Raw genomic sequence first — 49,018 nt, forward strand, 5'->3', positions numbered from 1 at the left:
ACGCTTTTGAAATAATTTGAGTTCTATTTTACTCATTCGCATTTTTAAAATACTTTCTTCTAAGCCATAAAGATATGCTGACTAAAGCAATCAACACGGGTACTTCAACCAGTGGTCCAATTACGGTGGTAAATGCCACAGGCGATGCCAGACCAAAAGTTGCAATTGCAACTGCCAACGCAAGTTCAAAGTTGTTGCCTGCCGCAGTGAATGAGATGGCTGTGGTTTTAGCATAGTTATTGCCTATCCATTTACTCATAAAAAAGCTAATAAAGAACATCACTACAAAGTAGATCGTCAGTGGTATCGCAATACGGATCACATCGAAAGGTAGACTCACCACATCCCCACCTTTTAAGCTAAACATCGCCACAATGGTAAACAATAACGCCAACAAACTTAATGGGCTGATCTTCGGTAGAAAAATCTTGTTATACCAATCTAGGCCTTTGGCTTTTACCAACACCTGACGACTCATAAAACCCAGAAAAAATGGAATCCCTAAATACACAAAAACTGCATGGGTAATGGTCCAAAAATCCGCATTGACTACTTGTCCAGCAATCCCAAAATACGGTGGCAAGAACGTAAGGAATAACCAAGCATAACTACTAAAGAATAAAATCTGGAAAATACTATTGAATGCGACCAGTGCAGCAACATATTGATTATCACCACAAGCGAGACCATTCCAGACCAATACCATCGCGATACAACGGGCTAAGCCAATCAATATCAATCCTGTCATATACTCTGGATAGCTATGTAGAAAAATAATTGCCAGTGCAAACATTAAAATTGGTGCAATCACCCAGTTCTGCACCAATGACAAAGTTAAGGTTTTTTTATCTTTAAACACTTGTGGCAGCGTTGCGTAATCCACTTTTGCCAAAGGTGGATACATCATCAAAATCAGACCGATTGCAATTGGAATATTGACGGAGTCAACACTCATTTTATTTAGCGTGGCTGATGCTTGTGGGAGAAAAGTACCAATCGCAATGCCCAAAGCCATTGCAATAAAGATCCACAGAGTTAGGTTACGATCTAAAAAAGAGAGAGTTTTCATAGATTTCATTCACAACAGCTTTTCGCTGCTAAGCTTTGTAGTCGTGGAAATACTGTCAAGTTTTGAGCATTCAACACATTTAAAATATCTGAGCACCATGTAGGTAATTGGTCAGCAATACGGTAATAGACCCATTGCCCTTGACGGCGATCCTGCAATAATCCTGAAGTGCGCAACAACGCCAAATGTCGAGAAATTTTTGGCTGACTTAGCTGAAGTTTTTCGGTCAAATCACAGACACACAACTCCTGATGCTCTGTAACCAGCATGACAATATTCAGCCTTGTTTCATCTGATAAGCATTTAAAAAACTCAACAGCTTCCATTTCTCTTTCCCCTTGGATCGTTAATCTGACGACTCATATTTACTAAATTCGCTGACCATTTTGATCTATAACCTGTTCGCCATCTTCTTTGCTAAAAGCACCTTTCTGAGGAATAGGAAGAATATCAAGTACAAGTTCTGATGGTCGGCACAGACGTGTTCCTAACTCAGTCACCACAAAAGGACGATTAATGAGGATTGGATATTTCAGCATAAAAGCAATGAGCTGCTGCTCTGACCAATCTTCGCGCTCTAATTGCAAATCCTGGTAAGGATCAACATTACTGCGGATTGCCTCTCTCACAGTTAAATTGGCATCCCGAATCAATTGAATCAACTCATCATGCGGTGGCGGACGAACAAGGTATTCAATAATGGTTGGTTCTATACCTGTATTTCGAATTAAAGCCAAGGTATTCCGAGAAGTACCACAAGCAGGATTGTGATAGATGATGATGTCAGCCATGAGGTTATGATCTGATAAATTGAATAAAACCAATATATATGATTTACCATATATATGTAAATCCGTATATCCACCCTAAATATTTACCCTTTAAAAATATATTATTAAAATTAGATAGATATATATGATTTTATAAATTTTTAATTATTGTGAGTCTGAGGCTACTTTTGTATTCCAAACTGATCAAAGTAATGACTAAAATGAGCTAAATCGTTCTAACTCATCAATCAGCTGTTTCTTGAGTTCATCATCATAAAGTTTGAATTTTAGCGTTTGGGTATAATTTTCAACAAAGATGAGACGACTAAACTCACTGTTTACCAACCCTTTAGCAGTTAAGAATCCTTGATAGGCCGAAAGCAAGACATTCAAACGATGATTCAATGGCTTTTGATCTCGTATTGTGAGCACTTTATTCTGCATATAAACAACTCCTCGATTTATTACCCCCTCCATTGAAAATGATATAAAGTTGTCTGAATCAGTATTTATCAATTTTTTGTTGTTGCAATTTTTATTATATAAATCACGATAATGTTTTTAGATGACGTTTTTATGACAGCTCTAATTTTCAGCAAAAATCAATGAACATCAGCTAGATAAGTTTTCCCTTATAGACTATGCTGCTTAAGTCACTTAAAAGCGATATCTAACAATGAACGATACATGTCTTTTAACTGAATTAAATCTCATGATTAATTATTATGTGACGAGAAATGGCTATCGACCGACTCGAATTATTTTAGGTTATAAAACCTACGGCGCACTTATGCAAGATCAAGGATTTGCAGATGAAGTCTTAAACTCTGCTCTTGATCCCAATAAACGTAAATATAAGAAACTTAAAATTAAAGTCACCAAAGATGATCATCAAATTGAGCTTGAATGAGCTGTACATCCCCCTTGCCCTTATCGACAGCTCATCAAATACCAACTATAGAAATTGCTGCTGAAATACTAGAAAATTGATCACATTAAAGTACGTCATCAAAGTGCAGACATGATTACAACAGCGACCCAACAAGACCATTCGACCTTAATAGAGATATGGGAAAAATCAGTCCGAGCGACCCATGATTTTTTACCAGAAACAATGATTGCTGAATTAAAACCATTAATTTTAAATGAATACTTTCATCATGTTCAGCTGAATAAATACATGCTTGATCAACAGATTGTAGGATTTCTGGGTACCAGTGATGACAATATTGAAATGTTATTTATTCTGCCTGAGTATCGAAGAGCAGGAATTGGTAAGACGTTGCTCGATTTTGCTGTAAAACAACTTCAGATCTATAAAGTCGATGTGAATGAGCAAAATCTACAAGCAGTTAACTTCTATCAGAAAATGGGATTTCATACTGTGAGTCGTTCTGAACTCGATGGTCAAGGCAATCCCTATCCCATTTTACATCTACAAATTACAGCTTGAGTGGAAGTGAATTAATCTAACTCCTGCTCAAAAATAAACACTTGTTCAATACTGAGATCAAATGCATGTGCAATTTTAAAGGCTAATGACAGACTGGGATCATAGCGCCCCTTTTCTATGGCATTAATAGTTTGCCTCGACACGCTCACATAATCCCCCAAGTCGCTTTGTGACCAACCTTTGTGCTTTCTTAAATCGGGTAAATTATTCTTCATCTATATTTCCAAGTTCCAACCGCTGTAGCAATAGACCAAAGTATTGCCATCATTGGCCAAATGATAAACATGGTTAATTTTGGAAATCCAACATTTTCTAAAAATCCATAGCTAAAGCTAATGAGCGCAGTACCAACAAAAGCAAGACCCAAGGCTTGCAATTGTATCTTTTGCTGCAACTCATCAAAACGTTTGAATTGTTTAATAATGATCAATGCAATCATCAGTGCAGGCAATATTGGCATTAGTGAAACAACAATTTTAAGCCATTTTATCTCAATAAAATTTAATGCCTTTAATGATCCCACCAAAACCACGATATACAACGCAATTGCAGCAATCAGCTCAAATAAATTCCGATAGTTTTTCATAACCCACCATGTAAAGCAAACTTTACATTAATATATGAGTTCAACTTTCCAATGTAAAGCATACTTTACATATTTTTCATTCTTAAACAAAAACGGGTCATCTTGTTCTAACCGAATTGATCATTTTGAAAGACAAGTTAAGCAAATGAGTCACTGAGCAAATTTATTTTTTCTTCTAATATGCGGCTACTGAATAGTAACCTTCGAGCTTTAGGTTCACATGACTCAATCGCCAAAAGTTAAACGCAGTTTTCTCAAAACGAAAACCGCGCAAAAAATGCTGAATAGCCCTGCAAGCCATCAAGCACGCAAAATCTTCTCAAATGCACGAGATCGTATTTTACGTGGACAGCAACTCGCGCTCTCAGGCAAAACACCTTTTGATATTGTGTACCAACGTGAAATCATTAGTCTGCGTCACTACACAGCAGCGAACGATCACGCGACAAAACATCGTATTCCGTTGGTGATCGTGCCACCATTGGCAGCCAATATGCTGATTTACGATTTATTCCCAAATCGCAGCTTAGTCCGTTATTTTTTAGCTCAAGGCTTTGATGTTTATCTGATTGACTGGGGCACACCAAGCCTACGCCAAGCCAAATATAATCTTGGGACATATGTTAAAACCTTTATGCCTGACTTTATCGAAAAGATTCGTGAGCATAGTGGTCAACAACAACTGTCACTGTTTGGCTGGAGTCTAGGTGGAGCGTTATCGCTTTGCTATACCGCTTTATCACAGGATAAAAATATTCAGAACCTGATGATTTTAGCCTCACCGATTAATACCCATAAATCAGGTTATATGGGCAAGTTTTATCAACGTCTCACCATTCCTGCGCAATGGATTCGTAGTAATACCAAGTTCCGTATTCACCAAGTACCAAGCCGTGTATTTCATATTCATGGTTGGCAAAATACCTTGGGGTTTAAACTCACCGATCCGATTGGAAACTTTAAAAACTATTGGGAGTTATTAAAGAACCTCGATGATCGTCAATTTGTGATTAACCATGCCACTTCAAGCTCCTTTGTAGACAATATGCTGGCTTACCCTGGTGGTGTGATGCGCGATATTATTTTGCGTTTCTGGATTGATAATGAGCTATCGACTGGTTCAGTCCAATTCGGGGAGCAAAGTGCCAATTTAAAAGACATCGATTGTTCAGTACTCGCGATTGGCGGTAGTAGCGATATTATTGTCACTGCAGAAGCCGTACGTCCTTTGATGGATTTAATCAGCAGCACCGACAAACAGTTTAAAATTGTCCCAGGTGGCCATATGGGCCTCGTCTCAGGCAGCCAAGCACCACAACTGGTATGGCCTGTGGTCACACAATGGCTAGCGCCACGTTCTGACTAAGTTTGACTACGCTAAAAGAAATAAAAAGGCTGCCATGATGAGCAGCCTTTTTTAACATCCACAGATCTTTAATCAATCATGCAAAATGTTGATAGCGATGTAGCAACAATCCTTCAACGTTGACAGGTGTACCTAATAAATAACCCTGTAACTGGTTGCAGCCTAGGCTGGTCAGAATATCCGCCTGCTGTTGGGTCTCTACCCCTTCTGCGGTAACGACTAGACCCAATTTTGCAGCAAGATGAATGATGCTTTCTAGAATGGCTTCTTCTTTAGAGTTTGGTTTTAGGTCGATCAAGAAACCACGATCAATTTTAAGTTCATCGACAGGTAAGTCTTTCAGATATAAGAAACTTGAATATCCTGTGCCAAAGTCATCAATGGCAATCCGAATCCCGAGCTTACGTAATCGTTCTAAGGTACGAATACTGGAATCGATATGATGCATTGCTGTGGATTCAGTAATTTCAAGAATGAGATGATGCGGTTGAATTTGGTATTGCTCTAATAATTGTTCTAATACGCTAAATAGTTTCTTATTTTCAAATTGTAGAGCGGATAGATTAACAGCAATTGGATAAAACGGACTATTACTTCGTTCCCATTTCTGGATTTGTTGACAGGCTTGTTCGAGTGCCCAATATCCCATTGGAATGATCAAACCAGTTTTTTCAGCCCCCTCTATAAACATCTGTGGCGTCAGCAGACCTAAACTTGGGTGCTTCCATCGAATCAGCGCTTCAACACCGCAAACCTCATAATTCGATGTAAATTTAGGTTGGTAGAACAATACAAATTGCTGTTCATCGACAGCTTTGTACAGGTCATTGATCAGTTTTGACTGACTGCGCACATCTTGCTGATCTGACATCGAGTGGAACATGGTATAGGTATTACGCCCCTGATCTTTTGAAATCAGCATCGCCACATCTGCATTAATCAGTAGGTCTTGGACATTCAAGCCATGCTCAGGATACATCGCGATCCCAACGCTGGCAGAAATATTAATATCTTTTGCAGCAATCAAATAAGTTTCTTGGATGTAATGCAAAATATCTTCTGAAAGCTGCATCGCATCATTGATGTCAGTATTTTCAGAGATTAAAACAAATTCATCACCACCAATACGAAATAACTTATGGCTTGCACCCAATTTATTGTGTAAACGGTTCGCCATCTGTATCAGTAACTGATCACCAACATGATGACCAAACGCATCATTCACTGATTTAAAACGGTCCAAATCGATATAGAGGAATGCTGCTTTTTGCTCGTGTAGGCGATGGTGGTTAAATACCACTTCTGCATGTTCAGTAAGATATAAACGATTCGGTAACTTGGTGAGGGTGTCATGTAAGGACTGTATTGCCAGTTCTTTATTGATCAGCGTTAATTGTTCATTCCGCTCTTCTAAACGCGCTTCGAGCACTGCAACCGCAAAGCCTGCAACTAAAACCAGACTGGTAATAAAAATAATCGTGAATAGTAAAACACTTTGTTCGGTCTGTTCAGAGGTCAGAATCTGCGCTAGGCTTTCGTCAAAGAAAGTCGCTGCCATACCCGTATAATGCATACCCACGATGCTTAAGGCCATCAAGATTGCAACAACAGCTTTAAGTAAAGTACGGTAGGCAGCAGCCGTTTTATATTTAAAAATAAAGAAGAAACTTAGTCCCGAGCCACTAATCGCGATCAGTACAGAACACAACACCAGTAAGGGATCATAATGCATTGCATGATGTTCAACCGTCAGTGCAGCCATACCCGTATAGTGCATACCCGATATGCCAAGCCCCATAAATACTGCACCGAGAATCAATCGCGGAATCGGTAAAGTCGGTCTTGAAGTCAACCAAACGGCAAAAATCGAAGCTGCTGCACCAATAAGATAGGACAGTACAGTTAAATTAACATCAAAAGAATAGCCTTCTGGCAGATGGCTAGCCAGCATTCCCACAAAGTGCATTGACCATATTGCTAACCCCAAGATTAGCCCACTCGCAATCAAAATGCTTTTTTCAAACTTTTTATAAGCACCTTTAAAAACGAGTTCTTCCATCGAAACTGCAGCGTAACATGTCGCGACTGCAACCAAAATGGAAACGATGACCAATGTGCTATCGTAATCAACGTGAACCATAAAGGACTTCCATGATTATTCAGTACTTTTTTTTATATGATGAGCAAAGTGCTCGAAATCCGAACGACGTTTTACACACAAAAAAGCCATGAATATTGTATTCATAAACTTTCCTTAACAATAACATCATCTAGCATAAGGTCAAGTCTTTTTCACTTTATAAATCAATAGAATAAAAGCACATTTTCATTTCAAACCAATGAAAAGTCTTGTTTTTTTTATTACAGTTTTTTTACCAAAAGACTCATTTATTTTTACTAAATAATTTTAATTTTTAAGTCATGACAATTTGTTTGTTTTTAATCGTGCAGATACCCCAAAGCATGCAACACTTTTTAGTTTAAATTCTAACTGTTACCCCTCAGCAAAGTGATTAAAACACAACCAATATAAGCTTATTTTTTCATCTATATTGTTATAACTGTGTTATCACACCTAGAGAAAAAACTGAGTTCTTCTCTTGATCTACAATCTTATTCGCTTGAATCTTGAGTATGAGCGAGGATTAGCAGAGTTCCGCCATATATAGCTCATCTGCTCGAGTGCAAAGTATGAGCAGGGAAATAGAAAAGCATAAGAAGCATCGCTTCATAAGGTCCAAATGCAAGAGTGAAACTATGCTTCGCTCACGCACGTAACATAAGGATTACTCAATAAAAAAGCCCTTGTACAAACAAGGGCTTTTAAAGATTAAACTAAAGCTTAGTTTTTCTCTTTGTCTACGATTTTGTTCGCTTGAATCCAAGGTACGAAAAAAGATGAAAGCACTGCTTTCATCTTTTTGAGGCACGTAAAGATAAACATAAAAAACCCACTCAAATAGAGTGGGTCTTCGCGTTCAAATCAATTGATTCGAGAAATTAGTTTTTCTCTTTATCAACAATCTTGTTCGCTTGAATCCAAGGCATCATCGCACGTAACTTATTACCCGTTACTTCGATACCATGTGCAGCATTTTGACGACGACGAGCAGTCATTGATGGATAGTTCAACGCACCTTCTTGGATGAACATTTTCGCATATTCACCAGACTGGATACGTTTCAATGCATTACGCATTGCTTCACGAGACTGTTCGTTGATTACTTCAGTACCAGTCACATATTCACCATACTCAGCATTGTTAGAAACTGAGTAGTTCATGTCAGCGATACCGCCTTCGAACATCAAGTCAACGATTAACTTAAGCTCATGTAAGCATTCGAAGTAAGCCATTTCTGGTGCATAACCAGCTTCAACCAAAGTTTCGAAGCCCATTTTAACCAATTCAACAGCACCACCACAAAGAACTGCTTGCTCACCGAATAAGTCAGTTTCAGTTTCTTCACGGAAAGAAGTTTCGATGATACCAGTACGACCACCACCCACGCCTGAAGCATAAGAAAGTGCAACGTTACGTGCATTACCAGAAGCATCTTGATGGATCGCGATTAAATCAGGAACACCTGAACCACGTTGGTATTCAGAACGTACTGTGTGACCAGGTGCTTTCGGAGCAACCATGATTACGTCTAAGTCTTTACGTGGAACAACTTGGTTATAAAGAATAGAGAAACCATGAGCAAATGCTAAAGTTGCACCTTCTTTGATGTTTGGTTCAATCACATCACGATAAAGTTGAGATTGGAACTCATCTGGAGTCAAAATCATGACTAAGTCAGCTTGAGCAACAGCAGCTGGAACTTCAGATACTTTAAGACCAGAGTTTTCAGCTTTTTTCCAAGAAGTTGAACCAGCACGTAAACCAACAGTTACGTCTACGCCAGAATCTTTCAAGTTAAGTGCGTGCGCATGACCTTGTGAACCATAACCAATGATTGCAACTTTCTTGCCTTGGATGATTGATAAGTCACAGTCTTTATCGTAAAAAATTTGCATCTGTTTTCTCCATGAAAACTTTAAAAATATGTTAGGTATTTCCCCCTCACCCTAACCCTCTCCCCAAGGAGAGGGAACTCCTTCTCCCTCTGGGAGAAGGTTGGGATGAGGGTTTTTAAAAACTTAAATTGTTAAAACTTTTTCGCCACGTGCGATGCCTGATACACCAGAGCGTACAACTTCAAGAATGGTATTTTCTGCAAGTGCATCAATAAAACCATCTATCTTGTCCGTTGTTCCTGCGATCTGAATCGTATAGGTCGTTGGTGTTACATCAACGATTTGCGCGCGGAAGATGTCAGCTGTACGTTTAATTTCCGCACGTGCTGCACCCAAGGCTTTGACTTTGATCAACATCAATTCACGTTCAATGTGTGAACCTTCTGACAAATCGACCACTTTTACAACTTCAACCAATTTATTCAGTTGCTTGGTGATTTGTTCAATTTTGTGATCATCGCCATATGTCGTCAAAGTTAAACGAGATAAGGTTTCATCTTCGGTTGGCGCAACATTCAGTGTCTCAATGTTGTAATTACGTTGAGAAAACAATCCCACCAAACGAGAAAGCGCACCTGCTTCATTTTCAACGAGTACAGAAATAATATGTCTCATTATGTACGCTCCCCTTTGCCTAACCACATATCCTTCATCGACTGACCCGCGATCAGCATTGGATAAACATGTTCTGTGCGATCAACCATGACATTAATGAATACACATTTATCATTAATTGCCATCGCTTCAGCTAATTTAGCATCTAGCTCATCAGCATGATCAATCTGGATACCCACGTGTCCGTAAGCTTCCATTAACTTGGCAAAGTCTGGTAATGAATCTACATAAGAACTTGAATGACGTCCTTCGTAGTTCATGTCTTGCCATTGCTTTACCATGCCTAAAGCTTGGTTATTTAAGCAAAGGATCTTCACATTCAAGCCATATTGCTTACATGTTGATAATTCTTGGATACACATCTGAATCGATGCTTCACCTGTAATACAAACCACTTGCTGGTCTGGGAATGCAAGCTTCGCAGCCATTGCATACGGTAAACCAACACCCATGGTGCCTAAGCCGCCAGAGTTGATCCACTGACGCGGACGTTTGTATTTATAGTAGTTCGCACCAAACATTTGATGCTGACCAACGTCTGAAGTAATGATGGCTTCACCATTGGTCACACGATCTAATGCCTCAACCACTTGCTGAGGTTTCATTACACCATTTTGACCAGCTTCATAACGTAAGCCGTGTACCTTGCGCCATTCATTAATCTGAGACCACCATGCCGCAATTGCTTCAGGGTTTGGCTTAGATACATTCATTTGTTTCAATTGAGCCAACATTTCTTGAAGTACAGGTTCTACCGCACCCACGATTGGGATGTGCGCCATAATCGTTTTCGAAATGGTTGCTGGATCAACATCAATATGAATCACTTTGGCATTCAGACAGAATTTTGCAGGGTTATTGGTTACACGGTCATCGAAACGCGCACCAATTGCCAAAATCACATCTGCATTGTGCATTGCCATGTTGGCTTCATAAGTACCATGCATCCCTAACATCCCCACGAATTGTGGATCGTTACCAGGGAAAGCACCTAAGCCCATCAAAGTATTTGTTACTGGATAACCCAATAAATGCGCAAGTTCTGTCAATAAGCCAGAAGCATTACCCTGAACAACACCACCGCCCGTATAAATCATTGGACGTTTAGCAGTAATTAATTCATCAATCGCTTTACGAATTTGACCTGAGTGACCACGTGAAGGCGGCTGATATGAACGCATCTTCACTTTTTCTGGGTATTCGTAGGCAAACTTTTCTGCAGGATTCGTCGCATCTTTTGGAATATCAACAACGACTGGACCTGGACGGCCAGACGAAGCAATATAAAATGCTTTCTTAATAATTGCAGGAATTTCACTCGCGTGACGCACTTGGAAACTGTGTTTTACGATTGGACGAGAAATACCAACCATATCTGTTTCTTGGAACGCATCCTCTCCAATGAGATGGCTTGCAACCTGACCAGACAAAATCACCATTGGGATTGAGTCCATGTAGGCTGTTGCTATTGGAGTGACGGTATTCGTAGCGCCTGGTCCAGAAGTGACCAGTACCACACCTGTTTTACCTGTTACGCGTGAGTATGCATCTGCCATGTGACCAGCAGCTTGCTCATGACGCACGAGGTAATGGTTAATTTTGTCTTGTTGAAATAGCGCATCATAAATATGTAATACAGCGCCGCCTGGATACCCAAAAACATGCTCTACGCCTTCGTCCGCAAGCGCACGAACGAGCATTTCACCACCAGATAAAAGTTCCAACGTGATTCACCCTAGTATTTTGCACAATTTATGGGAGACATAAATTGTGTTCATTCATTAACTTTTGCACTTCTTATAAGTGTGCGTATTCTACTCGTTTTTGCTGCAATAGGAAAAATTTTCTGAGACTCATCAGCCGTATAAACTTGATGACATCTCGAATCAAAATGTGCTGGGATAAGCATATTTCAAAAAATCATTCTCTCGGCTAGAAAGAATGTCCATTGCAAGCCATGACATTTATTCGAAGGGTGATCAAATAAACACATATAAAACTTGAGAAAGCATTCTTGTTTCTTTCATAAGCAATGTCAAGAACAAAGAAAAGGATTTTAACGAATATTTTTTAGCTGTTGTTTTTTTAAACACATTTCACAGAATAATTTGGTCTTTTTAAACGCCCATTTATCAAAAAACTATTTTCTTTTGACTTAAACCTAGGCATTGTAAACTGCTTATTTAGGCGCTTTGATCGAATATAGATAACATTCTCTTGGGGAGATCAAATATGAAGTCATCTTATTTAAAAACAAGCTTATACACGATTGCGACAACAACGTTACTGCTCTGCTCTAGCCACAACTATGCCCAACAATATTACAAATGGGTCGATGCCAATGGTTCAACCCATTACACCACCACCCCACCGCCGAAAGGGGCAAAACGTTTGGACAAAGTTTCGACTTATGGCAATAGCCACCAAACAACGGCCCCTAGTGCTCAGCAAGGACATCAAGGCACACCAGACGTAACACCAAATGAACCGCAGCATGCACCTCAAGCTGTGCCAGAAGTTCCTGCAAACACAGTGAAACCGCAAAGTCCACCGCCAGCTTCAGCAACATCCAACCGCTAAACATATACATGATCCTGCAAGGCCTTACTCCAGACTATGGCCTTGCAGATAAAATCCCGATCTAAAAACTGACATTTCCTACAATTTTGCGCTATGCTGTGCAGCAATCTTAACTTTACTTTTTTGTTGTATCGCATATCCCTATGACGACTTCTCACATTGACTCCGAATATCAAGCAAGTGCCATTGAGCCTCAAGTTCAACAAGACTGGGACAATCGCAAAGTTTTTAAAGTTGCAGACACTGTAGAGGGCAAACATCGCTATATCCTGTCGATGTTCCCTTACCCAAGTGGCAAACTGCACATGGGGCATGTGCGTAACTATACTATTGGTGACGTGATCAGCCGTTTCCATCGCTTAAAAGGCGAAACAGTATTACAACCAATGGGTTGGGATGCGTTTGGTTTGCCCGCTGAAAACGCAGCGATTGCACATCAAGTTGCACCAGCAAAATGGACTTTTGAAAACATCGCTTACATGCGTGACCAATTAAAAAAATTGGGTCTGTCTGTCGATTGGGATCGCGAATTTGCAACTTGTACACCAGAGTACTATCACTGGGAACAATGGTTATTCGTACAGCTTTATAAGAAAGGCTTGATCTATCGTAAGCTTTCAACCGTGAACTGGGACCCAGTAGACCAGACCGTGTTAGCCAACGAGCAAGTTGAAAATGGTCGTGGTTGGCGTTCAGGTGCATTGGTGGAAAAACGCGATATTCCAATGTACTACTTCCGCATCACCGACTATGCACAAGAATTATTAGACGATTTAGATACTTTAAAAGATGGTTGGCCGCAACAGGTCTTGACCATGCAACGTAACTGGATTGGTCGTTCAACTGGGATGGAAATCACCTTCCCTTCTGCGAATCCAGCAATCTATGCAGATGGCCTAACCGTTTATACCACGCGTGCAGATACCTTGATGGGTGTGACTTATGTTGCTGTTGCAGCAGAACACCCAATGGCGCTTAAAGCAGCTGAAAACAATCCTGAACTTGCTGCATTTATTGAAGAATGCCGTATGGGTTCAGTGGCAGAAGCGGATTTAGCCACGGCTGAAAAGAAAGGTATGGCAACAGGCTTATCTGTTAAACATCCAGTGACTGGCGACGAACTTCCTGTTTGGATTGCCAACTATGTATTGATGTCATATGGTTCAGGCGCTGTGATGGCGGTTCCTGCACATGATGAGCGTGATTTTGAATTTGCCAATAAGTTCAACTTGCCAATCAAACAAGTGATCGATGCCCAAGGTGCTGAAGATGCAGCATATTCTGCAACTGAATGGCAAGAATGGTACGGTTCTAAAGATGGCAAATTGGTTAATTCTGGCGAGTTTGATGGTTTAGCATTCCAAGCGGCTTTTGATGCCTTCCTTGCAAAATTAGAACCACAAGCTTTAGCAAATTCTAAGGTTCAATTCCGTTTACGTGACTGGGGTGTTTCTCGTCAACGTTACTGGGGTTGCCCAATTCCAATGATCAATTGTAACAGCTGTGGTCAAGTCACTGTTCCAGAAGATCAATTACCTGTGGTATTACCAACCGATGTAGTTCCCGATGGTTCGGGTAACCCATTGAACAAGATGCCTGAATTCTACGAAACCAAATGCCCAAGTTGTGGTGGCGATGCACGTCGTGAAACCGATACCTTGGACACCTTTGTAGAATCATCTTGGTACTATGCACGTTATGCATCTCCTGATTTCACTGGCGGTATGGTAAAACCTGAAGCGGCTCAAAGCTGGCTTCCTGTGAACCAATATATCGGTGGTGTTGAACACGCAATTCTGCACTTACTTTATGCACGTTTCTTCCATAAGTTGATGCGTGATGAAGGCGTGGTACAAGGTAACGAACCATTTACTAACTTGCTCACTCAAGGCATGGTGTTGGCTGATACCTTCTACCGTGAAGCAGAAAACGGTAAGAAAACTTGGTTCAACCCTGCTGACATCGAATTAGAACGTGACGAAAAAGGTCGTATCCTTTCTGCGAAATATTCAGGTGATGGTCAGGAAGTTGTGATTGGCGGACAAGAAAAAATGTCTAAGTCAAAAAACAACGGTATCGACCCACAAGCGATTATTGATCAATACGGCGCAGATACTGCTCGTGTATTCATGATGTTCGCTGCGCCACCAGATCAATCACTCGAATGGTCTGATGCAGGTGTTGAAGGTGCAAATCGCTTCTTGAAACGCGTTTGGCGTTTAGCTGCTGGTTTCCTAGAAAAAGGCAATCAAACCACAGCAATCGATACAGCCAACTTATCGAAAGATGCGCAAGATTTACGCCGTAAAACCCATGAAACCATCCAGAAAGTCGGTGATGACATTGAACGTCGTCATGCGTTCAACACGGCTATTGCCGCATTGATGGAATTACTCAATGCCAGCAACAAGTTCGAAGCAAAAGATGACAATGATGCCGCGGTTGCACGTGAAGCAATCACCACATTGTTGATCTTACTTGCACCATTTGCACCGCATTTGAGTCAAACTCTGTTGACTCAGTTTGGCTTAGAATTAACGACGGTCGAATTCCCGCAAGTGGATGAATCAGCGTTAACCCGTAATACGCAAACGATTGTTGTACAAGTGAATGGTAAACTTCGTGGTAAGTTAGACGTCGCTGTCGATATTTCAAAAGATGACTTATTGGCTTTGGCAAAAGCATTACCAGAAGTTCAACAATTCTTGACGGGTCCAACCAAGAAAGAAATTGTTGTACCAAATAAACTTGTTAATTTAGTTGTTTGATAATCCCTTTTAATCTCTCTTTTATTTAAAAGAGAGATTCCCTCAATTGAACAAAGAGGGCTTAGGGAAGATGAATAAATAGAGGAATAAATATGCACTTAGCGCAACGTGCAGCTGCTATCGTTCTCACTTTAGGCCTAAGTGCAGGTTTAGTCGGCTGTGGCTTTCATTTAAAAGGAAGCAACCCAACAGCGGCACCACTGGTCTATAACAAGTTAACACTTGCAATGCCAGCGAATACGGGCGAACTTGAGAATAAACTCAGTATTTATCTCAGCGCTACGGGGGTTCAACTCAGTAACGCCAATGATGCTTATGTACTGCGGATTTTGGATTACACTCCTCGCCGCCAGTTACTCAACGGTAAATTGACTGAAGTATTATTACGTTTAACCGTAACCTTCCAGATTGAAGACCGTCAAGGTAAGAAAATTACTGAGCCACGTACTTTAACAGCTTCTCGTACTTATCAATACGACGTTGCAACGGTGAACACCGATAACCAGCAAGAAGCTTATCTGAATCGAATTGTGATTGATGACGTTGCTCAACAAGTGACTCGTCAAATTGCAGCCAATCGTTTACCTAAAGCTCAGCCATAATCACGCCTTATGAAACTGGATTATGTTCAAGCGTTAAAACGTGTAGGTGAAGCTCGCGGTGCATGGATCATGCATGGACAAGAGCCTTTACTTGAACAAAATCTGCTCGATACTTTCCGTAAAAGCTGGCAACAACAAGAAGTTGAACGCCAGCGCTACGACATCAGTAGCGTGAATGACTGGAAAAATGTCTTTAACGCACTGAATAGCCTGTCTCTGTTTTCACAACAACTTGCAATTGAAGTGCATGGCAATATCAAACCTGATGCCAATGGCCTAAAACTGCTTAAAAGCTATATTCAGCATAATGAACATAACTTATTACTGATTGTCTTGCCGAAACAAGACAGCAGCAGTTTAAAGTCAGCCTTTTTCCAAGTGGTTGAAGCCAATGGTGTCGTGGTTCCTCTCACGGCGACCTACCCACAAGATCGTCAGCGGATCTTAAGCATAGAAGCAGAAAAGCTGGGTATCCAGCTGAATAATGATGCTTGGCAATGGCTGATGCAGCATCACGAACATAACCTGCTCGCTGCAAAAAATAGTTTGATGCGTGTTGCAGACACCTTCCCAGATATTCAACAAATTCAGATTGAACAGCTATATGCCTGTTTACAAGATCAGTCTCGCTATACCACTTATGATTTAAGTGATGCATTGCTTGCTGGAAACTTGGCACAGTCGGTCAAGATTTACCAATATCTGATCGCTGCGGGTGAGCCAGATAGTTTGATTTTATGGACGTTGAGCAAAGAAATGCGTTTATTGATGCAATTATTTGAGCAACCACACAATGCCATCCAGCTTGGGATCTGGAAAACCAAAGTTTCACAATACCAACAAACCTTGCGCCGTTTGAATCCAAGACAATTTTTAACTTGGCCTGATTTATTACTGCGTATTGATGCTTCAATCAAAGGCATGTCCAAAGAAAACCCTGAACATTTAATGCTGCAAGCTTTAGCCGAACTTTGCAGTACAACTTTATTTGCACAGCCCGCTTAAACACTAAAAATTAAATAATAAAAATAATGGATTCCACTATGCCATTCCATTTAAATCCAAACCAAATTGAACACATACAACGTCTATTTAAACATGCAGACAGCCTGATCATCAGTGCAGGTGCAGGCATGGGCATCGATTCGGGTTTACCTGACTTTCGTGGCAATCAAGGTATGTGGCAAGCTTATCCCGAGCTAGGTAAACAACGTATCGATTTTACCGAAATTGCCAATCCAGCCGCTTTTAGACATCACCCACGTTTGGCTTGGGGATTTTATGGGCATCGTTTAGACCTTTACCGTCAAACCCTGCCCCATCAAGGATTTCATTTACTTAGACAATTGGCCGAAATATTAGAACTACCTTATTTTGTATTTACCTCGAATGTCGATGGGCAATTTCAAAAAGCAGGCTTTGATCCCAAGCAAATTTATGAATGTCATGGATCAATTCATCACCTACAATGCCTTGCTGCATGTAAGCAAGACATCTGGCCCGCTGATGATTTAACGCCAGAAATTGATCAGCAAGATTGCCAATGGTTAGCTCCACTTCCCTTGTGTCCAAGCTGTGGGAATTTAGCGCGCCCCAATATTCTGATGTTCGATGACTATGCATGGCTCAGCCAGCGTCAAAAACAACAAAAGCAACGTCTAGACACGTTTCTACAGATACATCACCAACCACTCGTGATTGAAATAGGTGCTGGCACCGCAATCCCGACTGTACGTTATTTTAGTGAGCGATTTGCGCCTAATCTCATTCGAATCAATCCCCGTGAATTCGAACTTCCCTCTCAAGGCGGCATCGCGCTGACAACAAATGCGGAAATTGCTGTACGCAGTATTTATAAGATATTTATAGAATAACTCAGCAGAAAAATAGAAAATAATTCTCATTCTAGATTAAAAATATTCACGCTTTATCCTTATTTCACTTTTATACTAAGTCCAGTTTTCCACTTTTGACCTGTCGCCATGCCAAAAACAACCATTAAAAAAATCCAGCCTCGCAAAATCATCATGATTGCTATCGGGGTACTGATCATTGCAGCACTCGGATGGATGTTCTTTAAACCGAAAGCTCAAGCACCACAATATATTAGTGCCGAAGTCTCCAGAGGAGATATCGAAAACTCTGTACTGGCAACTGGTGTGCTTGAAGCCACCAAGATGGTAAGTGTTGGTGCGCAGGTGTCGGGTCAGGTCAAGAAAATGTATGTGCAACTCGGCGACCAAGTCAAACAAGGTCAACTGATCGCACAAATTGATTCGATTCGCCAAGAAAACGAACTCAAAACAGCCGAAGCCAGTATTAAAAATCAGCAAGCACAGCTCGCAGTACAACAAGCTAATTTGGCAAAAGTTGAAGCAGAATATAAACGTCAACAAGCCATGTTTAGCCAAGATGCAACTTCACGTGCTGAACTTGAAAGCGCATTAGCCAATTATAAAACTGCTCAAGCGCAAATCACGGCAATTAATGCACAAATCGAGCAGTCACGCTTAACACTCGCAACAACTAAAGAAGATTTAGGTTATACCCGTATCGTTGCGCCGATGGATGGCACGATTGTGGCGATTGTGACGGAAGAAGGTCAAACCGTAAACGCCAACCAAACTGCTCCAACCATTGTGAAATTAGCCAAATTGGACACCATGACAATCAAGGCACAGATTTCTGAAGCAGATGTCATGAAGGTTGAAAAGGGACAAACCGTATATTTCACCACTTTAGGCAACAGTGATAAAAAGCATTATGCAAAACTACGCCAAGTGGAACCTGCTCCTAACTCAATTAATACCGAAACCAGCAGTAACAGTAGTTCATCGACCTCTAATGCAGCGGTTTACTACAATGCTTTGTTTGATGTTCCCAATGAAGATGGCCAATTACGTATTGATATGACAGCACAAGTTTATATTGTGTTGGCAGAAGCAAAAAATGCACTGACCGTTCCTGCGGCAGCCATTCAAACTCAACGTGGTAACCGCAGTAAAGATCATCAAGCCAATGGCAACACATCAGCAGAGCAAGCGAAAAAATCAGATAGCGACAAAGCACAACGTCCAAAACGTCTTGAACTGAGTGAAGAAGAAAAAGCGCTGATTGCACAAGGTAAAGCATCAACCGGTATGGTTCGTGTATTACAAGCTGATGGTACAGCTCAACCGCAACCTGTATTGATTGGCCTGAATAACCGCGTTACAGCTCAAGTACTGAAAGGCTTAAAACAAGGTGATCAAGTGGTCATTGCCGATGCTTCTGACAGTTCAAACGAAGCAGCAAAACGCAGTAATCAACGTGCAATGAGAATGTAATATGACTCAAAATCAAACACATTCTTCACAGCCACTACTTGAGGTCAGCAACCTCACTCGCGAGTTTCCTGCGGGTGAAGGAACCGTACAGATTCTCAAAGGCATTGATTTAAAAATTTATGCAGGTGAATTGGTTGCCATTGTTGGTCAATCAGGTTCGGGTAAATCCACCCTGATGAACATCTTGGGTTGTTTGGATAAACCGACTGCGGGTAGCTATCGCGTCAGCGGTCGAGAAACGCGACAACTTGAACCAGATGAACTGGCCCAATTACGCCGTGAATATTTTGGTTTTATTTTCCAGCGTTATCACTTACTCGGTGATTTGAGTGCTTCTGGTAACGTTGAAGTTCCTGCAATTTATGCAGGCGTTGATAGCCATATTCGTCAGGAACGCTCTGCTGAATTGTTGTCTGAGCTAGGCCTTGAAGAACGCTTACATCATCGACCAAGTCAGCTATCTGGTGGTCAGCAACAACGTGTCTCCATCGCCCGTGCCTTAATGAATGGCGGCGATGTGATTCTTGCCGATGAGCCAACAGGTGCATTGGATAAGAATAGTGGTATTGAAGTGATGCGCATTTTGCGTGAGCTAAATGCCAAAGGCCATACCATTATTCTGGTCACTCATGATCTCAATGTCGCGAAAAATGCGACCCGAATTATTGAGATCAGCGACGGTAATATTATTTCAGACCGTGCCAATGTGCCTGAAAATGCCGATTCTGATTTAGAGCATCAAACCCTGCAACGCACACCACAGAAAAAAACCTCAGCTTGGCGCTCTTTCTTCGATCGTCTTGGTGAAGCGTTCCGTATGGCACTGCTTGCCATGAATGCACACCGCATGCGGACTTTTTTAACCATGCTCGGGATTATTATCGGGATTGCATCCGTGGTCTCGGTGGTGGCACTGGGGAATGGCTCACAAAAACAAATTTTAGAAAATATCAGTAGTCTGGGTACCAATACCATTACCGTATATCAAGGTCGTGGCTTTGGTGATAATTCACGTGCTTCACAAGTCAAAACACTGGTTCCAGCCGATGCAGAAGCATTGGCAGAACAGCCTTATGTCGATGGGGTCAGTCCTTCTGCCAATACCAGTGTGACGCTTCGCTATAAGGATACTGAAGCATCAGCAACAGTGAATGGTGTCAGTGAGGATTTCTTCTATGTCCGTGGCATGACCTTTAAATCAGGCCAGCCCTTTGACAAGAGCAGCGTTACTCAGCGTACCCAAGACGTGGTAATTGATACCAATACCGAAAAAACCTTTTTTGCAGATGGGACCAATCCCGTTGGTCAAGTATTGTTATTGGGTAGTGTACCAAGCCGTATTATTGGGGTGATTGATGCCCAACAAGGCTTTATGGGAAGTTCAGATAGCTTGAACGTTTATCTGCCCTACTCTACGGTCATGAGTCGTATGTTGGGGCAATCCAATGTTCGTAGCATCATTGTCCGTATTAAGGATGAATACCCGAGTAGTGCCGCTGAAAATGCAATTCTGACCTTGCTAGAACAGCGTCACGGTGCCCAAGATGTATTTACCCAAAACTCAGACAGTATTCGTGAAACCATCCAGCAAACCACTGCAACCATGACTTTGCTGATCTCGGCAATTGCCGTGATTTCTTTAGTCGTTGGCGGTATTGGGGTTATGAACATTATGCTGGTTTCTGTGACTGAACGAACCCAAGAGATTGGCGTACGTATGGCGGTTGGTGCTCGACAAAGTGACATTTTGCAGCAATTCCTGATTGAAGCAATTCTGGTCTGCTTATTGGGCGGTGTACTCGGTGTACTACTCTCTTTAGGGATTGGTCAAATCATCGGGCACTTTGCCAAAGGCGTAATTGAAATGAGCTATTCAACCACCTCGATTGTCGCGGCCTTTATCTGCTCAAGCATGATTGGTATTGTATTTGGCTTCTTGCCAGCACGAAATGCAGCACAACTCGATCCAGTTGCTGCTTTAGCGAGAGAATAAGGAATTTGAGTATGTCTTTTCAATTCACAAAATTAGGACTTGCACTGGTACTCACTGGTTCCTTAGCTGGCTGTTCTGCTGTCGTCAAAACACCCTATAACGCCCCAACAGTCCAAGTACCGCAACAGTTCCAATACGATGCACAAAAAAGTAAAAATGTGAATCTAACGGATCAATGGTGGACGCTATTTAACGATGCCCAGTTGAATCAATTGGTCGATCAAGTGCTCGCTAAAAATAGTGACTTAAGTGTCGCAGGTATCACCCTGCAACAAGCTCGACTACAAGCTGGTCTGACTGAAAATAAACAAGGGATTCGAACCAGTTCTAGCGTTTCCGCAGGTCATAATTATGATCTGCGTTCTGGTGATGGCTCTGACCGTGGTTTATCGACTAGCGTTGGCGTGAGCTATGAACTCGATTTATTTGGCAAGCTTGCCAGTCAAACTGAAGCAAGCCGATGGGAAGCCTTAGCCACTGAACAAGATTTACAAGCGACAGCACAAAGCTTGGTTGGCACAACAGCCAAACTGTATTGGCAGTTGGGTTATCTGAATGAACGCTATCAAACCATTCAGCAAAACTTAGCCTCAACTCAAAAAACCTATTCTTTGGTACAGTCGCAATATAAAGCAGGTGCAGTATCTGGTTTGGACCTCACCCAAGCGGAACAATCGGTACAAAGCCAAAAAGCCAGTCTCAGTCAGATTGAGCAGCTGCGTGTTGAAGCACGAACTGCGCTTGCAGTGCTGTTGCATGAACCTGTACAACAATTAAATATTCAAGAGCCTGCGCAGTTACCTCGTAATGCTTTACCGAATATCGCGGTCGGACTCCCTGCTGATATTCTATCGCGCCGCCCAGACCTACAAGCATCTGAGCTACGCTTACGCAAGACTTTAGCGAATAAGGATGCAACCAAAGCCAGCTATTATCCTTCAATTAATTTAACTGGGAATGTTGGCTCTTCAAGTACTTCTTTAACTCAACTGTTAAAGAATCCTGCTTTAACTTTGGGTGCGAGCCTAAGCCTACCCTTTCTTCAATATAATGATATGAAGAAAGACATTGCGATCAGTGATCTTGAGTATGAAAAAGCCATTACTCAGTATCGTCAAACGCTATACCAAGCTTTTGCCGATGTAGAAAATGCACTATCGAATCGCACTCAACTGAATCAACAGGTTCAATTACAACAACGTAATGTCGAATTGGCAGATAAAACTGAACGACTGACCGAAGTGCGTTATCGCAATGGAGCGATTGCCTTAAAGAACTTACTGGATGCGCAGGAAACCACACGTAATGCACGACTCAGCTTGGTGGAAACCAAGCAGAATCAATACAATGCCTATGTGACTTTAATGCAAGCCATGGGTGGAAGCCCTGTTAAAGAACTACCAAAACAATAGTCCTAGCGCTATTGTTTTGTTCTTTTATTATTCTTTCACCAGATCTGGATTATTTTGGATCTGTTGAATACGTTTAATCTTGTCCTGATCATCAAAAACAACTTCATATGAAAGTTGCTGACCATTGAAATACATCTCGGTTGGAGAGCCAATCACTTCCCATAAACCAATGGTGGCAATATCCGCAGTCGTATGCCATAGCGTACGGCTGATTCTGGCTGCTTTTGAGTAGCCTTGCTGGAAGGTATAAATCTCTTTACGTTCGCCATTCACGGTTTCTGAAGTGACGGGTGCGCCCAATTCGGAAATCACATAATTTCGATGTTTCCCCACCTCCAAAACTGCCATATTCTTTTTATGTGGCTGGTTACTTGCCATCACTGCAGCACAACCTTGAAGTGAAAGAAGAGTGACTAATCCCAAAACAACAGCTATTTTCTTCACGCTTTTTGACCTACCCCTAAAGCTAAAAAATAATATGTTTATCGACATTCTATTTAGAATTTTCAATTAAACAAAAAACCAGCATTAATTAGCATATAAAGGATGGGATGACAAATGGTTAGTTATATTCGTCAGTTGATTTTTTTAATATATTTCTAATACTAATAGAAATATGTCATATCTAGAACAGTAATAAATTTCTTTATAGAGATCGAATATGGATGAAAAAGTTAAAGCATCTTGGGAACGAGCACTTCATCCCACAACACTTAAAACGAATATTATTACTGCATCAATATTTTCAATGGCTTTCGAAATACTCAAAAGCAGTATTACCGAAAAGATTGAGAGCTTCTTTACAAATGGATTCAATGAAAGTGGAATGATTGTTGATCCAGAATATAAAGAAAAGGTACTTTCACTCAATAGAAGTCCTCTCTATGCATCATTGAAATGGTTGCAAGATATGGATGTGATTGACGATAATGACTTAGAGAGATTCGAGCATATTAAAAGATGCCGTAATACCTTAACTCACGAAATGCTTACCTTCGCTTCATCAGGTGTTGACTTTGATGTAACGGAGGCATTTGATGAGATGATTGTACTACTACGTAAAATTTAAATTTGGTGGTTTGAAAACTTAGAAATGGCAATCGCCCCAGAAGCTTACCCTGAAAACTTTGACTTAGATCAGGTGATACCTGGTCCAGTATGGACTCTTCAAATGCTTATTGATGTAGCACTTGGTCCAGAGGAAGTGGCGAGAAAATATTATGACTACTTTGTCGAAAATGCAGATAAAACTTAACAATGGGCTGCTGTCAAACAAACTTCCTCTACATAATTAAGTTTTTTCTAAAAACAAAGCCGCTATAAAAGCGGCTTTATCAAATAATTTAGATCTATCTAATTATTCATCATCCATCATGCTTTGGCTCATACCTACGGTATTAAAACCACCATCGACATACATGATTTCGCCTGTAATACCCGAAGCCCACGGCGAGCACAGGAACAATGCAGCATTGCCCACTTCTTCAATGGTCACATTACGTTTTAGTGGCGCAATCTTTTCATTGGCATCTAACATTTTACGGAAAGATTTTATGCCTGAAGCTGCCAAAGTACGGATTGGACCCGCAGAAATTGCATTCACACGAATACCATCTACGCCTAAGCTTGATGCTAAATAACGGACACCTGCTTCAAGTGATGCTTTCGCCATACCCATCACGTTATAGTTTGGCATCACACGCTCAGAACCTTGATAAGTCAAAGTCAATAAACAACCTTGGCGCGCTTGCAATAATGGCTTCGCCGCACGTGCCATCGCGATAAAGCTATAGGCACTAATGTCATGTGCAATTTTAAAACCTTCACGATCCGTTACATCAGTAAAGTCACCATCAAGCGTATGTGCAGGTGCAAAACCGATTGAATGTACCACACCGTCTAAACCATCCCAGTGTTTTGCCAATTCAACAAAAGCATTGTCAATTTCTGCGTCAACAGCAACATCACAAGGAAAAACCAGTGTTGAACCAAACTGTGCTGCAAAATCATCGACACGCTTTTTCAGCTTTTCATTTGGATAAGTAAACGCAAGCTCAGCACCTTCACGGTGTAACGCAGAAGCAATACCGAAAGCAATCGATAATTTACTTGCAATACCGGCAATTAAAAAACGTTTACCAGCTAAAAGTCCTTGTGACATCTTATTCTCACTCGAAAAATTTTCACCACATGATGCCAATAATCAGCGCATTGCGGAATTGCATAATCCATCTTTTTTACAATCTTGCATAAAAAAATCGCCTTCACTTGAAGACGATTTGTATTTTTACTTGGATCAGAACTTAATCATCACCGCGTAACAGACTCAATAAACGCAAGAATGAATAATACATCCACACCAATGTTGCCAATAAGGCGATGGCACAGATCCATTCAAATGCTTTTGGTGCACGTTGTGCTGCGGCATTTTCAATCAGATCGAAATCCAAGATCAGGTTTAATGATGCAATCACAGCAACAAAGGCTGCAAAACCAATACCCAACCAGTTGCTTTCAAAGATATAAGGAATGCTTGAACCAAAAGCCAAACGTAGAATGATTTGCACCACAAATACCAAGGCAATCGCAATCGAAGCTGAAATCACAACTGCTTTAAACTTCTCAGTGGCACGAATGATCTGAAATTTATATAAAGCAAACAGCACCAAAGTCGTCACGAAAGTCGCAAGCAATGCTTGTAAAGGAACACCTGGATATTTCAATTGGAAAATAAACGATACCCCACCTAAAAATGCCCCTTCAAATAAAGCATAAGGAATGGCTAAAGCTGGTGCGGTATTGGATTTAAATGTAGTAATCAAAGCAAGGATTAAACCACCGACTGCACCGATAATTGTTGCAGCGTATGCAATCGAAAGATTCGCTGTCATCGCACAGTAGAAAAATAAGGCCATGCCTAAAACAGCAGCAATCACGGTTAAAAGTACAGATTTTTGAATCGCACCTTGAATGGTCATTGGCTCAGCCAAATCTTGATAGGTTTCTACCCGCGTTAAAATGGGGTTGGTACTTTGCATATAGACTCTCTTTTTTTATATTTTGCAATTAAAAGCCGAGTTTAAGCGATTTTTTGATCAAGCCCAAACTTTTTTAATGCATTAAAAAAGGAGCCTCAGCTCCTTTTATGTATTACTCCATAATCGATTACTTATCGTTATTCATGATAAAAAAGTATTCGCGGTAGTATTTCAATTCTGCAATCGAATCACGGATGTCATCCATCGCCAAGTGTGATGCATTTTTCTTTAAACCACTCATAATTTCAGGTCTCCAGCGTTTCGCTAGCTCTTTCACCGAAGACACATCTAAATTACGATAATGGAAGAATTGTTCCAATTCAGGCATCAAACGATGCAAGAAACGGCGATCTTGGCAAATCGAGTTGCCACACATTGGTGATGATTTTGGACTCACCCATTTCTTTAAGAACTCAAGGGTTTGCTGTTCTGCATCTTGAGCCTTTAACTTACTGCGGCGTACTCGCTCAATCAGACCAGACTGGCCATGTTGTTTGGTATTCCACTCATCCATCGCATTTAGAATCAAATCAGATTGATGTACCGCTAAAACAGGTCCTTCAGCCAAGATATTCAAATGGTCATCTGTAATAATTGTTGCAATTTCAATAATCTTGTCGTTATCGGTATCGAGACCTGTCATTTCCAGATCGATCCAAATTAATCGTGTATCAGGGGTGCTGCTCATGGATGGCGATTCTAAAGTGCTTAAAAACATCAATAGTAGCAAATTAATTACATCTTGGCTGTAATTCTATAGTGGCTTCGTGCTATTTTTGCGGTCTTCAAAGTGTGGATTTTTTGGGATATGAATGGCTTTAATTCGTAAGCGTCGTTTAACCGAACAACAGCAACGTCGTATTGAGAAACAGCATAAATCACGTCAAGACGACATTGATACATCGCAAGATCTGGATGGACTGGTTGTTCAGCATTATGGTCGTCAACTCGAAGTACAAGCTTTATCTGTGCCTGAACAGCACCCAGAAAAACCACAAGTGGCTGAAGGTGAACCAGAACCGTTCTGGAAACCGATCGAACTCGACAGTGTTTGGCGTTGTCATACCCGTACCAACCTAGAACTGTTGGTTACTGGTGATCGGGTTAAATGGCAAGCGGATCCGATTACAGGTTTAGGCATTATCACCGCGATTTATCCAAGACAATCGCTCCTGACTCGCCCTGACCGTTATCACAAAGTGAAACCTGTCGCAGCCAATATCAGTTTGATTGTGATTGTATTTGCACCTTTACCAGAACCTGCACCAACATTGATTGACCGCTATCTAGTGGCCTGTGCCGATGCCAATATTCCAGCATTACTGGTGCTGAACAAATCCGATTTGCTCACTGAAAATGACCCGATTCTCACCTTGCTCAGCGAATATGAATCTTTAGGCTATGAAACCTTGATTTGTCATTCGCAAGGCGACTTATCTGAGCTTTCAAATCGCATTGATAATGAAACCGTTGCCTTCGTTGGACAATCAGGTGTTGGAAAAAGCTCACTGATTAATACCATCGTTCCAGATGCAGCACAGAAAACCAATATCATTTCTGAGAACTCAGCACTGGGGCAGCACACCACAACATCAACACGTTTGATTAAATTTGGAACAAACGGTGCGTTGATTGACTCCCCTGGGATTCGTGAATTTGGGCTATGGCATCTCAGTTTAGAAAAGGTACGCACGGGTTTTCCTGAGATTGAAGCCCATCTAGGACTGTGCCAGTTCCGTAACTGCACCCATACTCATGAGAAAAATTGTGCGCTGAAACAAGCGGTTGATGCAGGTGAAATTTTACCTCGCCGTCTCGACAGTTATTTACGCTTATTGGATGAAATTCAAGAAGCACAGCAAAAAAGTTAATTTTCTTGGTTGTTTGCCCTTGAACTAAAGTTTTTGATCACCATTGAGATAAGTTATACTCAGGGTCAATTTTGATTTTAACTTTAGGTGACTTGTGGAACGCTGGTTAGAGTTTATGGGGAATCACCCCTTCTTATTTGGTGCGCTCGGCGTGTTAATCGTGTTGTTCTTTGTTTTAGAAGGACAACGCAACGGTCGTAAAATTTCACCACAATCTCTAGGTATTTTGGTCAAGGCAAAAAATGCCATTTTGATCGACTTACGTGATGGAAAAGATTTCCGTGATGGTCACATCAGCGGCAGTCGTAACATTCCATATAGCCAAATCACCAGTCATTTAGATGAATTAAAAGCAAGTGATCGTCCACTGGTCTTTATTTGTAACTTAGGTCAAGTTGCAGGCTCTGCATTGCAAAAAGTTGGCCATGCCGACAGCTACCGTTTAGACGGCGGTATTAGCAATTGGAAAGCTCAAGGCTTACCTTTAGTGAAAAGCAAAACCAAAGCTTAAGGAGAGATAAAATGACTACGCAAAACGTCACCATTTATTCAACGCTTTCTTGCCCATATTGCGTACGCGCAAAACAATTACTTGAGCGCAAAGGCGTTGCTTATAAAGAAATTAATCTTTCCAATGAAGCACCAGAAGTTCGTATTGATTTAATGCAACGTACTAATCACCGTACTGTGCCGCAAATTTTTATCAAAGACCAATTCATTGGCGGTTTTGATCAACTTTATGCTTTAGAGCGTGAAGGCAAACTCGACCAATTATTAGCTTAACAACATCTAAATCCAAGATTTAAGGAAAAACAATGAGCGAAGAACAAGTTCAACCACAACTCGCATTAGAACGTATCTATACAAAAGACATCTCTTTTGAGGTTCCTGGTGCGCAAGTATTTACTAAACAATGGCAACCAGAGTTGAACATCAATTTATCTTCTGCTGCAGAAAAAATTGATGCTACACACTATGAAGTGTCTTTAAAAGTTGTGGTTCAAGCAAACAACGAAAATGAAACTGCGTTCATCGTTGATGTAACTCAATCAGGTATCTTCTTGGTTGATGGTGTTGAAGAAGATCGTCTTCCATACATCTTAGGTGCTTACTGCCCAAATATCTTGTTCCCGTTCTTACGTGAAGCGGTAAATGATTTAGTGACTAAAGGTAGCTTCCCGCAATTGCTCCTTACACCAATCAACTTTGATGCTGAGTTTGAAGCAAACATGCAACGCCTCCAAGCGGATGCAGACGCACAAGGTCAAGCATAAGGAATTCTCCCTCTAATCCCCTTTTTGCTAAAGAAAAGGGATTGGCAGAGATGAATTGCATAAGGACTGATTTTTCAGTCCTTTTTTTATGCTTAAGTCACAATCGTTCTAAAGGTCAGATTCACCCGTGCCGCACTGACTTTTTTGGTCGGGGGTAAGCGATGCAACCAATAGGTCTGCGTGGTGTCTTTCATCACCAATAGACTGCCATGCTCTAAATAGAGCTCAACTTTTTCTTTACTTTGCTTATGTTTAAAAGCGAATTTACGTTCTGCGCCAAAACTAAATGAGGCAATCGCACCATCTTTTTTTAAATCCGTTTCACCATCGCTATGCCAAGCCATCCCCTCTTCACCACTATGATAAAGATTGAGCAAACAGGAGTTGAATGTCTCACCCGTTAACTCTTCGGCTAGTTGTTTTAACTCCAGTAATTCCTTGGTCCACGGCAAAGCATATTTATTCATATTGGAATAGGTATATTCAAAGCGCCGATCCCCATACCAAGCTACTTTACGCTTAGTGATGAGCAATTTTCCAAAAATCATGGCCTGATCATTTTCCCATGCAATGGTCTGCATCAGTTGATCAAAATAATAATCAGCCGCCGCAGTCTGCACCACTTTGCCGTAGTACTGTACCGTGCCGTCATAAGGCAAATGATTCTGCTCTGGATCAGCTTCAATATCAAATAGTTGCATCTTTCCACTTCTTATAGGCTTGCTGCATACAATGTCCACAAGGTCGGAAGCCTTGTGCAATTGCTTCATGCTCATCGACAAAAAATACCCGATTCTTTTTCAGCATGCGCTTCCCTGATGCACAGGTCAATCTGCCATAGATTTTAAGCTGTGCGTTTCCTGCAAACAGAATTTCCTGTTGTTTTAATTTCAGATGCAGCTCGATCTGCGCCAATTCACTATGTCGCCACATCTGATTAACTTACCGCATCATGGAAAATAATGCCTAAGCTATAACGTTCACCTCGATGAATCGGACTCACCCCATGCTTCATATTGACCCGATAATAGCCCTGACTGCCTTTTTCAGGCTTAAACTGAGTGGTGAAAATCACCTTGCTGTGGCTGCATCACCATCGCCTTCGATTGAGCTCTGGGTGTTTGTTGAGTAAATACCAGTTCCCCACCACTAAAATCCACATTCGGCTGACTCAATACAATCACTAGCTGTATCGGGAAGTACACTTCACCATATAAGTCCTGATGAAGTGTATTAAAGCCACCTTGTCCATATTTCAAAATCAATGGTGTTGCCAGCGTTTGCCCCTGTTGATGGCACTGTTGTAGAAATTCAGTATGTGATAATGGAAATGAACCTTCTAGCTTCAACACCCTAAACCATGCATTCGCGATCGGTACCAAATAGGGATAGATCTCATGCCGTATCCGCTCAACCAAATTTGGCAAAGGATAAGTAAAATACTTGTATTCACCTTGACCAAAGCGATAGCGTTGCATCTCTACCGTTTTACGATACAGCTTGGTTTGCGAATATGTCTGTTGCAGCATTTCACATAACTCGGTCGATAAAACCTGCTCGATCAGGGCAAAGCCCTGTTGGTGCATTTGCTCAGTAATATCACCCCAATCCGCTGTTTGAATCTTATCAATCACGGTTTGGATTTGTGTCAATTCAGATGGCTGCATGAGTTTGCACACCTTCCCAACCGATCAATGCTGTTTTACGCAATGTTCCCCACTCATAGCCACCGAAAGCACCTGTGGACTGAATCACCCGATGACACGGAATCAGAAATGCCACAGGATTACTACCAATTGCAGTGCCTACTGCTCGTGCGGCTTTAGGATGTTCAATCGCCTTGGCCAACTCACCATAGGTAGAGAGCTGTCCCATTGGAATCTTGAGCAGGCTTTGCCACACTTTAAGCTGAAATTCAGTGCCTTTTAAATGCAGTTTAATCTCTGCCAATTGAGGTTGATCCTTCTGAAACAAGGCCAAGGCGCTTTGCTGAAATGCATCGACCTGTTCAATAAATTCAGCTTGAGGAAATTGCGCTGTTAACAGCTCTAGAGCATCAACCCGATTGTCCACAAAACTGAGCGCACAAATGCCTTTATGTGTGGATGCAATCAGTACTTCGCCAAACAAGGTCTCTGCGAATTGATAATGGATCGTCAGACTCTGTCCGCCATGTTTATATTCGGCTGGGGTCATCCCTTCGATCTGAATAAACAAATCATGCAATCGACTGGTACTGGACAGTCCTGTGGCAAAGGTTGCATCAAAAATACTGCCCTGCTCTTGTTTTAAAATTTTCTTGGCATGTTCAACACTAATATATTGCAAAAACTTTTTCGGACTGGTACCAACCCACTCGGTGAATAAACGCTGAAAATGTGCAGGACTTAAATGAATATGTGCAGCGACTTCATCCAGTTGTGGCTGTTGCTGAAAGTTCTGTTGAATATAGTCAATCGCTTGAGCAATACGCTCATAATTACGTTGTTGTGAGGACATATCATCACCTCTCATTATTCATATTTTCACTGTAACAACTTTGCCATTCCGTGAAAATCTGAATCATGCTCAGTCTTAGCTTTATGTTCTGCCAGTCTAGGTCCCAATAAAAAAGCTGCACTCTTCTGAGTACAGCTCCATCGTTTTATTATTTGTCACTTATATCTTAGTGGGTGTAATACTTATGCCCTTGATCGCGTAATTCAGCAATCTTCTTACCTTGCTTCTTAGCATCATCCAACTTACCCGCTTGCACTAAGAGTTTGGCTTTATCAATCTCAACCACGATCTGATCAAATAAAGACGTTGAGCTTGATACTTTGTCTGTCGTATTCGGAGCCAGCTTATACTGTTTTGAATGCACGGCAGCTGCACGCATATTATCCAAAGCAGCTGTAGCAGCTTGTGGGTTTGCAGCTTGGTTAAACGCTTTATAATTCTTTCCCAGCGTTTTCATATCATCTTCTAATCCAGCAGCCATAGCTGTATGGCTGAATGTAAAAGCAGAGAACAAGACAACTGTGGCTAAAGTTTTTTTAATCATTAGGATATCCTATCAAAAACTGTGGCTATGCTTTATGTATAGGCAAAACATGGTGCATTGGCTTCAAAGCAACCATGATAATTGCTGATTTAGCATACATAAAAAATGCAACGAAATCGTTGCATTTTGATAAAAAAGATCGCGTTCAGGTTTTATAGGCGACGGCGTAAAGCATCTGCAATCGATTCAACCAGTTGCTGTGAAATCTCTTGTTTTGATGCTTTTTCCAACTCACGCTTTTTCATATGATAAGACTGGGCAAAGAATACCGTCATGGCATTTTCATCAGAGGCAAAACCAATATCTGGGCGTGACACATCATTACAGGCAATCATATCCAGTTTTTTCGCCACCAATTTACCAGCAGCATATTCCTCGACATTTTGCGTTTCAGCAGCAAAGCCAACCATAAATGGACGCTCTTCTTGCTGAGCAATGGTCGCTACAATATCTGGGTTTTTCACCAATGCGACAGCAAGCTCATCACCTGCTTTCTTAATTTTATGTTCGGCAACTTGAGCAACACGATAGTCTGCAACTGCTGCAGTCGCAATAAAGATGTCACAGCCCTCTTTAAGCTGATTCATGCTGACATCCAACATTTGCATTGCAGAGCTGACATTCATACGTTGTACGCCATTCGGTGTATCCAAACTAACAGGTCCAGCGACTAAAGTGACTTTGGCCCCTGCGGCATAACAAGCTGCTGCCAAAGCAAAGCCCATTTTTCCAGTACTGTGGTTGGAAATATAACGCACAGGGTCAATCGCTTCACGCGTAGGGCCAGCAGTAATGGTGACACGTTTACCCGCCAACAGACCAAATTTTTCGGCCAAGGCACGTTGCGCTTTATGGAAATAGGCTGCAACTTGGCGAGCCAAATCTTCAGGTTCAGGCATACGACCTAGACCAACATCACCACAAGCTTGCTCACCCGCATCTGGCATGATCACATGAACGCCATCTTCGACCAACGTTTGCAGATTGCGCTGTGTGGCTTTTGCCGCCCACATTTGCTGATTCATGGCAGGTGCAACCCAAACAGGAGCCTTAGTTGCCAGATATAGCGTACTGAGTAAATCATCCGCCAAGCCATTGGCAAATTTTGCAATGCTGTCGCAGCTAGCAGGTGCAACCAGAACTAAATCAGCCCAACGTGCCAGTTCGATATGCCCCATGCCTGCTTCGGCTTCTGGGTCAAGCAATTCGGTATGCACAGGATTGCCTGAAAGTGCTTGAAAAGTGAGTGGGGTAATAAATGCTTGTGCGCCATGTGTCATGACCACACGGACATCAAAACCGAAATCTTTTAAACGGCGTACCAGAATGGCACTTTTATAGGCAGCAATACCACCTGTAACCGCTAATATAATGTTTTTATGGGGAATAACACTTAGATCGAAGCTCACAAACAGGATACCTTACTGTTGCAGTGGCGCTCACAATAGCATTAAATAAGTTGATACCCAAGTAGCACCATCAACATTTCCCTCAAACTGCCGATAGAGAATATTGTTTAAATGGCAAAAATTAAAAGGAAAATATCCGCAATATTTTTTGCCTAGAAAAATAATAATCATAATAAAATCAAAGGAAAAACAACCTGTGATTCAATCAATAAAAACCTGGCCAGAGCAAGAACGCCCAAGAGAACGGTTATTATCTCAAGGTGCACAAAGCTTATCCGATGCTGAATTGTTGGCGATTTTTCTGCGTTCAGGCTCAAAACAGCACTCTGCTGTAGAATTAGCGCGTATTTTGATTCAACACTTTGGTGGACTTAATTTGATCTTTGATGCCAATCTTGAGGATTTATCAAAATTTAATGGCATTGCCTCAACCAAATATGCACAACTGATGGCAGTGAAAGAATTAGGGCGTCGTTATCTGAATAATCATTTCCATCAACAACGACTTTGTCTGGATACATCAACACTGGTACTCGACTATTTACGCTATGAACTTCTAGGTGAAAAACAGGAGGTTTTTGCTGTCCTCTGTTTAGATGCTGAACTGAGAAAGTTGCATTTTAAAAAACTGTTTTTTGGTTCACATCATTCCTGTAGCGTTTCACTCAATCAAACCCTACGTTATGCACTACAACATCAAGCTAGCCAAATCGTGGTCGCACACAATCATCCTTATGGTATTGCCCAACCCTCAGCAGAGGATATTTATCTGACCCAACAACTGAAACAAGCCTGTCAACTGCTGGAAATTCACCTGATCGATCATTTTATTATTTCTTCCGAAGGGCATTTTTCATTTTCTGAACAACAACTGCTCAACCCTATTAAAATCAAGCAATCTCGCCTTGACAAAGATTAAATCAAACAGGAATATCAAAACATAAAATTAATGATTCAAATAACATGATTGTCCGTGACCAGCCGAGTATTTTTAAAGTTTTATTCTCATGGCGGGGGACCATTTTACCCAAAATTTTGCCCTCTCTTGGTTTCGTAATGCTGATCTCTGCCATCATTGGTGGGGTCGAATATGTCAATCTATATCGCTTCCCTGAAATTCCCTTAGTTGGCTTCACCTTGATTGGTGTGGTGCTGTCCATTTTCTTGGGATTTAAGAATACTGCCTGTTATGACCGTTGGTGGGAAGCACGTAAACTTTGGGGCGTTTTAATCGCGACCTCTCGTCATTTTGACCGTGATTGCCGTGTCCTGACACAGGCTCGTCGTGAACGTATTATTCAAAATGTAATTGTATTTGCCAACGTGCTGCGTGACCGTCTACGCCATCAGACTGCCAATCCAACTGAACTGACTGAAACCAGTGGGCTTAGCCAACAAGCCTTGACCCAACTTTATCAACAACATAATGCGCCACAGTACACCTTGAGTCTGATCCAATGGGAACTGTTACAGGCGATGAAAGAAGGTGAAATCTCGGATATTATTTATACCCAGATGAACCGCCACGTTGCAGCATTAAGTGAAATGCAAACGGGCTGTGATCGAATTGCCAATACTCCAATTCCATTTGCCTATTCTGTTTTGCTGAATCGTACCGTGTATTTCTTCTGCTTTATGTTGCCATTCAGTCTCGGCTCTTTATTGGGCTTGGTGACACCGTTATTGGTCGGTATCTTGGCCTATACCTTTTTAGGTCTGGATGCTTTAAGCACTGAAATAGAAGAACCTTTTGGCACACAAAGCAATGACTTACCGCTTGATGCGATGGTACGTTCAATCGAAATTGAATTACTTGGAACTTTAGGTCGACCAACCCCACCGCCGATTCAGGCCCATGACCATAACCTGCTCTAATTTCAATGCCCTCCAATGAGGGCATTTTTATGCGGCTTAAAATCACTTAAATAAATTGTGATGGAACGATGAACTTAAAGCGTTCGGTAAACTGTCCATTCCAATAGGGATAATAAGGATACGGCGGATAAATCGCACTGATCTGATTCAAGCGTTCAGTCTGTTCAATCGACAGTTGAATATCCTTGGCAACAAGATTGTCTTGCAGTTGGGTTTGATTACGTGCGCCAATCAACACACTGGTTACCGTTGGTCGCTGTAATAACCAATTTAAGGCAATTTGCGGAATCGTATAACCAGTTTCAACTGCAATCTGTTTTAACACATCAATCACAGCATAGAGATGCGCTTCGTTGACTGGTGGTGCAAATTGCGCTGTATCATGTAAGCGGCTTTGTGCTGGAATCGGATTCTCCCGATCAAATTTCCCCGTCAATCTGCCCCAACCTAAAGGACTCCATACCACCGCACCAATTTGTTGGTCATCATTTAAGGGCATCAACTCCCATTCATAATCACGACCGATCAATGAGTAATAAACCTGATTGACCACAAACTTTTCATAGCCATATTGCTCAGCAATCGCTTGGGCTTTCATCAGTTGCCAACCTGCAAAATTTGAAGCACCGATGTAACGTACCTTGCCACTACGGACCAGTTCATCAAGTGTTTTCATTAACTGAGGCAATGCAGTAAAACTATCAAACTGATGCAGCTGTAATACATCAATATAATCCGTTCCCAATCGAGTTAAAGACTGTTCAACTGCGGACAATAAATAATGCCGACTAAATCCTGCATCATTTAGATGCTCTGAACTACGAATACCGATTTTGGTCGAAATAATAGTATGCTGCCGTTCTGATGCAAGTGCCTTACCGAGCATTCGTTCAGATTCTCCATCTGAATACACATCTGCTGTATCAAAATAATTAATGCCTGCATCTAAACCAGCGCGAATCATCTGATTGGCCTCAGTTTGGCTGGCTTGTCCCCAAGCAGCAAAGATTTGTCCCTGCCCACCCAAGGTCCCTGCACCAAATCCCAACTCTGAAACCTTTAAACCCGAGTTTCCTAAAAAATGATATTTCATGATCTGTCTCTTAAACATATGATGGCTTAGATACAAAAATACCCCTAGGGATTTGTTGGAAAAACCACGATAATCAAGAAATACTTTTCTGATTTTATTGATAATGAATACAGAAGATTTTGAGTTTTTTATTCGAGTGGCAGACTTAGGCTCAATCAGTAAAGCCGCTCAGGACGCTAATATTTCAGTGTCAGTTGCCAGTCAGAAATTGCAGCGCTTAGAACAAAACCTACAATTGCGCTTGTTTCATCGCACCACGCGGAAACTGACCTTAACCGATGAAGGTCGTGTTTTGCTTGAACATGGTCGACATTGGATTGCTGATTTTATTCACTTGCAAGAATCATTAAAGCTTAAAGATCGGCCGCTCACAGGTACACTTCGGATTACCACCTCCGCGACCTTTGGCACAAAAGTTTTGATGCCTGTGATTGCCGAGTTTGCACTATTGCATCCTGAACTGAAAATTCATTTAGATCTGAATGATCAAAACATCGATCTTATTCAGCAAGGTATGGACTTGGCCATTCGCATTGGTCAGTTAAAAAGCTCAAGCTTGATTGCCAAACGGTTGAGTACAAATCAACGTTTACTCTGTGCTTCTCCCGCCTATTTACAACAATATGGTGTGCCAACAACCTTGTCCGATCTGAAGTTACATCGTTGTATCTTGCAACAGCATGGCCATGGTCTGACCGATCAATGGCATTTGATCAATGCAGAAGGTCAAGTGGAACAGGTTCATGTCGAGGGATATTTTGCAACTAACTCAGGTGAAGGCGTTCGGCAAGCGGCCTTAGCAGGTCTTGGCATTTCCAATCATTCGATCTGGCATGTGGCTGAAGATCTCGCTTCAGGAAGATTAGTACAAGTTCTACCTGACTATCCTGTTGAAGCTACGGCAATTTATGCAGTATTTCCGCATCGGGAGCTGATGGCGCCAAAAGTACAACGCTTCTTGGATTATTTAGTCGATTACTTTCAGCAGCGTGAATGATGAAAAATTAGTACGTCAGACTAATCTTCACCTTGCAATATTGATTAGGATACCCCTGCAAAACCATGAAACATCCATTGTACGCCCCATGCAAGCAGCATGAAAAAAACAAGGATGAGGCAAAGTTCTAATTTTTTCATATCACCGATGGTTTAAAGCTTTCCCAAATCCCTTTCTGCCCCTCTTTAAGATGTGGTGTCTGTCCCAATTTAATCCACGGCATATTCTCGCCATGAAAATCACTGCCGATCGAAACAGCTAAATCAAACTGTTGAATCATACGATCGACCATTTGACGTGTCGAAGCAGGTTCGATACTTGGTGGTAGTTCCACAGCATCGCCACCTGACTCAGCAAATAGTTCAATCAAATAACGGATATTGGTGGCAGACAGGTCATAACGGGTCGGATGAGCAAGCACGGCGAAACCCTGACTGGCATGAATCACATCAATGGTTTCTTTTAAACCCATCCCCTCAAATTTAACAAAGGCTTTTTTACCTTCTTTCAGAAAACGGTCAAAAGCCTGCTGTGGGCGACTGACAATATTCTTTTCGACTAAAGCTTTGGCAATATGGGTTCGAGTGACACGATCTGCTTCCCCCTCCACTTGGGCAATCACATCAGGATAGATATCAAAATCGATACATTTTTCTAAGAGCTGACAAATCACTTTTGCCCGTTCGGCACGGACTTTTTTCTGTTGTTCCAGCATCGCCTTGATCGGTGCTTCATCTTGCATATTCAGGGCAACGATATGTACGCCATAACTCTTCTTGGTATTTGCTCGAGACCATTGACTAGAAATTTCCACGCCAGAAATGATTTTAATATCATGAGCTTGTGCATAGTCTTGCGCACGCCCCAAGCCATCCATAGTGTCATGATCTGTCACGGCAAGGGTGTGGATTTTTAAATCAACAGCAGCCTGTACCAGTTGCTCAGGAGAGAAGGTACCATCGGAAATGAGTGTATGTGTGTGTAAATCGACACCGAACATGGTTTGTATTATGCTATCTGACCTATTTCATCATCGTACTGTAACATGAAAGCGTTGCTCGACTATCTTCCAATTATTATCTTCTTTTATTTCTATAAAACCACTGATCCTAAAGATAGTCATCATCCTTTGCTACAGTTGGTGGGTAGCTCTGGAAATCTCGATCAAAATCATATCCTTGTTGCAACATGTGCGCTACTCATTTCAACCTTAGTGGTTTATGGCTGTTTGTTCTTTTTCCAAAAATTTAAATTGGAAAAAATGCAGTGGTTTATTGTCGTCATGTCGGTCGTTTTTGGTGGAATTACCCTGATCTTTAGTGATGTGACCTATATTAAAATGAAGGCGATCATCATCAATATCGGTATCGGATTAGGCTTTCTGGTTACGCCACTATTCAATAAAGAACGTATGCCAATTATCCAAAAACTTTTAGGCTCGTTGTTAGAGCTCAGCCCTAAAGGTTGGTTAAAGTTGAACTGGGCATGGTGTGGTCAATTCTTTTTACTTGCGGCTTTGCATTTCTTCTTTGGTTTTGTCTACATGCAAGGAAAATATTGGGGCGAATTCACTGCTTTTGGCGATATTATCGTTTCTATCAGTTACCTAGCTGCTATACTGTTTTTCTTAAGAAAGCATTTTAAAACCACTGAATAGATTTTAAATCATCGAGCTACTGCCATGCCATATTTTGTGCTGACTTGTACTGATCGCGAAGGTACTTTGGAAAAACGTTTAGCAACCCGTCCACAACATATTGAACGTCTACAAAAGTTAGATGATGAAGGACGTTTAATTGCGGCAGGTGCGCATCCGAAAGATCCAAATGATCCACAAGCTGGTTTTTTGGGCAGTACCATCATTGTCGAGTTTGATAGTCGTGAATCCTTAGATGCTTGGATTCAGGAAGAGCCATTTTTAAAAGAAGGGATTTACTCAAATATTGACGTAAAACCTTTCAACAAAGCTTTTCCAAAAGGGTAAATCATGCAAGTTGTCTTAAAAAGCGTATTGGCTTTATGTTTATTTAGTTCTCCTGCATGGGCAGTTGAGCCAGCAACACCTGCGGCTCCAGCAGCCAACACAACCCCAGTGCAACCCAATGCCACAACTGCTGCGCCAACCAATGCAACCACAGCAGTAGCCAAACCTTTGACCGCTGAACAAATTGCCAAAGCCAAACAGCAGCAAGATGCAAAAGTCAAAGCCATGATTCAAGATCAAGCCAGCCGCTTGAAACAACTTGAACATGCCAATTTGGAAGCACTTTCGCAGAACCAAGAATTACAGTTAAAAAATGACAACCTGACCGTACAAGTTCAAGTATTACAAAGTGAACGCAGTGCGCAAATGTTTTTATATGGCGCAATGACCATTGCTGTGGGTGTCATTCTCGGCTTCTTAATTGCCAGTTATGTTCACACTAAACGTCGTCGTCAGTGGTAAATCCCAACATTTTATTTATGTCTCAATCTGCAAAATTACAAACAGCCGAATTAGACTGGGAACTGGTCGATGGTATCGAAGTTCCCATTTCTAAACAGTTTGGCGATGTCTACTTTTCCAAAGATAACGGTTTACTTGAAACACGCCATGTGTTTTTAAATGGTAATGACCTAACTGAACGCCTATCAGAACTAAAAGATTTTCAATACTTTTGTGTTGGCGAAACAGGTTTTGGTACGGGCTTAAACATTCTGACCCTTTGGCAACTTTGGCAGCAGGTTCGTCCAGATAATCACAGTCACTTACATGCTATCAGTGTTGAAAAATTCCCATTGAATAAAGCTGATCTTATTCGTGCACTGAATGTCTGGCCTGAACTTAAGCCACTTGCAGAACAGCTGATTCAACAATATCCCTTGCCTATCGCAGGTTGCCACCGCTTAAGTTTTCCTGAAGAACGATTTAGTATTGATTTATGGTTGGGTGATGCTCAGGATATTTTTCCAAGTATCCCAAAGACTCAAGCCGTGAATGCATGGTTTCTCGATGGTTTTGCTCCATCATGCAATCCAGATATGTGGCAGGAAAATGTACTCAATCACATGGTACGTTTATCTGAGTTTGGAACGACCTTTGCGTCCTTTAGTGTTGCTGGTGTGCTGAAACGTGGACTGAAGCAACATGCTGTGCACATTAGCCGCCCACGAGGTTTTGGTCATAAACGTGAAATGTTAAAAGCTATTTGGTTAGATACGTCATCCGAAACATCCACTCAGGCTGATTCAGAACAAAACCTTACAAGCCCACAAGCTGCATTAAAAACGATACCACACCAGATCGCGATTATTGGTGCGGGAATCGCAGGTTTAAGCACAGCATGGGCATTTGCTCAACGTGGTCATCAAGTCACTATTTACGAGCAAAATGAGCCTCTCTCCGGGGCATCAGGCAATCCCCTTGCTCTACTCAATCCCAAGCTGTGTCCAATTGAACAGGCACATGAACATTTGATGACCTTAAGCTGGCAACATGCATTGAATTTTTATCCTAGATTCAAAGCATTTAGACCCATTCAAGTCCAACAAATGGCTTTAAAAAATGCGGATGAATTACTCAGCTTAGCGGAACAGTATCCTTCGGGCGTGTTATCCACTCAAGATCAGCAGGATGTAATACCTGAAACTGATTATCCAAGCTTGATGCTACATCAGGCTGGTGCAGTTTCTCCACAGCAACTGCGTGATGAAATTTTGCACCATCCGAATATCAAAACCGAAAAGGCAAAAATTTCTCGCTTAAATAGCGCAGACAACCAAACAGAGCTTTGGCAAGATCAGCAGCTCATTGCAACAGCCGATGATGTGATTGTGTGTTGTGCCAAACAAAGTGCTGAGCTGTTTGAAAACTACCCCGTGTTAAAACCAATTCGTGGACAAGTCAGTTGGGTCGACAACAGCGCACAGCCTTTAACACTTGATCAAGCTTATAGTTACGGTGGCTACTGTATGCAATTGGATGCGACCCAATTAATCTTGGGAGCATCTTTTTATCCAAATCGAGACGATGTTGAAGTTTTAGCAGAAGATCATGTGCATAACTACGAACTTATCCACAGTGTCTTCCCTGAATATGCGCAACAGCTTCCATCCACCGACACATGGCAAGGCCGTGCGTCTGTGCGTGCACAAAGTCTGGATTACTTTCCTCTAGTTGGAAAAATGCAAAATCACCAGCAAATCTATACTTTTGCAGGTTTAGGTTCAAAGGGATTCTTGTTTGCGCCGTTGTGTAGCGAAGTATTAGCAGCTTTAGTACTTGGAGAACTTTGTCCAATTTCGCAATCATTATTGGATAAACTCAATCCACAGCGTTTTCAAAAGAAGACTAAGGCAAAGAAACCGTATTATTCTGGTTAAATATTTTTTTAATTTTAAAATAACTGAAATCTAAAATTTTGAATTGGCCAAAATACAGCTGTATTTTGGCCAATCTTTTGAGTGCTTTAAGCGCCTTGTTCTAAAGGCAAGCCTGCATCACGCGCTGCGCGTGTGCCACCCATTAACACAACATATTCACGAGAACCATCCATACCGTCTAACAGCTCTGCTGCACGCGGTGCTTTACTTCCGCCACCACATAAAATATAAATCGGCTGATCCGCTGCAACTTGAGTCAAACTATCCGCAGTGATATCAGTAATTGGACGATTCACCGCCCCTTTAACATGAGCCTCTGTATACGCTTTGGTATCTCGGACATCCCAGATGACAGCGCCTTCTGGGAACTCAAATGTTGTAATTTCTTGTTTACGGATCATTGTGCACTCCTTTGATGTAAACAACACTTGGCAAATGAAGAAAACCCCCTTAGCATCTCAAATATTCTTTCCCTTTGTAAAGGTCTAACCATGCCTTCTTTTGATATTGTTTCTGAATTAGAGTTATTTGAAGTTAATCACGCTGTACAAAATACAGAAAAAGAGATCGCAACACGTTTTGACTTTCGTGGACAAGACGTTTCAATTGAGTTAAATGAGAAAAATAAAGAAATCAAAATCTCAACTGAAAGCGATTTCCAATGTGAGCAAGTTTATACCATGCTTGAAAATCACTTCTATAAACGTAAAATTGATGTACAAGCTTTAGATCCGCAAAAAGCGACTGCTTCTGGTAAAAATGTGGTGCAAGTGATCAAGCTGAAAGATGGACTTGACTCAGATACTGCAAAAAAAATTAATAAAGCCATTAAAGAAAGTGGCATCAAAGCGCAATCTTCTATCCAAGGAGACAAAATCCGTGTCACGGATAAAAAGCGCGATACTTTGCAACAAGTCATGAACTTTTTACGTGAACAACAATTTGGTCTGCCACTGCAATTTAATAATTTCAAAGATTAAGCAATAGGTTCACTATGGCAAAAGATAACCGCCTTTATAAGCTGGTTAAAACCACTTCTAAATTTCCGAAAGGAATCCGTAGCACGCTCTGGAGCAAAGCTTTTGGTCGTGTGGTTCCGATGGTTGGAACAGCAAATATTCGCTATTTAGAAGTGGATAAAGACCACGTCACTGTTCGCATTGAAAACCAACGCAATATGCAAAATCATATTAAAGGCGTTCATGCTGCTGCGATGGCTTTATTGTCCGAAACGGCAACGGGCTTTTTAACCGGTTTACATGTACCAGATGATCGGATTTTGTTGATCAAATCATTACATGTTGACTATTTAAAAGTTGCTCAAGGCGGTTTAACAGCAACTGCAACATTATCAGCAGATCAACAAAAGTTTATTGCGGATAATGATAAAGGCGAGCTATTGGTGCCGGTGACCGTGATTGATGATTCAGGTAATGAACCAATCCAATGCCAAATGCTTTGGGCTTGGTTACCAAAACGTAAAAAATAATAACTGACCTAGACTATTCTAGTGGCAGTATTAGCATCAGGATGCAAAGATCACTCTTTGTGTTCTGATGCTAAAAATGAAAAAAATACTTCTGCTTTCTCATTTTTTTATTGCGCTTAATCTCGCGACATATTCTGCTCAAGCACTCGCTGCTGATTCTTCAGCTCCAACGCTCTCAAAACAGATCACTTCTTTAGCTGAACAAAACAAGAAAATTGTCACTGATTTTTATGAAGGTGTTTTCTTGAAACACCAAGTGAAACAATATGCCGATCGTTATATTGGGGATCAATATATTCAACATAATCCAAATGTACCTGACGGTAAGGCACCTTTTGTAAACTTCTTTAGCCAAAAATTTAGCAATAACCCTCAGGCAAAGAATGTCATCAAGAAAGCAATTGCTGAAGGAGATTTAGTCGTCCTGCATGTGCATTCTACAGAGAATGACAGCGATCGAGGTCGAGCGATTATTGATATATTCCGTGTAGAAAATGGAAAAATTGTAGAGCATTGGGATGTGATACAAAATATTCCTGAAAAGAGCCAGAATTCCAATACCATGTTCTAAACAGCACACAAAAAAATAAAGCCCAAACTGATTTGGGCTTTATTTTTTAAATACTTAAATAAATTTTTCAATGATCAGCATCAGCTCTTGCAAATATTCTGCATCAATCTGATCAAATTGATTCAGTTCATCACTATCGACATCCAACACGCCCACACATTCCCCTTCCTTCATAATCGGCAAAACAATTTCCGATCTTGAAGCAGAACTACAGGCAATATGTCCTGGGAACTGATCTACATCAGGCACGACAATCACTTGTTGCTGTTGCCATGCTGCTCCACATACGCCGCGACCTTTAGCTATACGGGTACAGGCGATTGGGCCTTGAAATGGTCCTAAAACCAATTCATTGTCTTTGACTAGATAAAAGCCAATCCAAAGCCAGCCAAACTGCTGTTTTAACGCTGCGCAGATATTGGCAAGATTGGCAATCACATCTGACTCATCTTCAACAATCGCTTGAATCTGTGGAATGATGCTTTGATATTGCTCAGCTTTATGACCTTGCTGTAAAACTAATTCTTCTGCCATGCTTATATTCCAATGAAAAGTATTGCCAAACTACTCACTTGTTGAAGCTTATAATGTTGCTGCAAATGCCTGTTTAATCTCTTCTGAGATCAAACGTTTCTTACCATTTACATCCACCGCGACAAAGGTGAATACGCCTTCGGTAATACGCACTGGTTCACGGGAATCATCATGACTATTCCACACCTCGATTTGAACCTGCACCGAGCTACCGCCAACTTTCAGAATTTTGGTATAGCAACTAATCACATTGCCCACTTTGACAGGCACCAGGAAGGTCATTTGATTAATCGCAATCGTTGCACAACGACCTTTACTAAAACGTTCAACATGAATCGCTCCAGCTAAATCCATCTGAGAAACAATCCAACCTCCAAAAACATCACCACTCCAATTGGTATCCGCAGGCATGGCAATGTTTTGTAGAGATAGAATCCCTTCAGGATGATTTGGGCGTTCACTCATGTTAATGTCCTTGATGTTGCTGTAATTGCTGGTCTAGCCATTGTTGTAACTCGGGTGCACGTAATGCCCCGCTGATTCTCGCCAATTCCGTAGTTTTATTCATCAAGACCAAAGTCGGAATACTACGCACATTAAATGCAGCACTTAAACGTGGATTGGCTTCAGTATCAATTTTGGCAAAAACCACATATGGATTTTGCTTGGCGACCTGAGCAAAGTGAGGTGCCATCATTTTACAAGGTCCACACCATTCAGCCCATAGATCGATCAGTACAGGCAGATCTGAATTGCTGATGAAGTTACTGAAATTTTGTTCATTTAGTTCAATCGGCTCTAAAGGCAATAACGCTTTATGGCATTGACCACAATTCGGCTGAACTGCCAATTTTTCTTCGGGTACACGATTTTTTGCACCACATGATGCACAGACAATAATCATCTACATCACTCCAATATGTTGATGTAAAAATTCTAATTGGGTTGTGACTGCTTTTTCAAACCAAGAACCATGATAAACATCAAAATGTTTCATTTCCCACTCATGATAGCTCACAAATGGCGCAATGTTGGTCGCAGCTTCCCGACTCGATTCGATTGGAATCAAAGTGTCATGCTTCGCTGCAATAAATAAAACAGGGATATTAATCTTACGAACAAACTGGATTGGTCGATAACGCATTAGATTAAAGAAAACCCGCGCAGGGACTTCCCCACTCCAGTAGTAATCTGGATTTACAATCGAGTGATATCCGTAGTAACTATCTGAGGTCGGTAGGAAACACAGCCGATATTGATCGACCACAGGTAAGGTTTTAGGTGCCAAGCCCATCTTAGAGCCCATATAATCCTGACTGGAACGCTTTAATGCTTCTGGATAACGTTGCAAAGGGTAAAGCTTGGCCGTCTCAGCCCCATCAACATAGGGGACTTGTACCATGACCGCCTGAATGTTTTTCAGGTCTGTTGCCAGACTTAAGGCATATCCACCACTAAGCGAGGTTCCCCATAAAATAATCCGTCGACTATCGATCAACTTGCAATTCGAAGCATATTGAACAATGGTTTTCCAGTCATCAAGCTGGGCACTGAGTGAAACCAATTCCCGTGGTTTCCCTGTACTGCCGCCCCAATAGCGATAATCAAATAAAATGACTGCATAGCCTGCTTGGGCAAAACGCTGTGCATATTGAACCAGTTTAAATTGACGCAAACCCGCAAAGCCATGCGCCATGATAATCACGGCAGCTTTGGTATTGGTTTTAGGTAGATAGAAATCCGCAGCGATGGTTTCATCACCACTTGCAACATACAACGGCTCAACTGTATAGGTATGCATGCGCGCTCCATTGCCTTATCTTTTAATTATCATCACTTATTTACTATAGACATTTAAACTCAAGATCGAGCTTAATGCTATGATAGAGCATAAAATGTTTTGTTTGTTTTTGGAGTGACAAGATGACAGAGAATGTTGGTTTTGCAGGTCAAATCGGCCCTGAGCACGTAGAGCAAGTGGTTGAAAAAGGATTTAAATCGATTATTAATAACCGTCCAGATCTGGAAGGTGGTCCTGAACAACCTACAAGTGCCCAAATCGAAGAATCTGCACGCAGTGCAGGGTTAGATTATGTCTATCAACCGGTTGTTGCTGGGCAAATCACTGAACTTGATGTCCGTACATTCGCCAATCATTATAATGAATTACCAAAACCAATTTTGATGTTCTGTCGTACCGGTAACCGTTCAAATAATTTATATCAGATTGCTAAACAAATGGATTTACTGGACGATTAAATTCATTACATTTCATTACCTGATCAAAATAGTTAAACCATTTTATTTATAAGATGATGGCTCTTTTTCACAAGATAAAGAACCATGTACAAACTTGCCATTATTGTTTTATGCCTCATCTCACTTTCAGCATGTAGTTCTTTGCAAGTTCGCCCGACAGCAACAGTGAGTGTGGGTACAGCCCTATAAAAAAACAGCACCGAAGTGCTGTTTCCCATTTTTTTAAATAGATAACTATTGATAGTTAACAAAAATTGTTGAAACCTTACCATCTGGAGCAGCCACAGATACTTTGAAAATATCGCCTACAGCACATCCTTTCAAACGATAACCATAAACAGCTTGAGTACTATTTTTAAAAGTCACTGGTGTCATAAGATTGAATACACTAGCCACAGGAGAGCTACCTTGTACCAATTCAGCGGTGCAAGATAAATTATTATTTTGAGTATTATCCTCAGGTGTTACACTTACAGTGGAACCTGTTGGCATAGGTACACTTTGCATGCTATTCCCATATAGGCCAAAAGATAATAAGCCATTATTTGCACTAACATTTGTAAATGTTGCTGTATTTTCTGAGAATGCAAACACTAATTGCTGACGTAGAATAGAATCTAAATTATCATCACAAGTATCAGCAATATTTGGCTGACTGAACGTAGAAGATGCACAAGCCGCCTTATTACCTACAATTTTTCGGTTGTAAAGAAACTCTCCAATGCCATAGTTATTATCATATTGATTATTTTCATTATCATCACGGAAGAAGCTACCAATATTGCTCAGAAGCTTATCTACCCCTTTAGTATAAAGGTTATCACCGTCTAAATCAGTAAAGCTCTTATCCCCTTCAACATAAGCTAAAACGCTAACACGGTTGTCTAAAGGACGTGGGTCTTGAACCGATAAAGTGACCGCACAACGACCATTGCTTGTTGAACAATTCGGAGTAACGACTCCACCTTCGCTAATAAAACTCACCACAGTTCCATTAGGTACAGGATTGCCCGTACGATCTCTTAACATGACATTAATAGTTGCGCTATCACCATCGACTTTATTTTGCAATGCATTTTTACTCACGGATAGACTAAAGCCATCTTGAGTTGTGCGCCCTGTTGATACAGAAACATTTTTAGATAATGCTGAAACAGCAATATTAGAAGCTAGAGTTGCTTTGATCTCGACAGGCCCTGGTTTATCACCTGGATATAATGTAACAACAACTTTACCATTCGGATCACTTTTGACAGTTTTCGGATTTTGATTACCTAAAGAGATGAAGCTTAAATCTTCCGGAGCTCGAACTAGCTCTATATTTACATCTTTATTTGCAGCAGGCGTTCCATTTGCATATAAAGTAAATTCAATTTGGCCTGATGCAGCGGTACCACTACTTCTAATACCTAAATTAACTGGACTTGATGTTGTATATTTTAAAGAATTAGCTTCGATCGCAGCAATATTCACATCAACTTTTGACTCTGGAATATTTGAACCTGATGCTCGAATAGTCTGCTGACCTTCACATAGTTTACCATCACCTCCAATTGCTTTATAAGAGGTTGTCACATCCCCTTGATTTGACGAAACAACACTTGCTGGCTCAAAGATTCCACATGTTGCACTGAAGCTTACAGTTACATTATTCTGATTAGCCTTCGTACTTGAATCTTGTGTCTTCAAGGTAATATTCGTAGATGCTCCTGATTCTAATTGAGTTGCGGCAGCAGCCATCCCAACTAAAACAATATTTGCAGCTTGTAAAACAAAATTATATGGCTTCGTCGTAGCTGTTGTACCATTAAAGCTTGTTGTCGCAGAAAGCTGATATGCACCTGTCGCATTTAAATCTTGCGGCTTTATCGAAATACTTGCTTCGCCATCAGCATTTGTAAGTACCGCACCGTTTGTCGTGCCAAAAGTAACAGCTTCACCAGTAAAACTAACAACTGCCCCATTAATCCCTTTTCCTGAGGCATCTGTCACTTTAACTTTAGCAGTTACACCTGCAGCAGTAATTGAGGTTGTTACGATATTATTCGCATCATACAGAGTAATATTTGTAATATTCACTGCGGTAACAGGAGTTTGTCCATTGCCACCAGAAGAACCATTATTATTTCCACCAGAGGAACTATTATCACCTGTTGATCCATAGTACCCACCGCCACCACCGCCGCAGCTCGCCAATAATACAGAAACAGTGATTGCAGACAACTTTAAGGTAAGTTGTTTTCTATTCATAATCATTCCTTTTAACCCCGATCAAATCCCCAAATGGAATAGGATTTTTCATTATAAAAATATGTCTAATGTAATCATAATATAGATTTTGTGTAAATAAAGTTTATCTTCAAGTAAAGAATATTAAAGTGAACTCAATCAAACTATTTTATTAAATAGAGATATTTTCTATAAGTTTTAACAAATAAATAATGAATAGAATAAATTTCAAGTCGATCTAAATTAAAACATGATTAAATAAAAGCTGAGTCTATTTCATTTCCCCCATGCAATAAAAAACACCCCAACCTCTCTCGAGATTGGGGTGTTTGATATTTAAAAGCTGGCGATGACTTACTCTCACATGGCAAGTGCCACACTACCATCAGCGCTAAGAGGTTTCACTTCTGAGTTCGG

The 49,018-nt window shown here is 41.1% G+C and carries 55 protein-coding genes and 1 pseudogene; 28 read left to right on the top strand and 28 right to left on the bottom strand.

The genetic code is table 11. The annotated features are described in order from the left end of the window. Nucleotides 1-28: 28 nt before the first annotated feature. From arsB to GBI66_RS17835, 4 genes are all read right to left on the bottom strand, one after another. Nucleotides 29-1,069, bottom strand: a complete 1,041-nt coding sequence (gene arsB, locus GBI66_RS17820) for an ACR3 family arsenite efflux transporter (protein ID WP_151717012.1) — start codon at nucleotides 1,067-1,069, stop codon at nucleotides 29-31. A gap of 5 nt (nucleotides 1,070-1,074) precedes the next feature. Further along, entirely contained in the window at nucleotides 1,075-1,395 is a 321-nt protein-coding gene (locus GBI66_RS17825) for a metalloregulator ArsR/SmtB family transcription factor (protein WP_005184896.1), read from the bottom strand. Between the two features lie 42 nt (nucleotides 1,396-1,437). Next, the gene (gene arsC, locus GBI66_RS17830) at nucleotides 1,438-1,860 is read right to left on the bottom strand and encodes an arsenate reductase (glutaredoxin) (RefSeq protein WP_151717013.1); all 423 of its coding nucleotides are present in this window, start codon (nucleotides 1,858-1,860) and stop codon (nucleotides 1,438-1,440) included. Nucleotides 1,861-2,055: 195 nt separating this feature from the next. Continuing rightward, nucleotides 2,056-2,283: a hypothetical protein gene (locus GBI66_RS17835; RefSeq protein WP_005184902.1), complete on the bottom strand. Its 228-nt coding sequence runs from the start codon at nucleotides 2,281-2,283 to the stop codon at nucleotides 2,056-2,058. 232 nt (nucleotides 2,284-2,515) lie between these two features. Here GBI66_RS17835 and GBI66_RS19675 point away from each other — a divergent pair, with 232 nt between their 5' ends. Continuing rightward, entirely contained in the window at nucleotides 2,516-2,749 is a 234-nt protein-coding gene (locus tag GBI66_RS19675) for a hypothetical protein (RefSeq protein WP_005184904.1), read from the top strand. 111 nt (nucleotides 2,750-2,860) lie between these two features. After that, complete coding sequence (locus tag GBI66_RS17845; protein ID WP_151717014.1) at nucleotides 2,861-3,292, top strand: GNAT family N-acetyltransferase; 432 nt, start codon at nucleotides 2,861-2,863, stop codon at nucleotides 3,290-3,292. A gap of 11 nt (nucleotides 3,293-3,303) precedes the next feature. Here the strand turns inward: GBI66_RS17845 and GBI66_RS17850 are convergent, their stop codons facing one another. Both GBI66_RS17850 and GBI66_RS17855 read right to left on the bottom strand, forming a co-directional pair. Then, nucleotides 3,304-3,507: a helix-turn-helix transcriptional regulator gene (locus GBI66_RS17850; protein WP_151717015.1), complete on the bottom strand. Its 204-nt coding sequence runs from the start codon at nucleotides 3,505-3,507 to the stop codon at nucleotides 3,304-3,306. Then, complete coding sequence (locus GBI66_RS17855) at nucleotides 3,504-3,878, bottom strand: hypothetical protein (RefSeq protein WP_151717016.1); 375 nt, start codon at nucleotides 3,876-3,878, stop codon at nucleotides 3,504-3,506. Before GBI66_RS17855 ends, GBI66_RS17850 begins: the two co-directional genes overlap by 4 nt. A gap of 220 nt (nucleotides 3,879-4,098) precedes the next feature. On the opposite strand from GBI66_RS17855, the gene GBI66_RS17860 reads away from it, so the two are divergent. Beyond that, on the top strand, nucleotides 4,099-5,244 hold the full coding sequence (locus tag GBI66_RS17860; protein WP_151717017.1) for an alpha/beta fold hydrolase: 1,146 nt from the start codon (nucleotides 4,099-4,101) through the stop codon (nucleotides 5,242-5,244). Between the two features lie 76 nt (nucleotides 5,245-5,320). On the opposite strand, the gene GBI66_RS17865 is transcribed toward GBI66_RS17860, so the two are convergent. The 4 genes from GBI66_RS17865 to GBI66_RS17880 all read right to left on the bottom strand — a co-directional run bounded on the left by GBI66_RS17865 (nucleotide 5,321) and on the right by GBI66_RS17880 (nucleotide 11,600). Then, nucleotides 5,321-7,384, bottom strand: a complete 2,064-nt coding sequence (locus tag GBI66_RS17865; protein WP_151717018.1) for a bifunctional diguanylate cyclase/phosphodiesterase — start codon at nucleotides 7,382-7,384, stop codon at nucleotides 5,321-5,323. An 860-nt stretch (nucleotides 7,385-8,244) separates the two neighbouring features. Then, on the bottom strand, nucleotides 8,245-9,261 hold the full coding sequence (gene ilvC, locus GBI66_RS17870; RefSeq protein WP_004655853.1) for a ketol-acid reductoisomerase: 1,017 nt from the start codon (nucleotides 9,259-9,261) through the stop codon (nucleotides 8,245-8,247). A 123-nt stretch (nucleotides 9,262-9,384) separates the two neighbouring features. Next, entirely contained in the window at nucleotides 9,385-9,876 is a 492-nt protein-coding gene (gene ilvN, locus GBI66_RS17875) for an acetolactate synthase small subunit (protein WP_004804329.1), read from the bottom strand. Next, on the bottom strand, nucleotides 9,876-11,600 hold the full coding sequence (locus GBI66_RS17880; RefSeq protein WP_005146854.1) for an acetolactate synthase 3 large subunit: 1,725 nt from the start codon (nucleotides 11,598-11,600) through the stop codon (nucleotides 9,876-9,878). The genes ilvN and GBI66_RS17880 overlap by 1 nt, the downstream gene beginning before the upstream one ends. Nucleotides 11,601-12,108: 508 nt before the next feature. Here GBI66_RS17880 and GBI66_RS17890 point away from each other — a divergent pair. The 8 genes from GBI66_RS17890 (at nucleotide 12,109) to GBI66_RS17925 (ending at nucleotide 22,557) form a co-directional block, all read left to right on the top strand. Beyond that, nucleotides 12,109-12,456, top strand: a complete 348-nt coding sequence (locus tag GBI66_RS17890; RefSeq protein ID WP_151717019.1) for a DUF4124 domain-containing protein — start codon at nucleotides 12,109-12,111, stop codon at nucleotides 12,454-12,456. 143 nt (nucleotides 12,457-12,599) lie between these two features. Then, nucleotides 12,600-15,224 carry a leucine--tRNA ligase gene (gene leuS, locus GBI66_RS17895; protein ID WP_151717020.1) on the top strand — a complete coding sequence of 875 codons (2,625 nt, stop codon included), beginning with the start codon at nucleotides 12,600-12,602 and terminating at the stop codon, nucleotides 15,222-15,224. Between the two features lie 92 nt (nucleotides 15,225-15,316). Continuing rightward, nucleotides 15,317-15,826 carry an LPS assembly lipoprotein LptE gene (gene lptE, locus GBI66_RS17900; RefSeq protein WP_005184924.1) on the top strand — a complete coding sequence of 170 codons (510 nt, stop codon included), beginning with the start codon at nucleotides 15,317-15,319 and terminating at the stop codon, nucleotides 15,824-15,826. A gap of 9 nt (nucleotides 15,827-15,835) precedes the next feature. Then, nucleotides 15,836-16,831, top strand: a complete 996-nt coding sequence (holA, locus tag GBI66_RS17905; RefSeq protein WP_151717021.1) for a DNA polymerase III subunit delta — start codon at nucleotides 15,836-15,838, stop codon at nucleotides 16,829-16,831. A gap of 38 nt (nucleotides 16,832-16,869) precedes the next feature. After that, nucleotides 16,870-17,700 (top strand): Sir2 family NAD-dependent protein deacetylase, encoded by an 831-nt coding sequence (locus tag GBI66_RS17910; protein WP_151717022.1) that lies wholly within the window; start codon nucleotides 16,870-16,872, stop codon nucleotides 17,698-17,700. Between the two features lie 108 nt (nucleotides 17,701-17,808). Beyond that, complete coding sequence (locus GBI66_RS17915; RefSeq protein WP_151717023.1) at nucleotides 17,809-19,152, top strand: MacA family efflux pump subunit; 1,344 nt, start codon at nucleotides 17,809-17,811, stop codon at nucleotides 19,150-19,152. Between the two features lies 1 nt (nucleotide 19,153). Beyond that, nucleotides 19,154-21,145 carry a MacB family efflux pump subunit gene (locus GBI66_RS17920; RefSeq protein WP_151717024.1) on the top strand — a complete coding sequence of 664 codons (1,992 nt, stop codon included), beginning with the start codon at nucleotides 19,154-19,156 and terminating at the stop codon, nucleotides 21,143-21,145. 11 nt (nucleotides 21,146-21,156) lie between these two features. Further along, nucleotides 21,157-22,557, top strand: coding sequence for an efflux transporter outer membrane subunit (locus tag GBI66_RS17925; RefSeq protein WP_151717025.1), 1,401 nt, complete (start codon nucleotides 21,157-21,159; stop codon nucleotides 22,555-22,557). A 27-nt stretch (nucleotides 22,558-22,584) separates the two neighbouring features. Here the strand turns inward: GBI66_RS17925 and GBI66_RS17930 are convergent, their stop codons facing one another. After that, nucleotides 22,585-23,001, bottom strand: coding sequence for a hypothetical protein (locus tag GBI66_RS17930; protein ID WP_151717026.1), 417 nt, complete (start codon nucleotides 22,999-23,001; stop codon nucleotides 22,585-22,587). A 217-nt stretch (nucleotides 23,002-23,218) separates the two neighbouring features. Between GBI66_RS17930 and GBI66_RS17935 the strand changes: the two genes are divergently transcribed. Together GBI66_RS17935 and GBI66_RS19530 are read left to right on the top strand one after the other, a co-directional pair. After that, nucleotides 23,219-23,626: a hypothetical protein gene (locus tag GBI66_RS17935; protein ID WP_151717027.1), complete on the top strand. Its 408-nt coding sequence runs from the start codon at nucleotides 23,219-23,221 to the stop codon at nucleotides 23,624-23,626. Between the two features lie 24 nt (nucleotides 23,627-23,650). Further along, the gene (locus GBI66_RS19530; protein ID WP_171494340.1) at nucleotides 23,651-23,812 is read left to right on the top strand and encodes a hypothetical protein; all 162 of its coding nucleotides are present in this window, start codon (nucleotides 23,651-23,653) and stop codon (nucleotides 23,810-23,812) included. Between the two features lie 102 nt (nucleotides 23,813-23,914). Here the strand turns inward: GBI66_RS19530 and GBI66_RS17940 are convergent, their stop codons facing one another. The 3 genes from GBI66_RS17940 to orn all read right to left on the bottom strand — a co-directional run bounded on the left by GBI66_RS17940 (nucleotide 23,915) and on the right by orn (nucleotide 26,283). Beyond that, nucleotides 23,915-24,718, bottom strand: a complete 804-nt coding sequence (locus GBI66_RS17940) for an enoyl-ACP reductase (RefSeq protein ID WP_005184938.1) — start codon at nucleotides 24,716-24,718, stop codon at nucleotides 23,915-23,917. A gap of 142 nt (nucleotides 24,719-24,860) precedes the next feature. After that, nucleotides 24,861-25,595, bottom strand: coding sequence for a Bax inhibitor-1/YccA family protein (locus GBI66_RS17945; protein WP_005146880.1), 735 nt, complete (start codon nucleotides 25,593-25,595; stop codon nucleotides 24,861-24,863). Nucleotides 25,596-25,722: 127 nt separating this feature from the next. Next, nucleotides 25,723-26,283 carry an oligoribonuclease gene (gene orn / locus GBI66_RS17950; protein WP_005184949.1) on the bottom strand — a complete coding sequence of 187 codons (561 nt, stop codon included), beginning with the start codon at nucleotides 26,281-26,283 and terminating at the stop codon, nucleotides 25,723-25,725. A 124-nt stretch (nucleotides 26,284-26,407) separates the two neighbouring features. On the opposite strand from orn, the gene rsgA reads away from it, so the two are divergent. The 4 genes from rsgA (at nucleotide 26,408) to secB (ending at nucleotide 28,740) form a co-directional block, all read left to right on the top strand. Beyond that, nucleotides 26,408-27,466, top strand: coding sequence for a ribosome small subunit-dependent GTPase A (gene rsgA, locus GBI66_RS17955; protein WP_004804309.1), 1,059 nt, complete (start codon nucleotides 26,408-26,410; stop codon nucleotides 27,464-27,466). Nucleotides 27,467-27,560: 94 nt separating this feature from the next. Then, nucleotides 27,561-27,977: a rhodanese-like domain-containing protein gene (locus GBI66_RS17960; RefSeq protein ID WP_005146887.1), complete on the top strand. Its 417-nt coding sequence runs from the start codon at nucleotides 27,561-27,563 to the stop codon at nucleotides 27,975-27,977. Between the two features lie 11 nt (nucleotides 27,978-27,988). Further along, nucleotides 27,989-28,249: a glutaredoxin 3 gene (grxC, locus tag GBI66_RS17965; RefSeq protein ID WP_151717028.1), complete on the top strand. Its 261-nt coding sequence runs from the start codon at nucleotides 27,989-27,991 to the stop codon at nucleotides 28,247-28,249. A 32-nt stretch (nucleotides 28,250-28,281) separates the two neighbouring features. Beyond that, complete coding sequence (secB, locus tag GBI66_RS17970) at nucleotides 28,282-28,740, top strand: protein-export chaperone SecB (RefSeq protein WP_004804306.1); 459 nt, start codon at nucleotides 28,282-28,284, stop codon at nucleotides 28,738-28,740. 92 nt (nucleotides 28,741-28,832) lie between these two features. Here secB and GBI66_RS17975 read toward each other — a convergent pair whose 3' ends face one another. From GBI66_RS17975 to coaBC, 6 genes and pseudogenes are all read right to left on the bottom strand, one after another. Beyond that, the gene (locus GBI66_RS17975; RefSeq protein WP_151717029.1) at nucleotides 28,833-29,441 is read right to left on the bottom strand and encodes an alpha-ketoglutarate-dependent dioxygenase AlkB; all 609 of its coding nucleotides are present in this window, start codon (nucleotides 29,439-29,441) and stop codon (nucleotides 28,833-28,835) included. Next, a complete protein-coding gene (locus GBI66_RS17980) occupies nucleotides 29,428-29,673 on the bottom strand; it encodes an Ada metal-binding domain-containing protein (protein WP_005210445.1) in 246 nt (81 codons plus the stop codon). Before GBI66_RS17980 ends, GBI66_RS17975 begins: the two co-directional genes overlap by 14 nt. A 4-nt stretch (nucleotides 29,674-29,677) precedes the next feature. Beyond that, nucleotides 29,678-30,407: pseudogene (locus GBI66_RS17985) on the bottom strand (2OG-Fe(II) oxygenase). Next, the gene (locus tag GBI66_RS17990) at nucleotides 30,394-31,239 is read right to left on the bottom strand and encodes a methylated-DNA--[protein]-cysteine S-methyltransferase (RefSeq protein WP_005184966.1); all 846 of its coding nucleotides are present in this window, start codon (nucleotides 31,237-31,239) and stop codon (nucleotides 30,394-30,396) included. The pseudogene GBI66_RS17985 and the gene GBI66_RS17990 overlap by 14 nt, the downstream one beginning before the upstream one ends. Before the next feature lie 166 nt (nucleotides 31,240-31,405). Beyond that, nucleotides 31,406-31,783: a cytochrome b562 gene (locus GBI66_RS17995; protein WP_005184969.1), complete on the bottom strand. Its 378-nt coding sequence runs from the start codon at nucleotides 31,781-31,783 to the stop codon at nucleotides 31,406-31,408. A gap of 152 nt (nucleotides 31,784-31,935) precedes the next feature. After that, complete coding sequence (gene coaBC, locus GBI66_RS18000; protein WP_005184971.1) at nucleotides 31,936-33,192, bottom strand: bifunctional phosphopantothenoylcysteine decarboxylase/phosphopantothenate--cysteine ligase CoaBC; 1,257 nt, start codon at nucleotides 33,190-33,192, stop codon at nucleotides 31,936-31,938. 196 nt (nucleotides 33,193-33,388) lie between these two features. On the opposite strand from coaBC, the gene radC reads away from it, so the two are divergent. Next, nucleotides 33,389-34,111, top strand: coding sequence for a DNA repair protein RadC (radC, locus tag GBI66_RS18005; protein ID WP_005184975.1), 723 nt, complete (start codon nucleotides 33,389-33,391; stop codon nucleotides 34,109-34,111). A 44-nt stretch (nucleotides 34,112-34,155) separates the two neighbouring features. After that, entirely contained in the window at nucleotides 34,156-35,067 is a 912-nt protein-coding gene (locus tag GBI66_RS18010; protein WP_005146919.1) for a bestrophin family protein, read from the top strand. A gap of 46 nt (nucleotides 35,068-35,113) precedes the next feature. On the opposite strand, the gene GBI66_RS18015 is transcribed toward GBI66_RS18010, so the two are convergent. Continuing rightward, complete coding sequence (locus GBI66_RS18015) at nucleotides 35,114-36,160, bottom strand: aldo/keto reductase (protein WP_005184979.1); 1,047 nt, start codon at nucleotides 36,158-36,160, stop codon at nucleotides 35,114-35,116. A 103-nt stretch (nucleotides 36,161-36,263) separates the two neighbouring features. On the opposite strand from GBI66_RS18015, the gene GBI66_RS18020 reads away from it, so the two are divergent. Next, nucleotides 36,264-37,157, top strand: coding sequence for a LysR family transcriptional regulator (locus GBI66_RS18020; RefSeq protein WP_005184982.1), 894 nt, complete (start codon nucleotides 36,264-36,266; stop codon nucleotides 37,155-37,157). Between the two features lie 136 nt (nucleotides 37,158-37,293). Here GBI66_RS18020 and GBI66_RS18025 read toward each other — a convergent pair whose 3' ends face one another. Beyond that, entirely contained in the window at nucleotides 37,294-38,157 is an 864-nt protein-coding gene (locus GBI66_RS18025) for a PHP domain-containing protein (protein WP_005184985.1), read from the bottom strand. Nucleotides 38,158-38,202: 45 nt separating this feature from the next. On the opposite strand from GBI66_RS18025, the gene GBI66_RS18030 reads away from it, so the two are divergent. Genes GBI66_RS18030 through mnmC form a run of 4 tightly spaced genes read left to right on the top strand, consistent with a single transcriptional unit; the run spans nucleotide 38,203 to nucleotide 41,519 of the window. Continuing rightward, a complete protein-coding gene (locus GBI66_RS18030) occupies nucleotides 38,203-38,814 on the top strand; it encodes a septation protein IspZ (protein WP_004804291.1) in 612 nt (203 codons plus the stop codon). A 24-nt stretch (nucleotides 38,815-38,838) separates the two neighbouring features. Further along, nucleotides 38,839-39,141: a YciI family protein gene (locus tag GBI66_RS18035; RefSeq protein WP_005184989.1), complete on the top strand. Its 303-nt coding sequence runs from the start codon at nucleotides 38,839-38,841 to the stop codon at nucleotides 39,139-39,141. Between the two features lie 3 nt (nucleotides 39,142-39,144). After that, nucleotides 39,145-39,603: a hypothetical protein gene (locus GBI66_RS18040; protein WP_005184992.1), complete on the top strand. Its 459-nt coding sequence runs from the start codon at nucleotides 39,145-39,147 to the stop codon at nucleotides 39,601-39,603. Between the two features lie 17 nt (nucleotides 39,604-39,620). Further along, on the top strand, nucleotides 39,621-41,519 hold the full coding sequence (mnmC, locus tag GBI66_RS18045) for an FAD-dependent 5-carboxymethylaminomethyl-2-thiouridine(34) oxidoreductase MnmC (protein ID WP_151717030.1): 1,899 nt from the start codon (nucleotides 39,621-39,623) through the stop codon (nucleotides 41,517-41,519). An 86-nt stretch (nucleotides 41,520-41,605) separates the two neighbouring features. Here mnmC and GBI66_RS18050 read toward each other — a convergent pair whose 3' ends face one another. Beyond that, complete coding sequence (locus GBI66_RS18050) at nucleotides 41,606-41,920, bottom strand: rhodanese-like domain-containing protein (protein ID WP_004804287.1); 315 nt, start codon at nucleotides 41,918-41,920, stop codon at nucleotides 41,606-41,608. 90 nt (nucleotides 41,921-42,010) lie between these two features. On the opposite strand from GBI66_RS18050, the gene GBI66_RS18055 reads away from it, so the two are divergent. From GBI66_RS18055 to GBI66_RS18065, 3 genes are all read left to right on the top strand, one after another. Further along, nucleotides 42,011-42,499 (top strand): YajQ family cyclic di-GMP-binding protein, encoded by a 489-nt coding sequence (locus GBI66_RS18055; protein ID WP_004655922.1) that lies wholly within the window; start codon nucleotides 42,011-42,013, stop codon nucleotides 42,497-42,499. Nucleotides 42,500-42,513: 14 nt separating this feature from the next. Beyond that, entirely contained in the window at nucleotides 42,514-43,008 is a 495-nt protein-coding gene (locus tag GBI66_RS18060; RefSeq protein ID WP_004804285.1) for a DUF4442 domain-containing protein, read from the top strand. A 76-nt stretch (nucleotides 43,009-43,084) separates the two neighbouring features. After that, a complete protein-coding gene (locus tag GBI66_RS18065) occupies nucleotides 43,085-43,579 on the top strand; it encodes an ester cyclase (protein WP_151717031.1) in 495 nt (164 codons plus the stop codon). 54 nt (nucleotides 43,580-43,633) lie between these two features. On the opposite strand, the gene GBI66_RS18070 is transcribed toward GBI66_RS18065, so the two are convergent. From GBI66_RS18070 to GBI66_RS18085, 4 genes are read right to left on the bottom strand one after another with little or no spacing between them, the layout of a single operon-like run. Then, on the bottom strand, nucleotides 43,634-44,113 hold the full coding sequence (locus GBI66_RS18070; RefSeq protein ID WP_151717032.1) for a GAF domain-containing protein: 480 nt from the start codon (nucleotides 44,111-44,113) through the stop codon (nucleotides 43,634-43,636). 48 nt (nucleotides 44,114-44,161) lie between these two features. Beyond that, complete coding sequence (locus tag GBI66_RS18075) at nucleotides 44,162-44,578, bottom strand: acyl-CoA thioesterase (RefSeq protein ID WP_004804279.1); 417 nt, start codon at nucleotides 44,576-44,578, stop codon at nucleotides 44,162-44,164. Between the two features lies 1 nt (nucleotide 44,579). Beyond that, nucleotides 44,580-45,017, bottom strand: a complete 438-nt coding sequence (gene trxC / locus GBI66_RS18080; RefSeq protein ID WP_004804277.1) for a thioredoxin TrxC — start codon at nucleotides 45,015-45,017, stop codon at nucleotides 44,580-44,582. Next, entirely contained in the window at nucleotides 45,018-45,914 is an 897-nt protein-coding gene (locus GBI66_RS18085) for an alpha/beta hydrolase (RefSeq protein WP_005185016.1), read from the bottom strand. Between the two features lie 122 nt (nucleotides 45,915-46,036). Here GBI66_RS18085 and GBI66_RS18090 point away from each other — a divergent pair, with 122 nt between their 5' ends. Then, nucleotides 46,037-46,372, top strand: coding sequence for a TIGR01244 family sulfur transferase (locus GBI66_RS18090; protein ID WP_004804274.1), 336 nt, complete (start codon nucleotides 46,037-46,039; stop codon nucleotides 46,370-46,372). Nucleotides 46,373-46,606: 234 nt separating this feature from the next. Here GBI66_RS18090 and GBI66_RS18095 read toward each other — a convergent pair whose 3' ends face one another. Then, nucleotides 46,607-48,622: a hypothetical protein gene (locus tag GBI66_RS18095; RefSeq protein WP_151717033.1), complete on the bottom strand. Its 2,016-nt coding sequence runs from the start codon at nucleotides 48,620-48,622 to the stop codon at nucleotides 46,607-46,609. Nucleotides 48,623-49,018: the final 396 nt, after the last annotated feature.

The sequence above is a fragment of the Acinetobacter sp. TUM15071 genome (genome assembly GCF_008980925.1).
In the GTDB taxonomy this organism is placed as follows: domain Bacteria; phylum Pseudomonadota; class Gammaproteobacteria; order Pseudomonadales; family Moraxellaceae; genus Acinetobacter; species Acinetobacter dispersus.

What these genes read in the sequence shown, in the direction of transcription:
- arsB (WP_151717012.1), bottom strand. Translation starts at nt 1,069, where the DNA reads ATGAAAACTCTCTCTTTTTTAGATCGTAACCTAACTCTGTGGATCTTT.
- GBI66_RS17825 (WP_005184896.1), bottom strand. Translation starts at nt 1,395, where the DNA reads ATGGAAGCTGTTGAGTTTTTTAAATGCTTATCAGATGAAACAAGGCTG.
- arsC (WP_151717013.1), bottom strand. Translation starts at nt 1,860, where the DNA reads ATGGCTGACATCATCATCTATCACAATCCTGCTTGTGGTACTTCTCGG.
- GBI66_RS17835 (WP_005184902.1), bottom strand. Translation starts at nt 2,283, where the DNA reads ATGCAGAATAAAGTGCTCACAATACGAGATCAAAAGCCATTGAATCAT.
- GBI66_RS19675 (WP_005184904.1), top strand. Translation starts at nt 2,516, where the DNA reads ATGAACGATACATGTCTTTTAACTGAATTAAATCTCATGATTAATTAT.
- GBI66_RS17845 (WP_151717014.1), top strand. Translation starts at nt 2,861, where the DNA reads ATGATTACAACAGCGACCCAACAAGACCATTCGACCTTAATAGAGATA.
- GBI66_RS17850 (WP_151717015.1), bottom strand. Translation starts at nt 3,507, where the DNA reads ATGAAGAATAATTTACCCGATTTAAGAAAGCACAAAGGTTGGTCACAA.
- GBI66_RS17855 (WP_151717016.1), bottom strand. Translation starts at nt 3,878, where the DNA reads ATGAAAAACTATCGGAATTTATTTGAGCTGATTGCTGCAATTGCGTTG.
- GBI66_RS17860 (WP_151717017.1), top strand. Translation starts at nt 4,099, where the DNA reads ATGACTCAATCGCCAAAAGTTAAACGCAGTTTTCTCAAAACGAAAACC.
- GBI66_RS17865 (WP_151717018.1), bottom strand. Translation starts at nt 7,384, where the DNA reads ATGGTTCACGTTGATTACGATAGCACATTGGTCATCGTTTCCATTTTG.
- ilvC (WP_004655853.1), bottom strand. Translation starts at nt 9,261, where the DNA reads ATGCAAATTTTTTACGATAAAGACTGTGACTTATCAATCATCCAAGGC.
- ilvN (WP_004804329.1), bottom strand. Translation starts at nt 9,876, where the DNA reads ATGAGACATATTATTTCTGTACTCGTTGAAAATGAAGCAGGTGCGCTT.
- GBI66_RS17890 (WP_151717019.1), top strand. Translation starts at nt 12,109, where the DNA reads ATGAAGTCATCTTATTTAAAAACAAGCTTATACACGATTGCGACAACA.
- leuS (WP_151717020.1), top strand. Translation starts at nt 12,600, where the DNA reads ATGACGACTTCTCACATTGACTCCGAATATCAAGCAAGTGCCATTGAG.
- lptE (WP_005184924.1), top strand. Translation starts at nt 15,317, where the DNA reads ATGCACTTAGCGCAACGTGCAGCTGCTATCGTTCTCACTTTAGGCCTA.
- holA (WP_151717021.1), top strand. Translation starts at nt 15,836, where the DNA reads ATGAAACTGGATTATGTTCAAGCGTTAAAACGTGTAGGTGAAGCTCGC.
- GBI66_RS17910 (WP_151717022.1), top strand. Translation starts at nt 16,870, where the DNA reads ATGCCATTCCATTTAAATCCAAACCAAATTGAACACATACAACGTCTA.
- GBI66_RS17915 (WP_151717023.1), top strand. Translation starts at nt 17,809, where the DNA reads ATGCCAAAAACAACCATTAAAAAAATCCAGCCTCGCAAAATCATCATG.
- GBI66_RS17920 (WP_151717024.1), top strand. Translation starts at nt 19,154, where the DNA reads ATGACTCAAAATCAAACACATTCTTCACAGCCACTACTTGAGGTCAGC.
- GBI66_RS17925 (WP_151717025.1), top strand. Translation starts at nt 21,157, where the DNA reads ATGTCTTTTCAATTCACAAAATTAGGACTTGCACTGGTACTCACTGGT.
- GBI66_RS17935 (WP_151717027.1), top strand. Translation starts at nt 23,219, where the DNA reads ATGGATGAAAAAGTTAAAGCATCTTGGGAACGAGCACTTCATCCCACA.
- GBI66_RS19530 (WP_171494340.1), top strand. Translation starts at nt 23,651, where the DNA reads ATGGCAATCGCCCCAGAAGCTTACCCTGAAAACTTTGACTTAGATCAG.
- GBI66_RS17940 (WP_005184938.1), bottom strand. Translation starts at nt 24,718, where the DNA reads ATGTCACAAGGACTTTTAGCTGGTAAACGTTTTTTAATTGCCGGTATT.
- GBI66_RS17945 (WP_005146880.1), bottom strand. Translation starts at nt 25,595, where the DNA reads ATGCAAAGTACCAACCCCATTTTAACGCGGGTAGAAACCTATCAAGAT.
- orn (WP_005184949.1), bottom strand. Translation starts at nt 26,283, where the DNA reads ATGAGCAGCACCCCTGATACACGATTAATTTGGATCGATCTGGAAATG.
- rsgA (WP_004804309.1), top strand. Translation starts at nt 26,408, where the DNA reads ATGGCTTTAATTCGTAAGCGTCGTTTAACCGAACAACAGCAACGTCGT.
- grxC (WP_151717028.1), top strand. Translation starts at nt 27,989, where the DNA reads ATGACTACGCAAAACGTCACCATTTATTCAACGCTTTCTTGCCCATAT.
- secB (WP_004804306.1), top strand. Translation starts at nt 28,282, where the DNA reads ATGAGCGAAGAACAAGTTCAACCACAACTCGCATTAGAACGTATCTAT.
- GBI66_RS17975 (WP_151717029.1), bottom strand. Translation starts at nt 29,441, where the DNA reads ATGCAACTATTTGATATTGAAGCTGATCCAGAGCAGAATCATTTGCCT.
- GBI66_RS17980 (WP_005210445.1), bottom strand. Translation starts at nt 29,673, where the DNA reads ATGTGGCGACATAGTGAATTGGCGCAGATCGAGCTGCATCTGAAATTA.
- GBI66_RS17990 (WP_005184966.1), bottom strand. Translation starts at nt 31,239, where the DNA reads ATGTCCTCACAACAACGTAATTATGAGCGTATTGCTCAAGCGATTGAC.
- GBI66_RS17995 (WP_005184969.1), bottom strand. Translation starts at nt 31,783, where the DNA reads ATGATTAAAAAAACTTTAGCCACAGTTGTCTTGTTCTCTGCTTTTACA.
- GBI66_RS18010 (WP_005146919.1), top strand. Translation starts at nt 34,156, where the DNA reads ATGATTGTCCGTGACCAGCCGAGTATTTTTAAAGTTTTATTCTCATGG.
- GBI66_RS18015 (WP_005184979.1), bottom strand. Translation starts at nt 36,160, where the DNA reads ATGAAATATCATTTTTTAGGAAACTCGGGTTTAAAGGTTTCAGAGTTG.
- GBI66_RS18020 (WP_005184982.1), top strand. Translation starts at nt 36,264, where the DNA reads ATGAATACAGAAGATTTTGAGTTTTTTATTCGAGTGGCAGACTTAGGC.
- GBI66_RS18025 (WP_005184985.1), bottom strand. Translation starts at nt 38,157, where the DNA reads ATGTTCGGTGTCGATTTACACACACATACACTCATTTCCGATGGTACC.
- GBI66_RS18030 (WP_004804291.1), top strand. Translation starts at nt 38,203, where the DNA reads ATGAAAGCGTTGCTCGACTATCTTCCAATTATTATCTTCTTTTATTTC.
- GBI66_RS18035 (WP_005184989.1), top strand. Translation starts at nt 38,839, where the DNA reads ATGCCATATTTTGTGCTGACTTGTACTGATCGCGAAGGTACTTTGGAA.
- GBI66_RS18040 (WP_005184992.1), top strand. Translation starts at nt 39,145, where the DNA reads ATGCAAGTTGTCTTAAAAAGCGTATTGGCTTTATGTTTATTTAGTTCT.
- mnmC (WP_151717030.1), top strand. Translation starts at nt 39,621, where the DNA reads ATGTCTCAATCTGCAAAATTACAAACAGCCGAATTAGACTGGGAACTG.
- GBI66_RS18050 (WP_004804287.1), bottom strand. Translation starts at nt 41,920, where the DNA reads ATGATCCGTAAACAAGAAATTACAACATTTGAGTTCCCAGAAGGCGCT.
- GBI66_RS18055 (WP_004655922.1), top strand. Translation starts at nt 42,011, where the DNA reads ATGCCTTCTTTTGATATTGTTTCTGAATTAGAGTTATTTGAAGTTAAT.
- GBI66_RS18060 (WP_004804285.1), top strand. Translation starts at nt 42,514, where the DNA reads ATGGCAAAAGATAACCGCCTTTATAAGCTGGTTAAAACCACTTCTAAA.
- GBI66_RS18065 (WP_151717031.1), top strand. Translation starts at nt 43,085, where the DNA reads ATGAAAAAAATACTTCTGCTTTCTCATTTTTTTATTGCGCTTAATCTC.
- GBI66_RS18070 (WP_151717032.1), bottom strand. Translation starts at nt 44,113, where the DNA reads ATGGCAGAAGAATTAGTTTTACAGCAAGGTCATAAAGCTGAGCAATAT.
- GBI66_RS18075 (WP_004804279.1), bottom strand. Translation starts at nt 44,578, where the DNA reads ATGAGTGAACGCCCAAATCATCCTGAAGGGATTCTATCTCTACAAAAC.
- trxC (WP_004804277.1), bottom strand. Translation starts at nt 45,017, where the DNA reads ATGATTATTGTCTGTGCATCATGTGGTGCAAAAAATCGTGTACCCGAA.
- GBI66_RS18085 (WP_005185016.1), bottom strand. Translation starts at nt 45,914, where the DNA reads ATGCATACCTATACAGTTGAGCCGTTGTATGTTGCAAGTGGTGATGAA.
- GBI66_RS18090 (WP_004804274.1), top strand. Translation starts at nt 46,037, where the DNA reads ATGACAGAGAATGTTGGTTTTGCAGGTCAAATCGGCCCTGAGCACGTA.
- GBI66_RS18095 (WP_151717033.1), bottom strand. Translation starts at nt 48,622, where the DNA reads ATGAATAGAAAACAACTTACCTTAAAGTTGTCTGCAATCACTGTTTCT.